The organism is Paraburkholderia sp. J69-1 (assembly GCF_905220255.1).
In the GTDB taxonomy this organism is placed as follows: domain Bacteria; phylum Pseudomonadota; class Gammaproteobacteria; order Burkholderiales; family Burkholderiaceae; genus Paraburkholderia.
In genome coordinates this window covers 56,283-112,914 of sequence record NZ_CAJMZG010000022.1, presented here as the reverse complement: position 1 = coordinate 112,914, position 56,632 = coordinate 56,283, and the positions used below count along the sequence as shown (strand labels likewise).

Annotated in this window: 55 protein-coding genes (1 of these 55 running past the window's edge); 14 read left to right on the top strand and 41 right to left on the bottom strand. The window is 61.7% G+C overall.

Annotated features, from left to right (window positions below):
• Positions 1-8: 8 nt before the first annotated feature.
• Positions 9-563: a lipocalin family protein gene (locus U5A67_RS31795; RefSeq protein ID WP_321817438.1), complete on the top strand. Its 555-nt coding sequence runs from the start codon at positions 9-11 to the stop codon at positions 561-563.
• Here the strand turns inward: U5A67_RS31795 and U5A67_RS31790 are convergent.
• Together U5A67_RS31790 and U5A67_RS31785 are read right to left on the bottom strand one after the other, a co-directional pair.
• A complete protein-coding gene (locus U5A67_RS31790; RefSeq protein WP_321817439.1) occupies positions 560-889 on the bottom strand; it encodes a superoxide dismutase in 330 nt (109 codons plus the stop codon). The genes U5A67_RS31795 and U5A67_RS31790 overlap by 4 nt on opposite strands.
• Positions 886-1,446, bottom strand: a complete 561-nt coding sequence (locus tag U5A67_RS31785; protein ID WP_321817440.1) for a flavodoxin family protein — start codon at positions 1,444-1,446, stop codon at positions 886-888. Before U5A67_RS31785 ends, U5A67_RS31790 begins: the two co-directional genes overlap by 4 nt.
• Before the next feature lie 155 nt (positions 1,447-1,601).
• Between U5A67_RS31785 and U5A67_RS31780 the strand changes: the two genes are divergently transcribed.
• Entirely contained in the window at positions 1,602-2,558 is a 957-nt protein-coding gene (locus U5A67_RS31780) for a LysR family transcriptional regulator (protein WP_321817441.1), read from the top strand.
• A gap of 60 nt (positions 2,559-2,618) precedes the next feature.
• Here the strand turns inward: U5A67_RS31780 and U5A67_RS31775 are convergent, their stop codons facing one another.
• A complete protein-coding gene (locus U5A67_RS31775; protein ID WP_321817442.1) occupies positions 2,619-3,302 on the bottom strand; it encodes a class I SAM-dependent methyltransferase in 684 nt (227 codons plus the stop codon).
• Positions 3,303-3,499: 197 nt separating this feature from the next.
• Complete coding sequence (gene argC, locus U5A67_RS31770; protein WP_321817443.1) at positions 3,500-4,426, bottom strand: N-acetyl-gamma-glutamyl-phosphate reductase; 927 nt, start codon at positions 4,424-4,426, stop codon at positions 3,500-3,502.
• Between the two features lie 126 nt (positions 4,427-4,552).
• Here argC and U5A67_RS31765 point away from each other — a divergent pair, with 126 nt between their 5' ends.
• Positions 4,553-5,437 (top strand): LysR family transcriptional regulator, encoded by an 885-nt coding sequence (locus U5A67_RS31765; RefSeq protein ID WP_321817444.1) that lies wholly within the window; start codon positions 4,553-4,555, stop codon positions 5,435-5,437.
• 7 nt (positions 5,438-5,444) lie between these two features.
• Here the strand turns inward: U5A67_RS31765 and U5A67_RS31760 are convergent, their stop codons facing one another.
• From U5A67_RS31760 to U5A67_RS31715, 10 genes are all read right to left on the bottom strand, one after another.
• Positions 5,445-6,764, bottom strand: a complete 1,320-nt coding sequence (locus U5A67_RS31760; RefSeq protein ID WP_321817445.1) for a histidine-type phosphatase — start codon at positions 6,762-6,764, stop codon at positions 5,445-5,447.
• Positions 6,765-6,777: 13 nt separating this feature from the next.
• Complete coding sequence (locus U5A67_RS31755) at positions 6,778-8,943, bottom strand: TonB-dependent siderophore receptor (RefSeq protein WP_321817446.1); 2,166 nt, start codon at positions 8,941-8,943, stop codon at positions 6,778-6,780.
• A 130-nt stretch (positions 8,944-9,073) separates the two neighbouring features.
• Positions 9,074-9,493 (bottom strand): ExbD/TolR family protein, encoded by a 420-nt coding sequence (locus U5A67_RS31750; RefSeq protein WP_205983746.1) that lies wholly within the window; start codon positions 9,491-9,493, stop codon positions 9,074-9,076.
• Positions 9,493-10,257 carry a MotA/TolQ/ExbB proton channel family protein gene (locus U5A67_RS31745; protein WP_321817447.1) on the bottom strand — a complete coding sequence of 255 codons (765 nt, stop codon included), beginning with the start codon at positions 10,255-10,257 and terminating at the stop codon, positions 9,493-9,495. The genes U5A67_RS31750 and U5A67_RS31745 overlap by 1 nt, the downstream gene beginning before the upstream one ends.
• 25 nt (positions 10,258-10,282) lie before the next feature.
• Positions 10,283-11,026, bottom strand: coding sequence for a TonB family protein (locus U5A67_RS31740; RefSeq protein WP_321817448.1), 744 nt, complete (start codon positions 11,024-11,026; stop codon positions 10,283-10,285).
• A gap of 218 nt (positions 11,027-11,244) precedes the next feature.
• Positions 11,245-12,093: an inositol monophosphatase family protein gene (locus U5A67_RS31735; protein WP_321817449.1), complete on the bottom strand. Its 849-nt coding sequence runs from the start codon at positions 12,091-12,093 to the stop codon at positions 11,245-11,247.
• Positions 12,090-13,199: an ABC transporter ATP-binding protein gene (locus U5A67_RS31730; RefSeq protein ID WP_321817450.1), complete on the bottom strand. Its 1,110-nt coding sequence runs from the start codon at positions 13,197-13,199 to the stop codon at positions 12,090-12,092. The genes U5A67_RS31735 and U5A67_RS31730 overlap by 4 nt, the downstream gene beginning before the upstream one ends.
• A complete protein-coding gene (locus tag U5A67_RS31725; protein ID WP_321817451.1) occupies positions 13,196-14,956 on the bottom strand; it encodes an iron ABC transporter permease in 1,761 nt (586 codons plus the stop codon). Before U5A67_RS31725 ends, U5A67_RS31730 begins: the two co-directional genes overlap by 4 nt.
• A complete protein-coding gene (locus U5A67_RS31720) occupies positions 14,946-16,031 on the bottom strand; it encodes an ABC transporter substrate-binding protein (protein WP_321817452.1) in 1,086 nt (361 codons plus the stop codon). Before U5A67_RS31720 ends, U5A67_RS31725 begins: the two co-directional genes overlap by 11 nt.
• A gap of 30 nt (positions 16,032-16,061) precedes the next feature.
• Complete coding sequence (locus tag U5A67_RS31715; protein WP_321817453.1) at positions 16,062-17,081, bottom strand: LacI family DNA-binding transcriptional regulator; 1,020 nt, start codon at positions 17,079-17,081, stop codon at positions 16,062-16,064.
• A 327-nt stretch (positions 17,082-17,408) separates the two neighbouring features.
• On the opposite strand from U5A67_RS31715, the gene U5A67_RS31710 reads away from it, so the two are divergent.
• A complete protein-coding gene (locus U5A67_RS31710) occupies positions 17,409-18,716 on the top strand; it encodes an Nramp family divalent metal transporter (RefSeq protein WP_321817454.1) in 1,308 nt (435 codons plus the stop codon).
• A 163-nt stretch (positions 18,717-18,879) separates the two neighbouring features.
• A complete protein-coding gene (locus tag U5A67_RS31705; RefSeq protein WP_321817455.1) occupies positions 18,880-19,623 on the top strand; it encodes a response regulator in 744 nt (247 codons plus the stop codon).
• A 46-nt stretch (positions 19,624-19,669) separates the two neighbouring features.
• Here U5A67_RS31705 and tatC read toward each other — a convergent pair whose 3' ends face one another.
• Genes tatC through tatA form a run of 3 tightly spaced genes read right to left on the bottom strand, consistent with a single transcriptional unit; the run spans position 19,670 to position 21,229 of the window.
• Positions 19,670-20,452 (bottom strand): twin-arginine translocase subunit TatC, encoded by a 783-nt coding sequence (gene tatC / locus U5A67_RS31700; protein WP_321817456.1) that lies wholly within the window; start codon positions 20,450-20,452, stop codon positions 19,670-19,672.
• Positions 20,449-20,973: a twin-arginine translocase TatA/TatE family subunit gene (locus U5A67_RS31695; RefSeq protein ID WP_321817457.1), complete on the bottom strand. Its 525-nt coding sequence runs from the start codon at positions 20,971-20,973 to the stop codon at positions 20,449-20,451. Before U5A67_RS31695 ends, tatC begins: the two co-directional genes overlap by 4 nt.
• 40 nt (positions 20,974-21,013) lie before the next feature.
• Positions 21,014-21,229 carry a Sec-independent protein translocase subunit TatA gene (gene tatA, locus U5A67_RS31690; RefSeq protein WP_321817458.1) on the bottom strand — a complete coding sequence of 72 codons (216 nt, stop codon included), beginning with the start codon at positions 21,227-21,229 and terminating at the stop codon, positions 21,014-21,016.
• Between the two features lie 337 nt (positions 21,230-21,566).
• On the opposite strand from tatA, the gene U5A67_RS31685 reads away from it, so the two are divergent.
• Together U5A67_RS31685 and U5A67_RS31680 are read left to right on the top strand one after the other, a co-directional pair.
• A complete protein-coding gene (locus tag U5A67_RS31685) occupies positions 21,567-21,941 on the top strand; it encodes a response regulator (RefSeq protein ID WP_321817459.1) in 375 nt (124 codons plus the stop codon).
• Positions 21,938-24,394 carry an ATP-binding protein gene (locus U5A67_RS31680; protein WP_321817460.1) on the top strand — a complete coding sequence of 819 codons (2,457 nt, stop codon included), beginning with the start codon at positions 21,938-21,940 and terminating at the stop codon, positions 24,392-24,394. The genes U5A67_RS31685 and U5A67_RS31680 overlap by 4 nt, the downstream gene beginning before the upstream one ends.
• A gap of 39 nt (positions 24,395-24,433) precedes the next feature.
• On the opposite strand, the gene U5A67_RS31675 is transcribed toward U5A67_RS31680, so the two are convergent.
• Positions 24,434-24,718, bottom strand: coding sequence for a DUF4148 domain-containing protein (locus U5A67_RS31675; protein WP_321817461.1), 285 nt, complete (start codon positions 24,716-24,718; stop codon positions 24,434-24,436).
• A gap of 215 nt (positions 24,719-24,933) precedes the next feature.
• Here U5A67_RS31675 and U5A67_RS31670 point away from each other — a divergent pair, with 215 nt between their 5' ends.
• Complete coding sequence (locus U5A67_RS31670) at positions 24,934-25,410, top strand: hypothetical protein (RefSeq protein ID WP_321817462.1); 477 nt, start codon at positions 24,934-24,936, stop codon at positions 25,408-25,410.
• Positions 25,411-25,447: 37 nt separating this feature from the next.
• On the opposite strand, the gene U5A67_RS31665 is transcribed toward U5A67_RS31670, so the two are convergent.
• Together U5A67_RS31665 and U5A67_RS31660 are read right to left on the bottom strand one after the other, a co-directional pair.
• Positions 25,448-26,191 (bottom strand): response regulator transcription factor, encoded by a 744-nt coding sequence (locus U5A67_RS31665; RefSeq protein ID WP_321817463.1) that lies wholly within the window; start codon positions 26,189-26,191, stop codon positions 25,448-25,450.
• A gap of 21 nt (positions 26,192-26,212) precedes the next feature.
• A complete protein-coding gene (locus U5A67_RS31660; RefSeq protein ID WP_321817464.1) occupies positions 26,213-26,887 on the bottom strand; it encodes a response regulator transcription factor in 675 nt (224 codons plus the stop codon).
• Positions 26,888-27,178: 291 nt separating this feature from the next.
• Between U5A67_RS31660 and U5A67_RS31655 the strand changes: the two genes are divergently transcribed.
• A complete protein-coding gene (locus U5A67_RS31655) occupies positions 27,179-28,144 on the top strand; it encodes a LysR substrate-binding domain-containing protein (protein WP_321817531.1) in 966 nt (321 codons plus the stop codon).
• 102 nt (positions 28,145-28,246) lie between these two features.
• Here U5A67_RS31655 and U5A67_RS31650 read toward each other — a convergent pair whose 3' ends face one another.
• Positions 28,247-29,503 carry an oxalate decarboxylase family bicupin gene (locus U5A67_RS31650; protein ID WP_321817465.1) on the bottom strand — a complete coding sequence of 419 codons (1,257 nt, stop codon included), beginning with the start codon at positions 29,501-29,503 and terminating at the stop codon, positions 28,247-28,249.
• A gap of 460 nt (positions 29,504-29,963) precedes the next feature.
• On the opposite strand from U5A67_RS31650, the gene U5A67_RS31645 reads away from it, so the two are divergent.
• On the top strand, positions 29,964-31,136 hold the full coding sequence (locus tag U5A67_RS31645; RefSeq protein WP_321817466.1) for a porin: 1,173 nt from the start codon (positions 29,964-29,966) through the stop codon (positions 31,134-31,136).
• Between the two features lie 42 nt (positions 31,137-31,178).
• Here U5A67_RS31645 and U5A67_RS31640 read toward each other — a convergent pair whose 3' ends face one another.
• From U5A67_RS31640 to U5A67_RS31625, 4 genes are all read right to left on the bottom strand, one after another.
• Positions 31,179-31,700, bottom strand: a complete 522-nt coding sequence (locus tag U5A67_RS31640) for a cytochrome c (RefSeq protein ID WP_321817467.1) — start codon at positions 31,698-31,700, stop codon at positions 31,179-31,181.
• A gap of 48 nt (positions 31,701-31,748) precedes the next feature.
• On the bottom strand, positions 31,749-33,113 hold the full coding sequence (locus U5A67_RS31635) for a chloride channel protein (protein WP_321817468.1): 1,365 nt from the start codon (positions 33,111-33,113) through the stop codon (positions 31,749-31,751).
• Positions 33,114-33,208: 95 nt separating this feature from the next.
• A complete protein-coding gene (locus tag U5A67_RS31630) occupies positions 33,209-34,159 on the bottom strand; it encodes a LysR family transcriptional regulator (RefSeq protein ID WP_321817469.1) in 951 nt (316 codons plus the stop codon).
• A gap of 14 nt (positions 34,160-34,173) precedes the next feature.
• The gene (locus U5A67_RS31625) at positions 34,174-35,445 is read right to left on the bottom strand and encodes an N-acetylmuramoyl-L-alanine amidase (protein WP_321817470.1); all 1,272 of its coding nucleotides are present in this window, start codon (positions 35,443-35,445) and stop codon (positions 34,174-34,176) included.
• Between the two features lie 418 nt (positions 35,446-35,863).
• On the opposite strand from U5A67_RS31625, the gene U5A67_RS31620 reads away from it, so the two are divergent.
• Both U5A67_RS31620 and U5A67_RS31615 read left to right on the top strand, forming a co-directional pair.
• Positions 35,864-36,823, top strand: a complete 960-nt coding sequence (locus tag U5A67_RS31620; RefSeq protein WP_321817471.1) for an extracellular solute-binding protein — start codon at positions 35,864-35,866, stop codon at positions 36,821-36,823.
• Between the two features lie 4 nt (positions 36,824-36,827).
• Positions 36,828-37,625, top strand: a complete 798-nt coding sequence (locus U5A67_RS31615) for a molybdate ABC transporter permease subunit (RefSeq protein WP_321817472.1) — start codon at positions 36,828-36,830, stop codon at positions 37,623-37,625.
• 67 nt (positions 37,626-37,692) lie between these two features.
• Here U5A67_RS31615 and U5A67_RS31610 read toward each other — a convergent pair whose 3' ends face one another.
• Entirely contained in the window at positions 37,693-38,082 is a 390-nt protein-coding gene (locus U5A67_RS31610) for a RidA family protein (RefSeq protein WP_205983815.1), read from the bottom strand.
• Between the two features lie 217 nt (positions 38,083-38,299).
• Between U5A67_RS31610 and dinB the strand changes: the two genes are divergently transcribed.
• Positions 38,300-39,472: a DNA polymerase IV gene (gene dinB / locus U5A67_RS31605; protein ID WP_415767967.1), complete on the top strand. Its 1,173-nt coding sequence runs from the start codon at positions 38,300-38,302 to the stop codon at positions 39,470-39,472.
• Between the two features lie 10 nt (positions 39,473-39,482).
• Here the strand turns inward: dinB and U5A67_RS31600 are convergent, their stop codons facing one another.
• The 6 genes from U5A67_RS31600 to U5A67_RS31575 all read right to left on the bottom strand — a co-directional run bounded on the left by U5A67_RS31600 (position 39,483) and on the right by U5A67_RS31575 (position 45,983).
• The gene (locus tag U5A67_RS31600; RefSeq protein WP_321817473.1) at positions 39,483-40,610 is read right to left on the bottom strand and encodes an aminotransferase class V-fold PLP-dependent enzyme; all 1,128 of its coding nucleotides are present in this window, start codon (positions 40,608-40,610) and stop codon (positions 39,483-39,485) included.
• Between the two features lie 174 nt (positions 40,611-40,784).
• Positions 40,785-42,221 carry an amidohydrolase family protein gene (locus tag U5A67_RS31595; protein WP_321817474.1) on the bottom strand — a complete coding sequence of 479 codons (1,437 nt, stop codon included), beginning with the start codon at positions 42,219-42,221 and terminating at the stop codon, positions 40,785-40,787.
• Positions 42,222-42,254: 33 nt separating this feature from the next.
• Positions 42,255-43,088: an ABC transporter permease gene (locus tag U5A67_RS31590; protein ID WP_321817532.1), complete on the bottom strand. Its 834-nt coding sequence runs from the start codon at positions 43,086-43,088 to the stop codon at positions 42,255-42,257.
• Between the two features lie 17 nt (positions 43,089-43,105).
• Positions 43,106-43,909, bottom strand: coding sequence for an ABC transporter ATP-binding protein (locus U5A67_RS31585; protein ID WP_321817475.1), 804 nt, complete (start codon positions 43,907-43,909; stop codon positions 43,106-43,108).
• A gap of 2 nt (positions 43,910-43,911) precedes the next feature.
• A complete protein-coding gene (locus U5A67_RS31580; protein WP_321817476.1) occupies positions 43,912-44,946 on the bottom strand; it encodes an aromatic ring-hydroxylating dioxygenase subunit alpha in 1,035 nt (344 codons plus the stop codon).
• A gap of 29 nt (positions 44,947-44,975) precedes the next feature.
• Entirely contained in the window at positions 44,976-45,983 is a 1,008-nt protein-coding gene (locus tag U5A67_RS31575) for an ABC transporter substrate-binding protein (protein ID WP_415767966.1), read from the bottom strand.
• Between the two features lie 1,054 nt (positions 45,984-47,037).
• On the opposite strand from U5A67_RS31575, the gene U5A67_RS31570 reads away from it, so the two are divergent.
• Entirely contained in the window at positions 47,038-48,102 is a 1,065-nt protein-coding gene (locus tag U5A67_RS31570; protein WP_321817534.1) for a polyamine ABC transporter substrate-binding protein, read from the top strand.
• A gap of 76 nt (positions 48,103-48,178) precedes the next feature.
• Here the strand turns inward: U5A67_RS31570 and U5A67_RS31565 are convergent, their stop codons facing one another.
• From U5A67_RS31565 to U5A67_RS31525, 9 genes are all read right to left on the bottom strand, one after another.
• Complete coding sequence (locus tag U5A67_RS31565) at positions 48,179-49,546, bottom strand: pilus assembly protein TadG-related protein (RefSeq protein WP_321817477.1); 1,368 nt, start codon at positions 49,544-49,546, stop codon at positions 48,179-48,181.
• Between the two features lie 27 nt (positions 49,547-49,573).
• Positions 49,574-50,011: a TadE/TadG family type IV pilus assembly protein gene (locus U5A67_RS31560; protein ID WP_321817478.1), complete on the bottom strand. Its 438-nt coding sequence runs from the start codon at positions 50,009-50,011 to the stop codon at positions 49,574-49,576.
• A gap of 32 nt (positions 50,012-50,043) precedes the next feature.
• Positions 50,044-50,484 carry a TadE/TadG family type IV pilus assembly protein gene (locus tag U5A67_RS31555; RefSeq protein WP_205983713.1) on the bottom strand — a complete coding sequence of 147 codons (441 nt, stop codon included), beginning with the start codon at positions 50,482-50,484 and terminating at the stop codon, positions 50,044-50,046.
• 65 nt (positions 50,485-50,549) lie between these two features.
• The gene (locus U5A67_RS31550) at positions 50,550-51,533 is read right to left on the bottom strand and encodes a type II secretion system F family protein (protein ID WP_321817479.1); all 984 of its coding nucleotides are present in this window, start codon (positions 51,531-51,533) and stop codon (positions 50,550-50,552) included.
• A 67-nt stretch (positions 51,534-51,600) separates the two neighbouring features.
• Positions 51,601-52,578 (bottom strand): type II secretion system F family protein, encoded by a 978-nt coding sequence (locus U5A67_RS31545; RefSeq protein ID WP_321817480.1) that lies wholly within the window; start codon positions 52,576-52,578, stop codon positions 51,601-51,603.
• Positions 52,579-52,609: 31 nt separating this feature from the next.
• Positions 52,610-53,974, bottom strand: a complete 1,365-nt coding sequence (locus tag U5A67_RS31540; RefSeq protein ID WP_321817481.1) for a CpaF family protein — start codon at positions 53,972-53,974, stop codon at positions 52,610-52,612.
• Positions 53,961-55,190 carry an AAA family ATPase gene (locus U5A67_RS31535; protein WP_321817482.1) on the bottom strand — a complete coding sequence of 410 codons (1,230 nt, stop codon included), beginning with the start codon at positions 55,188-55,190 and terminating at the stop codon, positions 53,961-53,963. The genes U5A67_RS31540 and U5A67_RS31535 overlap by 14 nt, the downstream gene beginning before the upstream one ends.
• Positions 55,191-55,236: 46 nt before the next feature.
• Entirely contained in the window at positions 55,237-55,545 is a 309-nt protein-coding gene (locus U5A67_RS31530; RefSeq protein WP_321817483.1) for a hypothetical protein, read from the bottom strand.
• Positions 55,546-55,563: 18 nt separating this feature from the next.
• Positions 55,564-56,632, bottom strand: the 3' portion of a protein-coding gene (locus U5A67_RS31525; protein WP_321817484.1) for a type II and III secretion system protein family protein. 677 nt of this gene lie beyond the right edge of the window; the window shows 1,069 of its 1,746 coding nt (coding positions 678-1,746); the start codon falls outside the window, past its right edge; its stop codon occupies positions 55,564-55,566.

Genomic DNA, 56,632 nt, shown 5'->3' with positions numbered 1-56,632 from the left:
TCTCCGCCATGCGAAAGAAAAAACTCATCCCGGCATTCGCCGCCGTCGCCATTGTGCTTGGCGCATGTGCGTATATTCCACGCCCTGGCCCGGTCGGCAATCGCGCCGTGCCGCAACCTGCCAGGCCAGTCGATCTGACGAAATACATGGGCCGCTGGTACGAGCAGTTCCGCTATGAGGCCTCGTTCGAAAAGAATATGGACGAGGTCACAGCGGAGTATTCGCTCAATGACGACGGTACGGTCAAGGTCGTCAATCGCGGCCGTGAAGCCGGCAAGTCCAGTTTCCGCCAATCGACGGGAAAAGCCCGGGTTGTCGACCCGGCGATGAACGCCAAACTCAAGGTGTCGTTTTTTGGGCCGTTTTACGGCGATTACTGGATTCTCGATCACGGCGACGACTATGACTGGTCGATCGTGGGCGAGCCGTCGGGGCGCTATCTGTGGGTGTTGACCCGCGCGGCGCAACCGTCACCGGACGTGCTCGACGGTTTGCGTGAGCGCGTAAAAGCGCTTGGCTACGATTGGTCGCTAGTCAGAGTCACGAAGCAATCGGCAGATTAGCGAACCGATACCCGACTACGTGCCAAGCAAGCGTCACGAGACGCAAAAAGCGACTCCCAGCCGACGAACGGGCCGAGCGGAATAATCTCCCAATCGATAAGGCCGACTTGGGCAAGCGGAAACGTGGCGAGAGCCTGTCTTGCGGTCTCCACTGAATCGCTTTCCGCAATGATGGCGACGCCCGCTCGATCCTGGCGAAAGTAGATATCACGCACAAAGCCAGACTTATAGAGTTGCCAGCCATGACGTATTTCGTCGAGGAGATGAGGCTGGTAGGTTTGCGGACTGGCGCCGGACAGCGGTATATCGAGGCAGAGCAATTTCATCGTGCAGCTCCTGCCTTGAACTGCCCGGTCACTTCGGCGACGCGCTGGCCAAGATAGGCGGCTGTATCCAGATCGCTCTTGATGAGCGTCACTTCCGGCGATTCGTCATTCGATTGCGCCATTGCGCCGAGCCAACCGCCGACCCGATTTTTCTCTTCAGGCGATTTGCCCGGGAAGATGTCCAGACCGACCCAGATCATGCCGTGCTGAGCGGCAAACAAGGTCATGGTCACAAGCGAATTCAGCTTGTCGCCGTGCATGGCTCCTGAATTGGTGAAGCCCGCGGCGATTTTGTTGCGCCACGACTGAGGCAGCCACGCCGGCCGCGTCGAATCCTCCATCACCTTTTTGAGCCTTGCGCTGATGGTGCCGTTATAAGTCGGCGAGCCGAAGATGATGGCGTCGCTCGCAGCCAGCTTTTCCCAGGGCGTATCGCCGTCCGCAACGGCGATCAATTGTGCTTCTGCTCCAGGCGCGTGCCGCACGCCGTTTGCAACGGCTTGAGCCTGCTTTGCAGTATGGCCGTAGCCGCTGTCATAAAGGATGGTGATAAGCATGAATGTCTCGCACGGTTGGGGTCAGGGGCAACGCTTCGATTGTCACCATCCTCAATCGTTACGGGAAGTTATGACTGTGTTGAACCACTCTCAGCCAAAAGTTTAGAATCTACCCATCCAGCAAGGCATGCTGGACTACCGTTCCGGAGGAAGGTGTGGATTCTTCACAGCGCGTTCGAGCCATCATTTCGCTGGTTCAAGCAGTGGACGCAGGAAGTTTTGCGGCCGCCGGCAGACTGCTGGGGGTGACGTCGGCGGCGGTGAGCAAGAATGTGGCTGGCCTCGAAAAGGCATTGGGCGTGCGATTGATGAATCGCACAACCCGCTCGCTCAAGCTAACCGAAGAAGGCGAGGCGTTTCTGCGCCAGGCGCGCGTTGCGCTCGAAGCACTCGATGCTGCGGTCGATACGATTGCCGCGCAGCGCGCGGTGCCAGCCGGACGAGTTCGTATTTCGACAAGCTCCGCCTTTGGGCAGGACCACGTGCTCCCGGCACTCCCCGCTTTGCTGGCCCGCTATCCCGGCCTGTCTGTCGAGGTCGATTTCGATGATCGGGTCGTCGATATCGTCCGGGACGGCTACGACATCGCAGTCAGAGGCGGCAATATCCCTGATTCCGCGCTTGTGACCCGTCCGGTTTGCCGCCTGAATACCGTGCTGGTGGCGTCTCCCGAATATCTCGCGAAGCATGGTGCACCACAAACGCCGGACGCGTTAATGGCGCATCGTCTCATCACGCGGCGATTTCTGAGCGGTCACGTTGTGCCATGGAATTTCAAGGGCGAGGACGCTAGCATTACAACCCTGGACCCTGCCGGCAAGGCGCTGCTTACGCTATCGGCGCCGGAATCCCTCGTACAGGCCGCATGCGATAGCGTGGGAATTGCTGAAGTCGGCGTTCATCTTGCCTTGGAGCATTTGCGCGCCGGCTCGTTGAAAATCGTCCTTCATCAATTTCACCTGTCCGGGTCACACGAGATGGTGATGCAGTACCCACATCGGGCTCTTGTGGCGCCACGCGTGCAAGTCACCGTAAAACATCTGCTCGAAGCGCTTGAAGCAGATCGCAAACTGCATGTGCCGATGAATGCTCTGGACGCTTACGCCGTATAGCGTGTTTGAACGGCTGCCGCATTTGCGGTGCCATCGACGTCTACTGAGCGGCTTGACACGTCACAACGGTGCACGCGCAACGAATAACGCCACTACACCATTCTGCTCGACCGAGACATCGGCGAAATGATGGCTGAGCGCTAAACGCAAGGATGCCAAAGTATCGCGTCTGTTATCGAAGATACCTTTGCGATTGTAGATACGCACGAGCGCTCGCCCGAATGCGTTGTGCCCGGCCGAATCGCCAAGCACCGTCGCACCGAACAGCACACCGTCTGGCGCAAGGTGAGACTTCAGATGCGCGAACACGTGTGCCTTCCCGTCCATCGTGCCGGGCAGGCAATGCAGCAGATAGAACAGCGCAATCGAGTCGAAGCGATACCCCGCAAGCATCGGCAGCGGCTGCATGATGTCGCCCACCACTTGCGTGACATGGCGAGAGTCGAGCCGGCGCGCGGTCGCCGCGAGGCTGTGCTCGTTGAGGTCGAGCAGCGTGACCTGCTGGTCGGCACTGAAGTCTGCATGTGCCGGATAGAAGCCCGACCCCACTCCCACCTCTAGATGGCGCTTGCCCACGCGCTGCCGGTAAAACGGCAGCAGCACGCGTCTGGTGCTGCACCGCCACGCCCAGCGGTTGGAAATCGCCAGCACCCATGCGTCGTAGAGTTTCAGCACGAAGGACGAATACACCGCGCTGCCGGGCTGCGTGTCCAGTTGCCGCCCGGAATCGAAAGGCTGCTCCATCGTTATGCGCCTCGTGGTTGGGGCGATATCCTGCCACCCGGGCCGCCGCATCGGCGACGCTGCAAAGCATCCAGATTCGCTAGACTGACATGAAGGCTAGCATCGAAAAAACATTCAAAAACGACAAGCTAACCGATTAAAACGCCAGCTATACGGCCGTGGACGAATGCACAGATAGATTTTTCGATCGGCCGCTATTACCGCGCGAGCATGAGATCCAGATTCTGAACCGCAGCGCCGGATGCGCCTTTGCCAAGATTATCGAATACCGCCGACAGCAGCACATGCCCGTGCTCCGCGTCATGAGACACGCTTAACTGCATGTCATTCGTACCATTCAGCATTTGCGGATCGAGGTGTTTTACGGCGTCCGATTCGTGCATCGGCAAGACTCGCACGTGAGTTGAACCGGCATAGTGACGTGCGAGGCACGCGTGTACCGTGGCGCCATCGACGCCGGGAGACAGCAGCTCCAGCACCAGCGGCACCGTCAGCACGATGCCCTGCCGGAACGCCCCGTATGCAGGAACAAAAATGGGCCGCTGTGCAAGCTCCGCGTGCTGCTGAATCTCCGGCGTGTGCTTGTGCGCGAGTTGCAGGCCGTAGACCTGGTACATCGGCGCATGGTCTGTACCCGCCCCCTCGTGTTCCTCCACGCCGGCACGCCCGCGTCCGGAATAGCCGGATACAGCATGAATACTGATCGGGTAATTGCTCGGTATGAATCCTGCCTGCGCCAACGGACGCAACAGGCCAACCGCACCGGTCGGATAGCAGCCCGGATTGGTGACGCGACTGGCGTTCGCAATCAGCGCAGCCTGCTCCGGCGCCATTTCCGGAAAGCCATAAGTCCAGCCAGATTGCGTGCGGTGAGCCGAGCTTGCGTCGATCACCCGCACGGCAGGATTGACGATGGCGCCCACCGCCTCGCCCGCTGCGGCATCCGGCAAACACAGGATGGCGATATCGCAGGCATTGATAGCTTCTGCACGACGACGCGCGTCTTTGCGCTCCCCGGCGGCAAGCGTGAACAGGCTGATATCGGTACGGTTGCGCAACCGGTCATGGATTTGCAGCCCGGTGGTGCCTTGATCGCCGTCGATGAAAACGATGGGTGCGCTCATAGGTGAATGACTCGCTAACGGTGGGTTTGCAGGTAAAACGAGACCCGATATTGCGCGGACGGCTAGAATAGGGAAAGTTGAATTTCATAACGAAGTCATTCAGCTTTTCTGAATCTGGACGCCGACATGCGAGAAATCAGCCTGGACCGCCTGCGCACGCTGGTCGCCGTTGCCGACCGTGCTTCATTTGCCGATGCAGCACGTGCATTGCACCTGGCGCCGCCAACGGTCAGTCTCCACATCGCCGAACTCGAAGAACGCATTGGCGCGCCGCTCCTGCTACGCAAGCGCGGGCACGTGGGGCCGACGTCGACAGGCGCACTGCTCGTGGAGCGCGCGCGCCGGTTGCTGGCCGATGCAGAACAAGCACTGGACGATATTCAACGTCAGGTGGAAGGGCTCGAAGGGCGTGCGCGTCTGGGTGCATCCACGGGGGTGATCGCGCACCTGCTCCCGCAGGCGCTCGAAGTCCTGCGCGAGCACCATCCCGCCATCGACATCCAGATCGCTGTGCTGACTTCGCAGGAAACTCTGTCGAGGCTTGCGGACGGCACGCTGGACATCGGGCTGGTCGCTCTGCCTCAGCCGCCGGTGGCGGGCCTCGTCATCAAGCCGTGGCGCAAGGACCCTGTGATGGCCTTCGTGCCGGCGCATTGGCGCTGTCCGGCCCGCGTGACGCCCGAATGGCTCGCCGCCCAGCCGCTCATTCTCAATGACGCGACCACGCGCCTCTCGCGTCTGACTGCGGAGTGGCTCGCGGCCGCCGGGCACCATCCGGCGCCGCGCATTCAGCTCAACTACAATGACGCGATTAAGAGTCTGGTTGCGGCAGGTTACGGCGCGACGTTGTTGCCTCACGAGGCCACTACGCCGTTACCTGACCCGCGCATCGTCATGCGCCCGTTGCGCCCGGCAATGTGGCGCAGGCTCGGTATTGCATATCGTGCGGGGTACGTCGAGCGATCCACGCAACACGTACTGGACGTGTTGTGGGATCTGCGATTGGCGTAGGCGTCTGTCACATGCCCTTGACGCGGGCGTCGAACTCATCGATCGGCATAAGCGAGCGACCTTTATCATCGCGCAGCACCGCTTTCAACGGACCATTGCGGCCTTGCAGGCGCGCAACGTCACGCATCTGATCGAGACTCTGCGCAATATACGAAACACGCACGAACGCTGCGCCGTCACGCTCGCGCACGAATCGCTCGAACAGCAAGGTGCCGCCAGGCACCGCATCGTCGACGTGATACTCGCCGAGCTTCCAGTCGAACCCCAGCAACGTACGCAACTGCGCGATATTCGTATCGTGCCCCACGAGCACGAGCAAACGCGCATCGCTTTCGCTGCGATCTTCCTCGTTCAATGCCCGCGTGACACGGCCAAGCAAAGGCGCGCCGCCACGACGCGCAATCAACGGCACGTGATTCGTATAAGCGTATTTCGCGCTGCGCAAACCCATCAGGCGGATCACATCGGCGCTACTGTGCACATGGCCGAAGGCGATACGATCGAGCGGCCAGCCATCGGCGTATTGCATGCGGATGGTTTCGCTCATCGCCGCACCAACCGCCACCGGTCCCGTCAATTTCGCCGAGTTGCCCACGACCTTCACGCCCCAGGGCGCGGTGTAGAGGCCGCAATGCGATGCGCCCTTCTGCTCGACGCATTCGCGCGGCGCGCCCACCACGTTAGCGAGCGCCGCGACATCGGCGGCATAACGACGGCTTGCGGCCTGCGGCGAGCCCATCGCCGCCAGCATCGCGGCCTGCGCTTCCTGTGCGTCGCCGGGGTCCGCCTCGTTCGCGTCGGCTTCATCGGCGTGAAAGAGCGTGTCCTGATTCTCCAGCGCATGCCCAGCCGCGACGCCGCAACGCGGCAGCACGCCGTCGAGCCACGCGCGCGCCGTGGCCTGCGTGCGCGATGCGGGACTCGACCAGACGAACACGTCATGCGCGCTCGCGCAGGTTTCTCGATCGAGCAGCCCTTGATGCACGAAATACTCGCGCTCCCAGCGCCCCAACTCGACGATCGCGCGATAACCGTGCCGCGTGAGCTCGCCATCGGGTACTTCGAATGCGGGCCAAGGCTGCGCCGACGACGCATTCATCTTGCGCGTATCGGTCGCCGCACGCACACCATGCCGCATCACGATCACCGCGCGATCGAGATGCATGCCTGCGGGCACTGCTTCATCTGCGCGCGCGGCCTGTGCGTGCCCTCGCTGTGCATCGGCATGCGCCGCGCCGCACATCATCGCCAGCGCGACGCCCGCCATGCACGCCGCGCGCGTCGCAACGTTGCGAACAGGTTTCATCAGATTTGACCAGTCATTCATTGTTAGGAATTCGTTAGAAATCAACGCGAGCATTAAGACTCAAGGTCCGCGGCGCGCCCACCTGCAAATAGTTTTCCTGGTAATACGTCCAGTAATGGTGATTCGTCAGGTTGGTGATATTCGCACGCAGGGTCACGAGTTTGCCCGCCACCATCGTCCGATAACCAATGCCCGCATCGAACAGCGTAGTCGCGTTGATGTAGTGCACGTTGCCCGAGTCGATCGCCATCCCGCCCAGATACCGCGCGCCCGCCTGCACATAGAGACCGTGCACCGCCGGCACACGCCACACCGCCTGCAACGCGGCCTGATACTTGGGCGCGCCGACTGCGCGATTGCCGCTCACGCCGTCGGCCGCGTCGCGATAATGCGCGCTGAGCGCCATCAGGCTCGCATCGAGCGTCAGGCTGCGCAACACGTCCACCGACGCATTGAGTTCCGCGCCCTGATAAACGATCTTGCCGTCTTCGACATAGACGTTATCGCTATTCGTGTACTCCGCACCGCGCTCGATACGGAACAGCGCTGCGGTCCCACGCCAGCGGCCATGATCCGTCTTCGCGCCGATTTCATACTGGCGGCTCTTGATCGGCGCCATCACCTGGTAGGCGTTCGCGGTAGAACTATCCGCCGTGCCGCCCGACTCCAGCGCTTCCACATAGCTCGCGTAGAAAGTCAGATCGTTGCGCGGCGCGAACATCAGCGCGAGCGTCGGCGTGACTGGCGACTTGTGATAGTTGGTCGCGCCGGACGTAGCGGAATCGTGGCCCACTTCGTCGTACGACTCGTAGCGCACGCCAGCTAGCAGCGACCACGGGCCATAGGTAATGCGATCGCTCGCGAACAGCGCCTGCTGCGTGATCTTGTCGTCGCCGAAAGTACCGCCGCTATAGCCGATGCCATCCGCGGAGAAGATCGTCGGGTCGTAGATATTGCCCGTGCCCACCACGGTTTTGGGCGTCTTCACCGACTTGTTCGACAGCAGCACCATCGACGATGCGCCGACCACGATTTCGTGCTGCAACGGCCCGGTGTTGAATTTGCCTTCGAGCGTGGCCTGCACGTCGTCGAATTCATAGCTGTGATATTCCGAGCTGATTCGATCGGAGTAATTGCCGCTATTGCTCGAAATGTAGTATTGGTCCTTCGCGTAACGGCGCGTCGAATCCGAATAGCGGTACGCGACTTTCGCCTGCCAGTCCGGCGCAATCTTGTAGGCTACGCCGAGCGTCGCCAGCTTGTAGTCGACGTCCGTGTACGAGCCGTCGCTGTAGAGTCGCGAGCGGCCCGACAACGGATGCGGCACCGCGTATTTGGTGCTGGTGATGATGTCCACGCCGCCCGACGTGCGACGCTGCTGATAGATCGTGTCGAACGTGATCGACAGATCTTTCGTCAGTTGCGCATCGAGACTCAAGCCCACCGCCGTGCGATTGACCGTTGCCGCGTCTTCGGCCGTGTCGCCTTCCTCGTGCACGATATTGAAGCGGTAGCCGAACATCTTGTCCTTGCCGAAGCGCCCGCCCGTGTCGATGTGCTCCTTGAACACGCTATCCGACGCATAACCCTGGTCGTAGCTGAACGTAAAGCTATCCGTTGCGCGTTTCGTCACGTAATTGACGATGCCGCCGGGGCTGCCAAAGCCATACATGAAACCCGCAAGACCCTTGAGCACTTCCACGCGATCGAACATTTCCAGCGGCATTTCCACGCCGCGATTCACGTTCGCCATGCCGTCGACCTTGTAGCCGTTGAGATCGTCGAGCGGCAGACCGCGCACTGCGAGCGTCGCCGGGTGCGTGCCGTAGCTCGAACTGATCGACGTCACCGATGCATCGTATTTCACGGCTTCGGAGAGAATATTCGCCTGACGGTCCTCGATTTCTTCACCGCTCACCGACCGGATCGAGAACGGCGTGTCGATTTCCGCGTGACTACCGAGCGCGCCCGCATTGGCGCGCTGCTTGAGACTTTCCGGCTTGTCCGGCGCGGCGCTGACCTGCACTTCGGGCAAGGTCGCTTCCGATGCAGCGGCGCTGGTAGACGTGGCCGCACTGGTGGAAGCGGCCGTTTGCGCTACTGCGTAAGGCGCGAAACCGGCGAGGCAAAGGCCAGCCGCCATCAATTGCGCCTGCAGGCGCGAAACGCGGGGCGGCAGGAACGAACTCGTGATCTTCATGATTGGGTAGACGTTCGGGACAGATGCGTGGGTTCGCGGGCAGCGGTCGGACCGCTTCCCGTTCTTGATCTTTCTTTTCGTGATCCTGATTAATTGACGCCGATCCGCGGATTTATCGGCGCCTGCTCGCTCAGCGTGCGTTGTCGTCGCTAACGAAGCCGATCCGGCTCAGGCCGCCGTGCTGCGCCGCGCTCATCACCTTCATCACGTCCTCGTAAGGCGTGCGGCGATCGGCGCGCAAATGCATTTCAGTCTGCGGGTCGTGCTGCGCGGCATCGGCGGAAAGCTGTTGAAGCGCGGCAATATCGACGGTCTTGTCGTTCCAGTGAATCACCCCGCCCGCGTCGATGGCGACATCGACACTCGTGGGCTTCGCCTCGATCTGCTCAGCGGAAACACGCGGCAATTCCACTTTTACGGCGTGCTGCAAGGCCGGCATCGTGATGATGAACACCACCAGCAGGACGAGCATGACGTCGACCAGCGGAGTCGTATTGATCTCGGGATTGAAGCCGTCTTCGAGATCGTCGCGCAAGGAGCGGCCGGCCATTAGGCTGCCTCCGCCTGCAGGCCGCGTGCGCCCAGACGGGTGGCATGGCGCGGCGCATCGTGCTGGATGGCTTCGTGCTGGCCGTCCAGACGCTCGCCCGCCACGATCGCATCGAGCACGTCGAAGCCAAACCCGGACAGCGTGCCGATCGTCGTTTTATTGCCGCGCAGCAGCGCGTTATAGGCCAGCGAAGCGGGAATCGCCACGGCAAGACCGAACGCCGTCATCACCAGGGTTTCGCCAACCGGACCCGCCACTTCGCCGATGCTCGCCTGCCCCGTTGAGCCGATCGTCATCAGCGCGTGATAGATGCCCCAGACCGTGCCGAACAGGCCGATGAACGGCGCGGTCGAACTGATCGTCGCCAGCAGCGGCAGGCCGCTTTGCACACGCATCTGGCGGCGCGCGATGCACTCGTGCAGCGCGCGGGTGAGCCAGTCGGTCAGCGCGGGCGGCGTGCGGCCCGCCTGCGTGGCGCGTTCGTGCTGCGCGCTCGCGTCGAGCGCCGTGCGGGCGAGATCGACATAGGCGTTCTCCTGCGCGTCGCCGCCGATGGCCTGCGCGCCTTCGGCCAGCGTCGGCGCCAGCCAGAACAGGCGTGCCGCACGATTCGCCCGCGCACGTTCGCGCCATTGCGAGAACGCGCGCGTCACGATCACGTACCACGACGCGATGGACATCGCGAGCAGTCCCGCCGCGACGCACTTGATGACGATATCGGACTGCGCCCAGAGTGCGCCGATGCCGATGGAAGCCGTAGCCATAAATTGCCTCTCGTAAAGAATGAATTCAGTCGCCGAGCGAAAAACGCAGCGGCACGATGACGTAGACGGGAATGGCGCGGCCATCCTCGACATAAGGTTTGAAACGCGCACCGCGCACGGCGTCGAGCGCCGCACGATCGAGCGCCGCCGACCCGGACGACGCGCGCAATTCGACTTCGCGCGGCTCGCCCGCTTCATCGACCAGCACGCGTACCTGCGCAACGCCCTCTTCGCCCATGCGCCGCGAAGCGTCGGGATACACCGGAACCGGCGCGCGCAGATACTGCACGCCACGCGTCACCGTTTTGGGCATGGCCTGAGCGGGCGCAGGTGCTGCAGCGGCAGGTGCCGAAGGCTGCGCGACAGACGGCGCGGGCTGGCTTGGCTGCGCGGGCGCGGGTGCCGTAGCGGGCGCTGGCTCAGCCTGTGCCGGCGCGCGTTCGGTCGTATGCGTGCGCACGACGGCCCGATGCGTCACGACCTTTTGCGGCTGAGGCTGCACCGGATGCACGGGCGTCGGCTGCACGGCGGGCTGCGGCGCGGGTGCCTGCACCAGCGTCGCGTAGATCGGCGCGGCTGCGGCATGCGTAGGCGGCGTCGTGTGCGAGTTGCCCAGCAACAGGATGCCGCCGATATGCACGCCCGCGAGCGCCGCCAGCAACGCCGTGCGCCCCGCTCGGCGCGGCATCGCGAACCTGCGTTGAGGCGCGGGCGTTGCGCGCGGCGCGGTCTGCATAAACGGCGTGAACGAACCGTGAGCGCCAGTCATCTTTCCTCCTTGCATGAGCGAGTACTGCGAAGCACGCGCTGGAATCGGTCACGATTGCACACGTGTGCAATTCAGGCCGCAGAGATCGATAAAACTTGTTTCCCGCGACGATGAGTAATGTAGTTGCCGCGCGTTACGTGGGGATGACATTGGCCTTACTCTGTATTTCACGCAGCTTGATTCATGGCTTTGCGAAATCGAAATGCACTCGTGTGCAATCACGCCGCTAAAAAAGCGGTGGCGGCGATGTCGGCGTTCAAGTCGCCATAGATGCGCGGATTCGCGGCGATTACCGCATTGCCGCGTGCAAGACCGTCATCGGCGAAAAACGCGTTGGTGCGACCACCCGCCTCCGTGACCAGCACGATGCCCGCAACGGCGTCCCACGCATGCATATGCGGCTCGTAATAGCCGATCAATCGCCCCGCTGCGGTGTACGCGAGCATCAGCGCACCCGAGCCGTTGCGCACGAACATGCCGCCCTGTTCGAGCCAGCGCTCCACGAACGCGAGAAACGGCGCACTGCTCACCCGATGCGAAATGCCCACGCCCAGCACACCATCGCGCGCACTGGCCGCATCGCTGATCTGTAAAGCACGGCGCGCGAAATCGTCGTTCGTTGCGGGCGCATCGATCCATGCGCCGCCATTTTTTTCCGCGTGGAAAAGCTCGTCGGCATTCGGATCGTAGACCACGCCAATCACCGGTTCAGCGTCGATCACCACGGCAATCGACACACACCACGCGTACATGCCGTGCAAGAAACAACTGGTGCCGTCGATCGGATCGACGATCCAGAGCGCGCGCGACGCATCGCCGGGCGTTGCTTCAAGCGCGTGCCCCGCGCTTTCTTCGCCGAGAAAACAGTCGCCCGGAAACCGCGCCGCGATGCGTGCGCGCACGAGTTCCTCGACTTCGCGATCGGCGATGCTCACGACATCCTGCACGCCTTTGTATTCGACTACGAGCCGCTCGCGCTGCGCGAAACACGCCAGCGCATGACGACCGGCTTCGAGCGCGATGGCACGCGCGGCTTCGTAACGCGCGGACTGACATGCGTGACTCATGACGCCTCTCCGAGCAGATGCGCGCCGCGCGCGTCGAGCGTCACGGCAACGCGTGCGCCTTCGGCAAGCGGCCGGTCCAATGAATGCGATGACACAGTGAGATCTCCTGCCGTCGTTTCGACGGTGTAGTGCGTGCTCCGCCCGAGCCACGTCGCGCGGCGTATCACGCCTGCGAGCCCGCGGTGAGGAGCAAAGTGATCGATGATTTCCAGCGCCAGCGCTTCGGGCCGGACGGCAATGCGTGCACGCACGATGCGCGGTCCGTTCCACGCCAGATCCAGCGGCACGCCGGAAAGATCGCAATGCGCGCGACCATCGGCGCAGCTCAGCACCGGCAGTGCCAGAAAATTCGCATTGCCGATAAAAGACGCGACGAATGCGTTGGCCGGCCGCTCGACCAGCGAGCGCGCATCGGCGTGCTGTGCGACGGCGCCAGCCTCCATGACGACGATCTCGTCGGAGATCGCGAGCGCCTCCTCCTGATCATGGGTCACGTAGACCACGCTCAAATCCAGCTCGCGCTGGAGATCGCGGATTTCCTCGCGCACCTGCACGCGCAAACGCGCATCGAGATTCGAAAGCGGTTCGTCGAACAGCATCACCTCCGGTTCGAGCACCAGTGCGCGCGCCACGGCCACGCGCTGCTGCTGCCCACCGGAGAGTTCGTGCGGCATGCGTCGCGCGCAGGCGCTCAGACCCACGCGCGCAAGCGCCATCTCCACACGCGCGGCGACATCGCGCTTCGGCACGCGCGCCACGCTCAGACCATAGCCGACGTTGTCCGCCACGCTCAGATGCGGAAACAACGCATACGACTGGAACACCATGCTGACGTTGCGCGCCTGCGCGCCCAGCCGCGTCACATCGCGCCCGCCGATGACGATGCGCCCCGCGTCGGGCAGATCGAGCCCGGCGATCAGCCGCAGCATCGTGGTCTTGCCGCATCCGCTTGGGCCGAGCAGCGTCGTGAGCTTGCCGCGCGCGATCGTGAGCGACAGATCGTCGAGCACAGTGCGCTGGCCCCACCGCTTGCGCACGCCTTCGAACACGACGGCGGCCTGCGCGGTATCGGTATGCTTTGAAGTTGCTTGCGTGACGGTGCTCATGAAAAGGATTCCGTAGTCATGCGTGCATGCCGCCGATGCCGCGCCGGTGTAAAGCGTCTCGATGTCCGGGCCGCGCGGGCCAGTGCCTGCGCCACGCCCAGCAGCGCACACAACACCACGACCAGCGCACCCGCCAGCGCGAGCGCCGGACCGTCGCTGCCGTTCGACACGAGGCCCATCAGATACGTGGTCGCGAGATCGTGATCGGCGCTGACGAGAAAAATGACCGCGCTGACCGTCGTTGCGGCGCGCACGAAACCGTGAATCAGCGCAGCACCGATCGCCGGCAGCAACAGCGGCAGATGCACGCGGCGCAACGTCGTCCACGAACCGGCGCGCAGGCTCGCCGATGCCTCGTCGAGCACCGGGTCGATCTGCGCGAAGGCCGCCGAAATCGCCCGCAAACCGAGCGGCATATTGCGCAACACGAACGAGAGCACGAGGATCGACGCGCCGCCTGCGAGCATCAGCGGCGGCGCGTCGAAGGCGCGCGCCCACGCGAGGCCCATGACCGTGCCCGGCACGGCGAGCGATACGGCGAAAGCGGCGTCGAGCAGACCGCGGCCCGCGAAGCGCCGGCACGCGAGCAGCCAGCCCGCCAGCAAGGCCGCGGCGGCCGTGAGCGGCGCGGCCAGCGCGGCGAGACGCAGCGTTTCCCACACGGCGTCCCAGGCGGAGCCCGACCACACCAGCCGCCCAGCGTCGATGGCGACGCCCAGCACATCGGCGAAATGTTCGGTCGTGAGCGTGAAATCCACGCCCCACAGACGCACGAAGCCACCGATCAACAGCGTGGCGTAGACGGCGAGCGCAAACACGCACCACGGCGCGCAGACGAGCGCCAGCGCGCCCTGCACGCGCTTGCCCAGCGGCATGACCTGCGCCGCCACCGGCTTGCCGCTGACGCTCGCGTAACGCGCGCGGCCCAGCCAGGCGCGCTGCAACATGAAGGCCGCGAGCGCAATCACGAGCAGCCACACGGCCAGCACGGCGGCGCGCGCGGCGTTCTGCTCAGCGCCCACCACGGCGAAATACAGATCCGTCGACAGCACGCGAAAATTGCCGCCCACCACCAGCGGATCGCCGAAATCGGCCACGCTTTCGATAAAGCACAGCAGCCACGCGTTCGCCACGCCGGGGCGCAGCATCGGCCACGTGACCGTGCGCAGGATCGTCCAGTTCGAGGCGCGCAGCGTTGCCGCCGCTTCTTCGAGCGGCGCGGGCACGCGCGCGACCACGCTGCGCAGCGTGAGATACGCCAGCGGCGCGAACGCGAGACATTGAGCGAGCACGATGCCAGGCGCGCCGTAGAGCCAGCGGCCCGGCGCGAGGCCGAGCAGCTCAGCCGCTTCGCGCGTGACGATGCCGTTGCGGCCAAGCAGCAGAATCAGCGCGAGACCGACCGCGAACGGCGGCGTGATCGAAGGCAGCACGGCGATACCGCGCAGCGCGGCGCGCATGATGGGCCAGCGCGCCGGGCGGCCGCGTTGCGCCAGCAGCGCAAGCGCGCCGCCCACGAGCGTGGCCAGCGTGGCGCTCGCGCCGCCTAGCGCGAGCGTGTGCCAGCCGCTGCCGCACGCTGCGCCACGCAGGCAGGCGAGCGACCAGATTCCCGCATCGAACAGCGCGCGCCACGCCGCGAGCGCGGGCAGCAGCACGCTGCGCACGAGCGGCATCGCCACGAACACCGCGAGCGCCGCGCAAACGGCAATCAGCACCGCGCACGCAAAGCCGTCGAAAGCGCCGTCAGTGCGCATGCGCGTAGATCTCGGTGTTCCAGCGTTCGAGCAGATGCTTGCGCACAGCCGGGTCCCCGAAGCGCGCGAAGTCGTAGTCGATCAGACGGATGCCGTCGGGGCGCGGCGCGTTGGCCGGAACCGCGGCGGCGCGATTCGACGGAATCTGGTACGCGTGGGCCTTGTCGGCGAGCGACTGGATATCGGCGCGCAAGGCGAATTCGTAAAAGCGCTGCGCGAGCGCCGCATGCGCGGCGCCCGCGATCAGACTCATGCCGCCGATCTCGTAGCCCGTGCCCTCGCATGGCGTGGTCGTCGCGATATCGAAGCCTGCCACGCGCTGTTTGACGAGGTCGTGCAGGAATTCCACGGCCACGTCCGCCTCGCCGCGCGAGACCGCTTCGCCCGGACCCACGCCCGTCGAGGTGTACTGGCTCACGTTGGCGTTCAGGCGGCGCAGATAATCGAACGCGCCATCCTCGCCATCGAGCTGCACGAGCGTCGCCAGCGCGACATAAGCCGTGCCGGAAGCATTCGGATTGGCGATCTGCACGTCGCCGCGCCAGGCACCCGCGAGCAGATCGCGCCAGCAGCGCGGCGGCGCCTGTTTGCGGCGGCGCAACGCGCCCGCGTCGTAACCGATGCCCAGCACGCCCTGATACACGCCCACCGTGCGCGTGCGCCCGACCTGCGCGAAGCGCTGCGCCCACGGTTGCAACTGCGCAAGCTGCGGCGAGCGATAGTCCTGCGTCAGCCCCTCGAACGCGGCCTGCAAATGCGCGTCGCCGGAACCTGCCCACCAGATGTCGAATTGCGGATGCGCGCGCTGCGCGGCGACGAGCGCCAGCGCCTCGCCCGCACTCTTGCGGATCATCGCGACATGCACGCCCGTCTCCTGTTCGAAGCGGTTTTTCATCAACTGGCACCATTCGAGATCGGCGGAACAGAGCAGATTCAGGCGCTCGTCAGCATGCGCGGACGGCGCGGCAAACCATAGCGCCGATGAAGCCAGCAACGCCGCGAGTCCGCGCAAAGGCTTTTTGCACTCGATTGCAAAGCGGCGAGGCGAGAGTCGAAAACGGGAAAACAGAGACATGGCGATGGAATCGGGCGGAAAACGGAGGGGTCAGCCGGTCGTGGCGCGGCGCACGAACGAGACAGGAATCACGCGCGCCTGCGTGGGCCGCGAAAAATCGCCGATGCGTTCGGCGAGTAGATCGACGGCGCCTTGCGCGAGCGCGTCGGTGTTCTGGGCGATGGTCGAGAGCCGGTAGCTGTCGAGCGCCGCGTGCTGGATATCGTCGAAGCCGACCACGCGCACATCGTCGGGAATGCGCCGATTGAAGGCGCGCCGCGCTTCGTCCATGAATCCGAGCGCGATCATGTCGGTGGCGCAGAACACGCCGTCGGGCGCCTCGCCGCTGCCCGCGAACAGCTCGCGCGCCGCGAGTTGCCCCGCTTCGTACGACACGATCGTGGTATTGCAGACCGTCGCGCGCGCGCGGCGCACGCCGCAATTCGCGAGACCGACGAGAAAGCCTTCGCAGCGCTGGCGCGCGCCATGGTGGGTCGCCTGCGGGCCGATGAAGGCGAAGCGCAGCGCGCCGGAGTCGAATAGTGCGCGGGCCGCGAGTGCGCCGCCCGCGGCGTTGTCGCTGTTGACGAGATCGGCGCCTTCGAGTTCGGCGACTCGGTTGATCATCGCGACCGGCACCTGGCGGTCGAGATATTCGCGTGCGAGCGCTAGCGGCGGCGCACCAGAGGTCATGATGACGCCCGCGATCCGGTAGCTCAGCAGCACGTGCAGTGCGTAGCTGATCTGGTCGGGATCGTCGGCGTTCATGAGAATCGGCAGCATGCCGCGCGTGCCGAGATGATGCGCGATCGGCGTCAATAGTTGCGCGCGAAACGGACTCGCGAGCGCCGACGTCACCACGCCAACAAAATTGCTGCGGCCCTGGATCGTATTGCGCGCGTTGATATCGACGTGATAGTTGAGCGTGCGCGCGGCTTCGAGTACGCGCGCACGCGTTTTCGCCGATACGCTCGCGCCCGGCGTGAACGTGCGCGAGACGGCCGAGCGCGAGACGCCCGCCATGCGCGCGACGTCTTCGGCCACGGCCCAGCTTTTCTCCTTGGTACTCATCAGATGGTTCGGGAGGGCCGTCGAGCGGCCTGTGGCTGCCAATGATGACCGCGGAGCTTAGGGTGCGTATGTGTCCGTTGCGTGACAAGCCGAACTTCTGCATCAATTCTCGCGAAACAGTCCGGCCGCCTTTCCTCCCGGCTCAACATAAAAGATCTTTAATGCTTGCGCCATTCAACACCCCCTCCCTGCGTCGATATTCTGCTGGCTAGCTGAATCCGCCGTCGCGATCGCACGGCAATCGGCACGCGACCGCACGCCTGCGCCACGCCACGGTGCGGTACGGCCCATAAGGCAGTTTCCATATTTGATTCAGGGATGGGATTCATGAGCACCGGACAACCTGCGGGTCTGACCGAGCGAACCACGCGCGCCATTCAGGACGTGCTTGCAGGGCGAAGAAAAGGCGTGCTCGCGCAGCTCCTGTTTGCTGGCCCCGCCGTGATCGCCTCGATTGCCTACGTCGACCCGGGCAACTTCGCCACCAATCTGCAGGCCGGGGCCGAATTTGGCTATTCGCTCCTATGGGTCGTACTTTGCGCCAATCTCATCGCGATGCTGTTTCAGGCCTTGTCGGCGAAGCTGGGCATCGTCACGCAGAAAAACCTCGCGCAACTTTGCCGCGAACATCTGCCGCGCAAGCTCGTGTACGCGATGTGGGCCGTCAGCGAAATTGCGGCGATGGCAACCGATCTGGCCGAATTCCTCGGCGGCGCCATCGGCCTTTCATTGCTGCTGCATCTGCCGCTGATGGAAGGCATGGTCATCACCGGCATCGTCACGTATGCGATCCTGCTGATGGAGCAGCAAGGCTATCGGCCGATCGAACTCGCCATCGGCGCGTTCGTTTCGATCATTGCGCTGTGCTATCTGCTGGAGGTGTTCGTCGCGCCGGTGTCGTGGAGCGCCGCGCTGCATGGCACGCTGGTTCCGCAACTGGCCTCGAATCATGCACTCGCGGTATCGGCGGGCATACTCGGCGCGACGGTCATGCCGCATGCCATCTATCTGCATTCAGGGCTGACGCAGAATCGCGCGCCCGCGAAAAACAACGCCGAACGCCGCACATTGCTGAGCTTTTCGAATAAGGAAACCGTCGTCGCATTGACGATTGCGGGCATGGTCAACATGGCGATGGTCGTCATGGCCTCCGCGGCTTTCCACGCCGGTCACGCCGATATTGCCGATGTCGATACCGCCTGGCGCACGCTCACGCCGCTGCTGGGCGCAGGCGCTGCCGCCGTGTTTCTGGTTTCGCTACTGGCATCGGGCATTTCCAGTTCGGTGGTTGGCACAATGGCCGGTCAAATGATCATGCAGGGTTTCGTGGGCTTTCCGGTACCCGTCTGGGTGCGCCGCCTGGTGACGATGATTCCGGCGTTTGTGGTGATCGCGCTCGGCATGAATGCAACCGAGGCGCTCGTCTATAGCCAGGTAGTCCTGAGCTTTGCCTTGCCAGTGCCGATGATCGCGTTGATCGTATTCACCAGCCGCCGCGACATCATGGGGGAATTTGCCAATAGCCGCGTCGTTCGGTTTGCGGCGCTGAGCGGCACAGTAGTCGTGCTCGTTCTGAATGCCGTGCTGATTCTGCAGACGTTTGGCGTTAGCCTCTCCGGATTGCCCGCAGCGTAAAATAACGCTGCGGGCTGCGCATGGCGCGTGGCGGGCGTCGTCCATTCTGCTGGTTCTCCCGGAGAACTGGCGCAATGGCGGCGCCCGTCGTGTTTTGCAGCCCATCCCGGCTTCCGCGAAGCCACTTCTGACAAGCCATTTGACGGACGATCCGGTCGAAAGCATGCCTACATTGGCCCATATTCTGGTCGTGGACGATGATCCCGCCATGCGCGAACTCATCGGCGACTATCTGAGCGAAAACGATTTTCGCGTCACCACCGCGGCGAATGGCGCGGAAATGGCCGGCGCGCTGCAAGAGCACGCGCTCGATCTCGTGATCCTCGACCTGAAACTTCCCGATGGCGATGGCGCACAAATCGCCCGCCGTATGCGCGAAACGTCGTCGTTGCCGATCATCGTCGTCACCGGGCGTCTGGATGAAGCCGATCGCGTCATGGCGCTGGAACTCGGCGCGGACGACTATATGACCAAGCCTTTCAGCCTGCGCGAATTGCTCGCCAGAATCCGCACCGTGCTCAGGCGTGCGTCGGTCACCGCGACGGCGGCAACGACGACCGGGCGCAATGCCGACGCACGCGCCTACCGTTTCGATGGCTGGGAATTGAATACGGGCACGCGCCGTCTGACCTCGCCTTTGGGCGAGGCCATCGTGCTGACCAATGGAGAGTTTTCGCTGCTGACGGCCTTTCTCTCTGCGCCAGGCAATATCCTGACGCGGGACCAGTTGCTGGAAGCGAGCCGTATGTATGACGATGTATACGACCGGTCGATCGACGTGCAGATCCTACGCTTGCGCCGCAAAATCGAGGCCGATCCGTCGAATCCGCGTTACATCAAGACCGTGCGTGGCGCAGGCTATGTGTTTTCCGAGCAGGTCGAAAAGGTTCGCTCCGCATCGATTTAAATGCGGTGCAGCGAAGAGATCGTTTTGACCTCTTCGCTCAGGCGTTTTAATCGAGTGAGTTTGGCTCGCCAGCGTCGTTTTTGTCGTGACGGGATCGGACAAAAGCGCGCGCGGCCAGAATGCCGACTTCGTACAGGGCGATGAGCGGCGCCGCAAGCATCAATTGCGAAAACACATCCGGCGGCGTGACGACAGCAGCGACAATAAACGCGCCCACGACGACATAGGCGCGATTTGCCCGCAACTGTGCGACCGTCACCAGCCCAATCCTGACCAGCAGGACGACGCATACCGGCACTTCGAACGTGACGCCAAACGCGACGAACATCGTCATGGCAAAGCTCAGGTACTTATCGACATCGGTATTCATTGCCGCGCCCAGCGGCGCATTGTAATGCGCCATCACGCGCAGGATGTTGGGGAACACCACGAAATACGCGAACGCCATGCCACATAAAAACAGGGCGTAGCTCGTGCAGACCAGCGGCGCAATCAGGCGCTTTTCGTGCTGATAAAGCCCCGGCGCGATGAATGCCCACAACTGGTAGAGCACGAACGGCAACGCAATGATGAACGCGACCAGCATCGTCACTTTCATCGGCGCGAAGAACGATCCGGTGACGTCCGTGACGATCAGCTTGCCGTCATGCGGCAGGTTTTCCATGAGCGGTCGCGCGAGCAGGCGGAAGATTTCCGGCGCCCAATAGACCAGACAGACAAACGGCACCAGCACCGAAATGCCCGCACGAACGATGCGCGTGCGTAATTCGACGAGGTGCGATATCAGCGATTCGGGTTCGCGCTCGACTGCGCGCACGATATCGTTCATGCGGGTTCTCCCGCGCGCATATCGGACAGCGTGGCCTGCCTGCGTGCGGCGTCGGATGCCAGCTTGCGCCGGCGCGTCGATGCGCGCTTGTACCACTTGGGCAATGTGACCTGCCTGCTGCGCCAGCGGCGGCGTCTCGCCTGCGTCTGGCCGATGATTTCATCGGCTCGCACAAACGGCGGCGCGGTGTGGACGTTTGCGTCCGGCGCTGGCAATGCGGCAGTCGGCGTCATTGATTCAGGCGTCGTGGCCGCATGCGCGAAGCTTTCGGCTTTATGCATACCATCGTGCAACGACGTTTCCAGCAATCGCGCCGAAAACTCCACCTCTTTCACCGCTTGCCTGATTTCCGCGAGTTCTATTTCGCGCGACACTTCCTCGCGCACGCTATGGATATAGCGTTGTGCGCGGCCGAGCAGCGCGCCGCTCGTGCGCGCAACCCGGGGGAGGCGTTCGGGCCCGAGCACGACCAGCGACACGACGCCAATCATCGCCATTTTCGACAATGCAAAGTCAAACATAGGAAACTCCTGTCGCGCCTATCGCGCGCTCCATGAACGGTCACGACATTCGCGTTGCGTCGGCATCCTGACGCAGCGCATCGCCCGTCTCCGTTTTCATGGCTCCAGGCAGTGAATTGACCTCTTTCATGCCGTCCTTGAAACCTTTGACGGCTCCCCCCAGATCGCCGCCGATATTGCGCAGCTTTTTGGTGCCAAACACCAACGACACAATGACCAGCACAATGATCCAATGCCAGATACTGAGGCTGCCCATAAAGCTTCCTTGCGAAAAGTGTTCGATATCAGCCTGAAAAGGCTCTGCAGTGGGCTTCCGTCTGCGTGGAAGCCACGCATTGCATTTGACCAATCACCCGTTACGACTTCGTTTCATGACGTCGGGCCTGCATTTCATTTGAAACACAGCGATGCAGTGTCCTGGAGCTTGCGTGCCCGTGCGCCCTCGCCTCTATTTCAAATGAAACGATCGGCTAACTGGATGAAACAACCCTGCAATGTCCCGCCGCTGAAATAGCGGTAAAGCTGGGGCATACCCGGTTCAATCGACGGATCTCGACGGGGCTTACAATATGGCGGGTTCAAGGAACATACTCGTGCTGGACAGCGATCCGGCGATCTTCGGTCTGGTTTCCCTCTGGCTTCAGGATTCCGGTTATCGCGTCATGGATCGCCATTGGCTGCAGTGCAGCGAAGCTTATGTTGCGAGCACGCTGGGCGCCATCGTCGTCGATCTGAATCGACCCGCATCGCGGGCGCGCGATGAGATTGCCCGGCTCGGTTGCTTTTTTCCCGGCACGCCTATTGTGGCGACGTCCGGTTACTTTCTTGTTGGCGCCGGAATGGAAAGCGAAACGGCACGGCAGTTCGGTGTGGCCAGAGTACTGGCCAAACCGTTTCAGGGCACGGCTCTGGTTGCGGCCATCGACGATTTATTGCTGCCCTACCGGCATTCGCTATCGCGTACATGAAGCCCACCGAATTTTCGAAGATCAAGATCGGCAGCACGTATCGGCGACCGCTCGTCATGGTGGGCGCATGTGTCATCGTCATATGCGTGTGCGTTTCCGCAGCATGGGATAGCTGGCGCGCAAGGAATCTGGCGCTACAGGGAAACAATCGCGAACTCTCCAGCATTTCCAGTGCGCTGGCCGAGCAGGCCGCCCGGTCGCTGCAGGAAATCCAGCTGATCCTGCGCCGCACGAGTGTGACGGCGAACGTACCGCAGCAGATTCAGGTACCCGATAAAGCCATCGAAGATTTCCTGAAGCGCGAAGTCGCCGATGTTCCGCAGATTCGCGAATTGAGTATCTTCGATGCGGCCGGCAATCGTATTGCCAGTTCGGAGCCGCCCGGTCAGCCTGACATCGATATCGCGCCGCGCGAATATTTCCGGCAGATCCAGCATTCGGCGCCGGGCGCAACCGTCATTAGTCGGCCGCTCAAAAGTCTTGCCGACAGCAAGCCGACCTTTGCCGTTGCCATTGGCATGTGGGATTCGGCAGGCCATTTTCAAGGCGCAGTGCGTGCGCTGGTCGAAGACGATTACTTCGAGCGCTTCTATCGCGAGGTCGACCTGGGCCGCGGCACGCAGATCCAGTTATCGCTCGACGACGGCGTGCCCGTGGTGGCTTTCTCGCGCGAGCTAGACCCAGGCGACACCGCAGACCTGCAATCCGCGCAGCGGATCGTGACGGGCTTCCCGCTTCGCGTCACGGTGTCCCGCGATCGCCGGGTCGTGCTCGCGGACTGGCACGACAGCTTTATCACAGCACTCGTGCGTACCAGTTCCATCTCCTTGCTGGTGGCCGTGCTGGCGCTGGCGCTGGCGCGCCAGATGCGTCGGCAGCAAACACTTGCCGAGCGCCTGCATTCCAGCGAGCAGCGCTGGCGCGCGGTATTCGAAAATGCGCCAATTGGCGTCGTGGTGCTTCGCACAGCGGGTCAATTTATTGCGAGCAATCCTGCCTTTCAACGCATGGTCGGTTATAGCGGCATCGAACTCGCCAAACTCAATGCCATTGAAATCAGTCACGACGAAGACGCACGCGGTATTCAAGGCCAAATTACCAGACTGATTGGCGGCGATATCGTCACGGCCCGTTTCGAGCAGCGTTTTGTGCATCGCGACGGCACCATGATCTGGACGGATATCAGTATTGCTCGGGTTTCCTCATCGGAATATCGATTCGAACAATCGTCCGGGCACGAAGACGTACTCGTTGCCACGCTCGAAGACGTGACGCAGCGCCGTTTGTCCGAGATCGAGCGCAGCCGCCTTGAAGCGCAACTCATGCAGGCGCAGAAACTAGAGGCGTTGGGCACCTTTGCGGGCGGCATCGCCCACGATTTTAACAACATTCTGGGGGCGATTCTTGGTTATGGCGAGCGCGCCCTGCATGCGCTGGACGCTCGAACACCCGCGCATCGCTACATCGAACAGATGATGAATGCCGGCAACCGCGCCCGCAGCCTGGTCGAGCGCATTCTGACCTTCAGTCGCAGCGGCATGGTCGCGCGTCTGCCGGTCCGGCTCTCGCCTGTTGTTGCGGAAACCATCGATCTGCTCGAAGCACGTGTTCCTGCGGGTATCGGCATCGTCTTGCGTATGAAGGCGGGCGACATCGTGGTCATGGGCGACCCGACCCATATCCACCAGGTCGTGATGAATCTCTGCAGCAACGCCCTGCATGCGATGCCTCATGGCGGCACGCTCACCGTTGCGCTGGAGCGCGTACATCTGGCCGAGACGGCTAGCCTCACCAGCGGGCTGATTGGGCCCGGCGATTTCGCCAGGCTTTGCGTCGCCGATACGGGCGTCGGCATGGACGCCGCGCTCATCGAGCGGATCTTCAATCCGTTCTTCACCACCCGCGGAGCGGGCGAAGGCACGGGCCTGGGACTTTCGCTGGTTGACAGCATCGTGCGCGAATATGGCGGCGCAGTGTCCGTCATCAGCGCCCCGGGACAGGGCAGCCGTTTCGAGGTGTTCCTGCCCGTCAGCAGCGAAGTAGCTCCCGACGTCGTACACGAGGCCGCTGCGCCGCCGCAAGGCGATGGCCAGGTCGTGCTCGTTGTCGACGATGAACATGCACTCGTTAGCCTCGCCGAAGAATTGCTCGCCGAACTCGGCTACGAGCCCGTAGGCTTTCAATCGAGCAGCGCCGCATGGAAAGCATTCGCCAGCGATCCAGAACGCTTTGATGCCGTGATAAGCGATCAGACGATGCCCGAATTGAGCGGGCTCGAACTCGCCGCGCGGGTACGCCAAATTCGCCCCACCATTCCTGTGATCCTTTGCAGCGGTTATGGCACGCCCGAACTGGAAAAGAAGGCCATCGAAGCCGGTGTGCGCATGCTGCTGCGAAAGCCGCTCCAACAAATCGATATCGCACGTGCCCTGCATCAGATATTCGCAGGCTGAGCAGCTAACGCGGCCTTCGTCGCCCCACTTGAAGACGGACTATCGCTGGGCCGATACGGCGCCGGTGCAGTCGCGCGCATATTCCTTTGAAAGCTTGTGCTGCGCCGTCATCAGATCCTGCGGATACTCGTTATCGTCCTGAGACGGGTCGTAGCCCACCGCCTCCAGTTCCGCCAGCTCCTGTTCAAGCTGCGCATGCGTGACCTCTTTCTTCAATGGCTTGAAGGGATAGTCGTTGCATTGCTGGTGTGTCAGGTGCGGCGCGGCCACGGCCGATGCGCTCACGACAAGGAACGTCAGGGATACCAGGCATTTGATTTTCATGATTTCGTCCGTAGAGAATACGGTATCAATGCTAGCCACTCAGCCGGTTTTTATCGCTTGTAAACGCGTGAAATATTTTTTATCCAGAACCGGTTGTCGACAAAAACATAAAAGAGTTTTCATCCTCAAAAATTCGCCGATTCGCGTCGTTTGGATAGCATTTCGATTCCAGATAACACCGCCGCGGCGAGCCCGGCAATGTGAGAGGTGAATTGATGACGACGCCAGAAGCCGTGTTACCGCTTCCCGCCGCGAGCGCCGATGCGCTCTCGTTGCGCTATCACGTCTCGCTGGAGGCCATGCGTACGGGCAGCGGCTGGCTGGGCGCCGCGCAGGCGTTGACCACGCTGATGTTCGTGACCAGTTTCCTCGCAGAAGCAGGATATGGACGCCTGACGTTTTTCGATGTGCTCGGCTGCCAGAACGCGCTGTCCGCCGCATTGCGCGACGGGCTGGCCGGTAAGGGCTGGGGCTTTTCCCAGGAAGGCATCGAAAAGTACAAGACGCTCGTGACCTTGCACGACTTTCAGTTGAGCATTGCCCCCATTCGCGCCATCAAGACCGCGGGACGGCGGCTGCAACAGGTCAATACGATCGTCACCCAGCAACTCAGCAACGGGCGACGACGCCCTGAATTCAGCAAGGACAAACTCCAGTTCGGTACGTACAAATGGAGCAGGATTTCCCGATGATTTTCTCTCGGCCTAGGCCATGCGTGTTCCCGTTCAATCACGCATATGCTCGGTGTGCAGCCGTCGTGCCGTCTGCGCGAAATGGCAGCGGCGCGGGCCCGGCATGGTGCGTAAGCCGATAGCCATAAGCCTGCTCGGTGACGATCGAGACATCGGGAAGACGGCCCTGTAGTTTGCGCCGGAGCCGCCAGATAAGCGGCGGAATGGTCGCAATATCGCTCTCCTCCTCGTCACACCAAGCATAGCGCAGAAGCTGTTCGTGTTTGACGGGCACGCCGACATTGCGGAGAAGACATTCGAGCACCAGAAACTCGCGCTTTGTCACCGCGAGCCGCGCCGTACCGTTCACCAGTTCGCGCGTCTGTGCGTCGAGCTTCAGGCAGGGTTCGATGTTCCGATAGCCGTGTTGTGCCAGCGCGGTGGTGCGATGCAGCGCCAGAATCCTTTCGTGCATTTCGACAAACGACCACGGTCTGGAAAAGCACACATCGATCCCGGACTTAAAAAATTCGGCACGTTCGTCAGCGGAATGCGCTTTCATGACCAGCGCAAATACCGCATCCGGCGACCCTTTGCGGATATCGCCAACGACCTCCTCCAACCCCATCAATGGCGCCGACGATTGCGCGATCAACATTACCACGTCGAATACTTCGTCCTGGCTAGCCCGAACGCCGGCCGCACATGTCGTACTCCAGAGGACGCTGTGCGTACTTTCGCGCAACGCCTTGCAGAGCCATTCGGATTCTGGACCTGGAGAACCGATAAAGAGAATACGCATAGAAGATTTCCGGTTTGACGATTAATCGAGTACGTAACCAGCGCCGCGCACCGCGCGTATCAAGGCTGGTTTGCCAGCAACATTGAATTTGCGGCGCAGTTTGCCGACATTCACATCCACCAGATTCGTCCCCGGGTCGAAGTGATAGCTCCAGACCGCTTCATAAAGCATCGATCGCGTAATCACGGTGCCGGCGTGACGCAAAAAGACTTCCAGAACCTTGAATTCCTTTGGCGTCAAGGCAATCGGCTCGCCATTTCGTTGCACCGTGCGCGCAATCAGATCGAGTTCAATCGAACCATGACGCAGCAATTGCGCGGGGGCCGGAGCGCTCCCGCAGCGACGGTTCAGCGCTTCGAGTCGCGCAACCATCTCTTCCGTACTGAATGGCTTGATCAAATAGGCATCGGCGCCGGTACGCAGTGCGCTCACGCGGCTTTGCAAATCGCCGCGCGAACTGATCATGAGAACCGGCGTCTCGATACCGACTTCGCGCATTGCTCGCAAAATGCAGGTGTTGCCTGCTTCCGACGCGATATCGCCCAGCGTCACCAGATCCCAGGTTTCGTTGAGCGCGCGTTTCAGCCCCTCCTTGGCGCTTTCGATGTGCTCGACGCGATAGCCGCGGCGAGTGAGTTCATCCACTATCTCGGTCGCGGCGTTGCGATCCTGCTCGATAGTCAACACGGTCGTCATTGCTGATTCCTCACTGGCTGTCGATGCGGGTCACGAGTTGATACTGTTCTTCACTCGTGAACCTGTACAAGCTGTGTGGGGAGTGTCGTCATTGCCGGTTGCGCATTGATTGCATCAGACAGCGCCTGCGTTACAGATGTAATGCCGGACGGCCCAAAGTCACGAACATGAACAATCTTCAATGTTGCGAACATGGCCGATTGCCGGAGCGTCTCTTATGCTGCGATGTGCAATTTTGACGTACTGATCGCCCGCTCCAAAAAGCAGCGATTTCTCCAGAATGCGAGCCCCATTACCGTGAAAAACGCAACGTTACGTCAGCTCAAGACCTTCGAGACCGTTGCTCGACGTTTGAGCTTCTCGCGCGCGGCACTTGAACTGCATCTGTCTCAACCGGCTGTATCGACCCAGATTAAGCATCTGGAAGAACACGCGGGCGTGCCTCTATTCGAGCAATTAGGGAAAAAGATTTTCCTGACCGAGGCGGGAAAGGAGATGGCGCGGCATGCTCGCGAAATCATCGACCGGTTCAATCAGGTCGAGCAGGTGCTCGCGCAAATGAAGGGCCGCTCCGGCGGCTGTCTGAAGATCGGCGTGGTGACGGCGTGCGGGTATTCGTTTCCGCGCCTGATTGCCGAATTTCGCCGGCGCAACGAAGGCGTCAAGCTCGAATTGAAAGTCGGAAACCGGGACGAACTGATTCGCTTGCTGGAAGCGAATGAGATCGATCTGGCGGTGATGGCGGAAACGCCGGCCGATAGCCGTATGTGCGTCGAGTGTTTCGCACCGCAGCCCTTTGTGGTGATCGCTGCGCCCGACCATCCGCTAGCGCACCGGCAACGCATTGCGCGCGCGGAACTCGGCAGCGAACGCTTCATCCTGCGCGAGCAAGGCTCCGATACACGCTCGGCAATGCAACACAGCCTGCCGGACGTGCTGGACCGGTTGAGCGATACCACCGAAATCCCCAACACCGAGGCCATCAAGCAAGCAGTCATTGCGGGACTCGGCATCAGCTTTTTGCCTGCGTCCGCCATCGAGCTGGAGGCTCGCGCGCATATGCTGGCTGTGCTGGATGTGATCGGTCTTCCGGTCATCCGCCAATTGAAAGTCGCACAGATGACGGGGAAAACGCTTTCACAGGTGGCACAGGCATTCAAGGCATTTCTTCTGGAAGAAGGCGCTGCACTGATCGCGCGCCCGGCCATTCGCAATGGCACGGTATTTCACGACGCGGCAATTGCCGCGGCAGCGTGAGCAGATCGTTCACGGCGAGGGAGCTTGAATACCCACTCCCTTTTTGAGGGAGTGGGCATCATTCACCGCGCTACATCTGCAAATACTGCATCAAGCGCGGAATCAAGCCGGCAACACGTCCGGGCGATTATTAGGGAAACGCTTGAGCACGTCTTCCGTGATGTTCAGATGTTCCATGACCAGCTTCGGCGGCGTGTGCGTGAGCCAGTCGGACAACGAGACTTCGGCGAAATGATCGGCCTTGAACACTTCGATCATGATGATGTCGGTATCGCCGGTATTTTCGATGTAATGGCCGAGACTCTTCTTCACGTAGCCGATATCGCCAGCCCGGAAATCCGCAGTGGCCGCCTTCGGGCCGGTGTCGAACACGGTCATGCGGCCCTGGCCTTGAATCCAGTATTGCCATTCGTCGGCGTTCGGGTGCCAATGCAGCTCACGCAGGCCGCCCGGTTTGATCGTCACCATTGCGGCAGCGATATTCGTCGATACCTTGAAATTGCGGCTGTCCGCGATACGCACCGAGCCGCCCTTCGTTTCCTTGATCGGCTTCATCGAGCCAAGCGAGAACACAAACGGGAAATCCGGTGCGCCAAGCGGCGATTTGACCGCTCCCTGCGCATCGGCGAGCGGACCAGGATCGTCGCCCTGGAAAATCCACAGATTGTCGGTCGGGATATTCTTGAAGGCGTCCTTCGGCACATTGAAGTTCGCGGCAAGCACTTCAGGCGGCGTATGGGCAATCCAGTCGGTCACCAGCAGCGTATTGAATTCGGATGACTTACCGTTATCGAAAGCGATCATGAATTCGGCGCCGGTCGGCCCCAGACCTTGCAGCGAATGCGGCAGCCCCGGCGGGAAATACCAGAGATCGCCCTTCTTCACATCGGCGACCTGGCAGCGCCCTTGTTCGTCCAGAATCGTAATGCGGCATTCGCCGTCGAGCATGATTGCCCATTCGGCTTGCTGATGCCAGTGCATTTCGCGAATGCCGTTCTGCGACAGACGCATATTCACGCCCGCGATATCTTCCGAAATGGCGAAATCGTTCTGCGTGACTTCGCGCGCCCAGCCACCATTCTGATAGCGCTTATGCGCATTGTTGAACGAGGCCCAGAACAGATCCATGCCGTTGATATCAGTGGCCGGCGGATTCTGGAAATCGGGGAATTCATTGGCCAGCGTGGGGTTCTGCGGACCCGGATCATCGAGACTGGTGGGGCTCTTTGCATTGATCCGGCCTTCGGGCGGACGGTCCGGGTTGCCGAACGTCGCGGCCTTCGCCGTAGCAGCGACGCCGAGCGCAGCTGCGCCGGCCGCCGCGCCTACCAGCATTTTTCGTCGGGACAAATCGGTCATGGATAGCTCCTGGCAATTGCCTGAATTGAACGTGTTGAAACTGGGTCGTAAATTCTGGACGCCGTATTCATTGCGTCGTCCGTGCAATTGATGTTAGAGCTTCATGTTGCCAAAAGATATTCACATATTCGGAATGAAACCATCACGTGAGATTATGGTTTTTCGAGCTAAACTGTACTTCATCTTTATAGTCTCGACTGTACCGCTATCGACACGAATCGCACGCTTAAGATCCGGTTCGCAAATTAAAAAACCGTTTGCCAAAGCGAAACTTCATTTACAGGAATCATTCCCCTCGAATCTTGCAATGGAGAAAGACTCGTAATTGAATTGATGGCTTTGTGATTATTTTGTCAAGGCGCACTGCGGGCGCCAATTTTTTCATCCTCGCTATATCAGAACGGACATATCGAATCGATCTACGCACTGATAGCGCGAGGGTTGATGTGAGATTGCAGACATGAAGAAACTGATCCTGGCTTCGGCGGTTCTCGCCGCTTTTTCGAGTCATAGCTACGCGCAAAGCAGCGTGACCTTGTACGGCACCATCGACACGGCGCTGATTTACGCCAATAACATGGCGACCGGTACGGCCGGTCATGGTACGAGCGGCATCGAAATGGACAGCGGCGGCACGCACGCTTCGCGCTGGGGCTTGCAGGGTAAGGAAAATCTCGGTGGTGGTCTCGCTGCCATCTTTCAACTCGAAGACGGCTTCTCCAGTACGAACGGCAAGCTCGGCAATACCGGCGACATCTTTGGACGTCAGGCCTATATCGGCTTGTCCTCTGCAGCAGAAGGAAAGCTCACGGTGGGCCGCCAATATAGTTTCATGTCGCAATGGCTTTCTGCACTCAGCGCCGAAGGCCGCGGCTGGGGCGGCAACCTCGCCTCTCATCCGTTCAATAACGACGATATGATCCGTCACACCAGCATCCGCAATTCGGTGCGCTATGTCAGCCCGACCTATCGCGGACTCACGCTCGGCGCGATGTATGGTTTTTCGAATGAAGCGGGACAATTCGCCAATAATCGCGCCTACAGTTTTGGCGCGCGCTATGAGAATGGACCGCTCGCGCTCGTTGCAAGCTACGGCCAGACGGATCGCTCGGCGGACTCGGCGAATTTCAATTCAGATGGCGCGATCACCAATAGCGACGGCGATGCGACGGTTACCGGTGGCCGCGAACGCGTGTGGGGTCTGGGAGGCAAATATTCATTTGGCCATTCCGCCGTGGGCGTTGTATGGACTCATTCGTCGACTCGCGACGTCACCAGCGTCTGGCAAGGCGGCAGTCTCGAACCGCTCGTGGGCGATCTGCTGAGCTTCGACAACTTCGAAATCAATGGCCGATACTTCGTCACACCGGCTGTGAGCCTCGCCGCGTCATACACCTACACGGACGGCCATTTCGAATCGTCGAGCGCCAGCCTCAACCCCAAGTGGCATGAAGCAATCCTGCAGGCTGATTACCGTTTCAGCAATCACACAGACGTCTACCTCGAAAGCCTTTACCAGACGGTCAGCGGTGGTGGCGGTTACTCGGTATTCAATGCGTCGATGTTTAACGTGACGCCTTCCGCAAACGGCCATCAGTTGCTTCTCGTTGCGGGCTTGCGGCACCAGTTTTAAATGATGACCGGGGACGCCGTCATGATTGCGTCCCTGCGTGACTCAATTCAGAAGCGTCGCGTAATGTGCAGCGTCAATTCCTTTTCCGGCGCGCAGGAATGCAGCGAGTTTCCAGAGATCGCTGTCTGGAAGCGATTTGCCGAAAGCAGGCATGGCGGTCATCTTCACGCCATGCCGCATGACCCAATAAGTCGATTGCGGATTATTCTTGCGCGCGGCCGCCAGCAATTTCGGCGCTTGAGGTGCAATGCCTGCACCAATTGCATCAGACGCAGCACCAGGCGCGCCATGGCAATAAACGCAGTGCTGCGCGTAGAGCTTTGCGCCTGCCGCGATATATTCCGTCGTTTCCAGATGAGCGGGAACGACCACCGATGCAGACTGCCTGTCGAGCGAATGCTGGTAGGTAGTGTGCAACAACCAGGCTACCAGCCGGTTGTCTTTCGATGTCGCGGCAATCGCCACGTGCCCGGAAAACATATAGCAAAGCGCCGCCAGGGCAAGCAGGGTAAAACAGGCGCTAATCGAGCACAGCGCAATAACGGCATTCTGGCGAATGGTCATGAAACTCACAGGAAAAGTCGAAGAATAATCAGTCGTCGAATCTCTGCATCACACGCTCGTGTGTTCGACCTGCTTTTCAGGCGTTGCCGTACGCACGCGCAGATTGTCCGTATAGGCGATGACGACCGGAATCGCCCGGAACGTCATCACCGCCCCTGCAACGGCAAGCAATAGGGGATACAACAAGTTGTGATTCGCATGCGTGAATTCGACAAGGAGGACCACGGCGGTCAGCGGCATTTGCATGGAAGCAGCGAGAAACGCCCCTGCGCCAATCAGCGCGCACGCACCGGGCGCGAGCGTCGGCAGGAAGTGACTCCAGATGCCGCCCAGCACCACCGCGAACAGCGCGCCGTTAGTCATGCCGGGGGTGAGCAGACCGCCTTCCGCACCCGCACGCAGGCTCGATGCCTCGATCGCGACCTTCAGCACCAGCAGCGCCGCGGCAAGCCCGATGGCAAGATCGCCGCCGAACGACAGCGACGCTGCGCCTTTACCATTGCCCGCAAGTTGCGGAAACACCGTAACCAGCGCACCAATCGCCACGAAGTTCACGATCGACCCTGTCACCAGACTCATACCGCGCGGCGCATGGGCACGCGCGCTGGAAGTCAGCTTGACGAAGCCCCATGCCGCCAGCCCGAACAGCGGCCCGCACAACGCTGCCCAGATCAGCAACGGCGCGCTGGAAACAAAGGCGGGAATGACATATTGCTGCTCGTTGCCCAAGCCGCTCCAAGCCACGATTGCGGCGATCGTCGACGTCACCAGCGCGACAATCAACGCGCGCGGCGCAAATGTCCCCAGCAACACCTCCAGCACGAACACGGCGCCGCCAAGCGGCACGTTGTAGACCGCAGCAAGGCCCGCGCCCGCGCCGCATGCCACCATGAGACGGCAATCGTCGCTCGTCAGTCCGGCGCGATGCGCGAGACGCCCCGCCAACAGCGAGCCGATTTCGCGCGGCGCGACTTCGCGTCCGAGCGGCGAGCCGAGCGCGACCGTCACGATCTGCAACAACGCATGCACTGTCGTGCTCACCAGCGGCATGCGCGGATCGGCGGAACCAACCGCCTTGCGGATGCTGACGAGCGGCCGGCCATAGCGATACAACGCGGCCCAGCCAATGCCCGCCACGCCGCCGCAAAGCGCGAATACGACCAACCGGCGCCACGCCGATGCAGCGCTCACGCCTTGCAGAAAGCTCTCGTGCCCCACCCACTGCCCGATGCTGTAGCCGTAAGCGATGTGCTGCACGGCATGAAGGATCAAGGCAAGCGTCATCCCGCCAAGTCCGGCGCCGACGCCGGTCAGCACGGTCACCAGCGCAAACGCCAGCGGTTTGCTGGACGAAGACCGGGTTGCCGTGGGGGTGCCAGTGGGATGGACGGAGGATGTTGCGTGGGAACTCATGAGAACGGCCTGCAATGCGTGTATTACGGGATAACCCGAATGGTATCCCGCTTTATGTATGCGCTTTGTTACTTATTTTTCTAAAGTAATGATTTTTACGCATGAATTGGCGATTTCGCCGGCGTGGCGGCGTCAAGCCGGGCCGCAATAGCAGCTGTCGCGGGACTGCGATACCGGGCGACTGCGAACTCGATGAAGCGCCGGACCTTCATCGTCAGGTAGTGGCGGCCTGGATAGACCAGCGAGACCTCATGGACGTCGCGCAGTTCGCACTGCGGCAGGAGACGAACCAGCCGACCGGCGCGCACGTCCTCCGTCACCAGGCACTCCGGCAACACGGCGATCCCCATCGCAGCCAGCGCGGCAGAGCGAACGACTTCGGCGCTTTGCGTGAGCAGCCTGGGGCGCAGATTGACCACATGAAGCGTGTCGCCGTCGTCGATTTCCAACGCGTGACGATCGTCGGATACCGAGAGAATGTCGCCCGCCCGCAATTGCTGGGGACTGTGCGGGCATGGTTGCACCGCCAGCCAAGCCGGCGCCGCTACGAGCCATTCGCCAAAGCGTTTCAGCGGCCGGCTCACCAGCGTCGAACCAACGGCATGCCGGCTCGTCGCGAAGCCAACGTCATAGCCGCCTTCGATCAGATTGCGCGCTCCGTCATAAGTCGTCACGTCGAACTCGATCTGTCGATTCTGGCTGCGATAAGCTCGCAGCAGCGGCGCGAGTTCGGTCACCGCGAACAAGGTCGGCGCGGCAATCCTGATGAGCCCTTTGTCGGCACGCATGGCCTGAAAAAGCGAGACGTCGACGTCCTCGATCTGCACGATGATGGCGCGGCATCCGTCGCAATAATTGCGCCCCGCGTCGGTGAGGCGCACGTGCCGCGTGCTGCGGTCGAGCAGGCGCGCATTCACGTCCTCCTCCAGCAACTGGACGCATCGGGTCGCGGCTGCCGCGGATATACCCATGCGCCGCGCCGCCTGGCTGAAGCTGCCGAGTTCCACTACCTGCACAAAAACACGCATTGCGTGAAGCTTGTTCATCGTCGGCCTGTTTGCTAGACCTCAACGCGGTGCGCAAGAGGCGGATTGCTCGAAAAATAACGCTGAATTCCTCTGAAAATCGCGTCGGCCATCTCCTGCCGGTACGCAGCGTTCAACAGCTTTTTCTCTTCTTCTGGATTACTGATGAATGCCGTTTCCACCAGAATCGACGGAATATCCGGCGCTTTCAGGACGGCAAATGCAGCCTGTTCGACGCCGCTGCCATGCAGATGATTGATTTGCCCGATTTCGTCGCGAACGAAGGCGCCGTACTTGAGCGAATCGTTGATTTGCTGCGTCGTGGACATATCGAATAGCACCGGCGCAAGATGCCGATCCGCGACTCTCAGATCCAGGCCGCCGATCGCGTCCGAATGGTTTTCACTCGTTGCGATCCAGCGCGCGGCGGCGCTCGACGCGCCGTGTTCGGACAGCGCAAAGACCGATGATCCATGGGCCGCCGAAGTCGTAAAAGCATCGGCGTGAATGGAAACGAACAGGTCCGCGCCGGCGCTTTTCGCCTTGGCGACGCGCGTGCCCAGCGGAACGAAAAAGTCGTCGTCGCGCGTCATCATGGCCTGCATATTGGCACTGGCGCGAATCCGCTCGCGCAGACGGCGCGCGATGTCCAGTACGACGTGCTTCTCGTAGGTGCCTGAACCGCCGATCGCACCGGGATCTTCGCCACCGTGGCCTGGATCGATTGCAATCGTCAGCTTGCGCGCGGCGGCTTTTTGCTCTTGCGCTTCGGTTTGCGCCTGTGCTTGCGCTTCGGTTTGCCCATGCGCTGCTTGCGCCGGAGTCGGCATCGGCGGATACAGATCGACCATCAGGCGGTAACCATAGCGGCCCGCAGGCGCAGTGGAGAACACCTTCGGCGCGACCGCGCCCTTGAGATCGACCACCAGCCTCACGGTTTCCGGCGAGAACTGCCCCACCCGCACCCCCTTGATATACGGATCGTCTGGATGAATCTGCGCAACGATGTCCCGCAGGCGTTGATCCAGCGTCAAGCCCTGAAGATCGACGACCAGCCGCTCGGGCGTCCCGAGTCGATGCTCCTTGACCTCGAGCGGCTGATTGGATTCGATCGCGACTCGCGTATAGTCCGCGGCAGGCCATACCCGCACGCCGACGATTTTCGGTTTCGTGCTCGCGGCCGCAAGTTCAGGGCGAATGCCGACCACCAGCGCAGACGCGCCGAGTTTCAGGAATTTTCTGCGCGTATAAGGATTCCGGCAGCTCGATACGAGCCGTTGAGGACGAAGCCTCTTTTCATGTTCCATGATATTTCGATTCGCGCTGCGCTGAGCGGCTTGAGGCCAGTGGGCAGAAATGGTCGCTGCATCATATCGCTGGCCCGAGCAGGAATTTGCGGCCAGGCTCGCGATTAAACCGATCTTCATCTTCGCGTGAAGAAGATCCGTAGGCGTATGAATTCTGTCAGCTACTCAATATCCGAAAGTAAAGGCGCCGAAATGTAGCGATAAAAACAGCACGCGTCCAAGTCTTGTTTTTCATGAGGCAATGAGAAAAATACATAGCCATGAAATTCAAAAAATCCGCATTTCTTAACGATATCTTGACGACCCATACGCTATATCACCTACCGAAGAACGGCGCTGCGGCTGCACTGTGGTTCGAATAAATACGTCGAACTGTGATCGTCCCGACGTTTCTGATCGCGCTACATTTCCATGCCGCTTGCGAGCAGCATCTGTAAAACTTCCTGAAAGGAAACGTATGAGACCGAGTATGGCCGCATGGGCGTCCATCGCAGCACTGACCCTGTCGATGGGAACGGCGCACGCTGAAGAAGCCGTGCGCGTGACCTACGCCGGTTCGATGGGTGTCGTCATGGATCAGGGACTTGGGCCTGCATTCGCACAGCAAAACCATGTGCAATATCAGGGGCAAGGAGAAGGGGCGTATGGCATGGCGCGGCTTCTGGCGTCGAAAAATCTCGTCGCCGATGTGTTCTTTTCTATTACGCCGGGCCCGATGGATATTCTGAAACGCGCCGGACTGATCGACGAGGCGATTCCCGTCGCCAGTACCAGTATGGTGATCGCCTACAACCCGAAGAGCGCTTACGCGAAGCAACTCGCGGCAAGCCAGACCGCTGGCGCGCAACCGTGGTGGCAGGTGCTCGCGCAACCGGGGCTGCGCTTCGGCAGAACGGACGCGAAGATCGATCCGCAAGGGCAGAACATCATCTTCACGATGATGCTGGCCGAACGCTATTACCAGCAGCCGGGCCTGAAAAACAGGCTTCTCGGCGATACGGAGAACCCGCGCGAAGTGTTCGGGGAAGGCGGCCTGCTCACACGCCTTGAAGCCGGTCAGGTGGATGCGTCGTCGGGTTATGAAAGCGCAGTGAAATCGGCCGGTCTGCCTTATATCCCGCTGCCCGATCAGATCAATCTAAGCAATCCCGCCTACGCGCAGGACTGGTACAACACGGTGTCCTTCAACATCCGCAATCCTGCTGGCGAATTAAAGGCGCTCAAGCCCCAGCCGCTGGTCTTTTATGTGGCAATCCTGAAGAATGCGCCACACCCGCTTGAGGCAAAAAAATTCGCTGCATTTGCGTTGAGCCCTCAAGGCCAGGCCATTTTCAAGGCGCGCGGATATGGACAGCCGAAGGGCGACGTACTCCACTGAGATCATGTCGCTGGACATTGCCTCGCCCAGCCGGAACCGGCAGCGCATCTGGGGCGCTTTGGGGTGGACATTGCGGCTGCCCGCACTCGCCATCCTGGCGGTGCCCTTTCTTGCGCTGATCGGCCAGACTCACTGGCGTCATTTCACCCCCGCTTACGGCGATCTGGAGGCCGTGCGGGTGTCGTTTGTGCTCAGCGCGTGGGCACTCGCGATCATCGTTGCAGTGGGTACGCCGCTTTCGTTCTGGCTGGCCAGAGCGCGTGGATGGTCTGGCCGCGCGGTCGAAACACTGGTGCTTGTCTCTTTGCTCACGCCGTCGCTGGCAACAGGGATTCTGCTGGTCTGTGCTTATGGTCCGTATGGACCGGTTGGAGCGATGCTTTCCGGGCTCGGCTGGTCGCTCAACAATAACCCGGCATCGTTCGTCGTTGCACAAGTCTATGGCGGACTCGCGTATTTCGTTATTTCCGCCCGAACAGCCTTCGAAAACGTACCGCGAACGCTCGAAGAGGCCGCACAGGATCTAGGCTGCACGCCATGGAAGACATTCTGGTACGTGAGCCTTCCGCTCACAGCGCGAGAAGTGGCTACGGGCGCCGTGATCGCGTGGGTGAGAATCATCGGCGAATTTGGCATCGCCGCCGTGTTCTCATACTTTCCTCAGGGCATTCCCGTCAAACTGTTCGTCAACCTGCAAAACGATGGACTTCAGTCTGTGTACGTCCTTGTCTGGTTGCTTCTGGGTTTGCTGCCCTTTCCGCTGATCCTGCTTTCCGTCTTTAAGCGCGGTCGCAAGACCTGAAGCAGCGTGCATGCTGCCGAATTGAACGAGGGAGGCCTGCCTTGCACAATCCTCCCTCTGCACTGGCTCAACCGTTGACGGGCCCGGCCGCCATCGCGGTCACTTCGACACGCATCCCTTCGACTGCGAGCGCCGCCACACCTACTGCAGCACGCACAGGCCAGGGCTTGCTGAAAAAGCGCTGATAGACCGCGTTGAACGCAGCCCGGTCGGCCATATCCGTCAAATAGATCGTCAGGTGCATGACGCGATCGAGCGAGCTGCCCGCGCCTTCGAGCGCGTTTTTCAGGGCCTGAAGCGTGCACGTGCTTTGCGCTTCAATATCGCCCAGTTCGAGACTGCCGTCCGCGCGAACGGGGACTTGCGTCGTCATGAGGATGCCGCCAAACGCCGAAACATCCGACGAAATGGAGTCTGGATCGGCATCGGGCGTAAATTGAATGGTCTGGTTCGACATGGATTAAATCGTGCCTTTAATAGCGAGGTCTGGAGCGTCAATGCCCGTTAGCCGGCGTGGCATTTTACCGGTATCTTGCAGACTCGCACCGGACAGCGGTAAAATACTGTATAAATATACAGCCCAAGGGTTTTCCCGCTCTTCAATGGTGGCGCAATCCGGCACCCGTTGCGTTCGATAACGTATTTGAACATCACGAACAAAGCCGCAGCCCTGCATGACCGTCGAGATGAACAGCTCACCGTTACGCCGTATCGCGCATGTCGATATGGATGCGTTTTATGCATCGGTGGAATTGCTTCGCTATCCTGAGTTACGTGGCAAGCCGGTGGTCATTGGCGGCGGCCGCAATGCCACGCCGGAACGCCTGCCCGACGGCACGCGCCGCTTTGCAAAACTGCGCGATTACGCGGGGCGCGGTGTGGTCACCACCTCCACCTACGAAGCGCGAGCCTTCGGCGTGTTCTCGGCGATGGGCATGATGAAGGCCGCGCAACTCGCGCCGGACGCCATTCTCTTACCCACCGACTTCGATTCCTATCGGCACTATTCGCGCCTGTTCAAGGACGCCGTACGCACGTTCACAGATCAGATCGAAGACCGGGGTATCGACGAAATTTACGTCGATCTCACTCACGTGGAAGGCGAATCGCAAGCGCTTGGCCGCAGCATCAAGCATGCCGTGCGCGAAGCCACGGGGCTCACCTGCTCCATTGCGATTGCACCGAATAAACTGCTCGCGAAAATCGGCTCCGAACTCGACAAACCCGACGGCCTGACGATTCTCTCGATGACCGATCTCGAGTCGCGCATCTGGCCGCTGGCCGCGAAAAAAGTCAATGGCATCGGGCCGCGCGCGAATGACCGGCTGGCGAGCATCGGCATTACGACGGTGGGCGAACTCGCGGCGGCAGACCCTGGCCTGCTCCAGGAGCATTTTGGACGCACCTACGCCGCGTGGCTGGCGCGCATTGCGCAAGGCCACGATGAGCGCGAAGTGGTGGTCTCGTCCGAACCCAAGTCCATGAGCCGCGAGACCACGTTCGAGCGCGATATGCACGTCGTCCGCGACCGCGCGACGCTCACGCCCGCCCTCACCCGTCTGTGCGAGCGCGTGACCGAAGACCTTCAACGCAAGGGTTATCGCGGCCGCACAGTGGGCCTGAAAATCAAGTTCGCGGACTTCAAGATCGTCACGCGCGATCTCTCGTTACCCGAACCGGTCGCCGATGCCGCGGCCATTCGTCGAGCCGTGGGCGAGTGTCTGAAGCGGGTATCGCTGGACCGGCGGATTCGCCTGATTGGTGTGCGTATCGGTTCGCTGGAATCCGCCGCAGGAATGGCTCCCACGGCGGTCCCCACGCAGGGTGAATTGCCGTTCGACGATTAGGCAAGAAGATTTAGGCGATACTCTTCAACGCCTTGTCGAAACGCGCTACCGCGGCGCTCACATCATTGAGTTTATCCAGCCCGAACAAACCGATACGGAACGTCTTGAAGTCCTCGGGTTCATCGCATTGCAGCGGCACGCCAGGCGCGATCTGCAAGCCGGCATCGGCGAACTTCTTGCCTGATCGAATGCCATCGTCATCCGTATAACTCACGACGACACCCGGCGCTTCGAATCCTTTCGCCGCCACGCTGCGGAAACCCTTTTCCTCCAGCAGCGCGCGAATACGCTGGCCGAGCTCAAGCTGCTCCGCCTTCACCTTTTCGAAGCCATAAGTTTCGGTTTCCTTCATCACGTCGCGCAGTACCGCGAGGCTGTCGGTCGGCATCGTGGCGTGATAGGCGAAGCCGCCGTTCTCGTACGCTTCCATAATCTGCAGCCATTTACGCAGATCGCAGGCAAAACTCGTGCTGGTTGTCGAGTCGATGCGTTCGCGCGCAAGCGGGCTGAGCATGACGAGACCGCAGCACGGCGAGGCACTCCAGCCTTTTTGCGGCGCGCTGATCAGCAAATCGACGCCCGTGGCCTGCATATCCACCCAGATCGTGCCCGAGGCAATGCAATCGAGCACGAACATGCCGCCGCTTTCATGCACGGCGTCGGCGACAGCGCGCAAATACGCATCGGGCAACATCATCCCGGACGCCGTTTCCACATGCGGCGCAAACACCAGATCGGGCTTCTGTTGCCTGATTGCCGCGACCACTTCTTCGATGGGCGGCGGCGCATAGGCGGCCTGGCGCCCCGATTCGACCGGACGCGCCTTCAGCACGATCGACTCGGACGGAATGCTGCCCATGTCGAAGATCTGCGTCCAGCGGAAGCTGAACCAGCCGTTGCGAATCACCAGACACTTGCGGTTCGTCGCGAACTGGCGCGCCACGGCTTCCATGCCGAAGGTGCCGCTGCCCGGCACGATGATGGCCGCTTTCGCGTTATAGACTTTTTTCAGAGAAGCCGATAAATCGCGCATGACGCCCTGAAAGCGCTGCGACATGTGATTGATCGAGCGATCGGTATAGACGACCGAATATTCGAGGAGTCCGTCGCGGTCGACGTTGGGAAGTAAACCTGGCACGCTCGCCTCCTGTAAAGGATGAACGCGGTGAGCCGTATGGCTGATCCAATACGGCTACCGCATTGCAGATATGCTGTTCTGGGCCCGACGAAAGTCGATTCTAACGAAAGCCGCGCCCAGGTTGGTGCGTATCGCGCGCTTTGTGCAATGCAGCAGCTCAAGAGCGGCTTGCGTTCACGCCTGCGCCATCAACGCCTGCACGGCTGCACGCGCTTCGCGGCCCAGTTCCGCCATATCCACGCCGGGAATCGCGTCGTCGATCACCACCGGTTTGCCGGCTGCGAACAGCGCTTTCAATGCCGGCCGCCCGCCGCTCGCCACCGGGCCGATCGCCGGATCATGCAAGCCGAAATAGCGCGGATCGTCGAGACGATAGATTGCGATATCCGCCGGCGCGCCTGGCGCAATGCGGCCCAGTTCGCTCAGGCCCAGCACGTTCGCGCCGCCCGCCGTGCCCCAATGAATCACGTCCTCCACGCTCGCCGCGTGCGCGCCGCCCTCGAAGGTGCCACCCGCGTAAGCGGGACGCGCCGCCATGCCGACGCGGGCGCGCTGCGCGAGCCAGGTCATATGGACTTCGGAGATCATGTCGGCGGCTTCGTTGGAGGCCGCGCCATCGACGCCAATCGAAATCGGCACGCCCGCATCGGCCAGTTCGGTCAGCGGGCAGATGCCGCTGCCCAGCCGCCCGTTGCTCTGCGGACAGTGCGCGACGCCCGTGCGCGTCTGGCCGAGCAGCGCGATTTCATCGGCGTCGAGTTTGACCAGATGCGCGAACCAGACGTCGTCGCCGAGCCAGTCGTACTCGCCGCAAAATGCCACCGGCGAGCAACCGTGCATCGACTGCGCACTGTCCTGATACGACACGGTCTCCGAAAGATGGCTGTGCAAACGCAAACCCAGGCGACGCGCGAACGCCGCGCTTTCGCGCATCTGCTGCGGCGAGACCGAATAAAGCACGGTCGTTGGCGCCATCACGACGCGGCGTGACGCGCGCGGTGACGGATCGTGATAGCGCGCGGCCAGGCGTTCGATATCGGCGAGATAGTCGTCGAAAGACTCGGGGCGCAAAGCGGTGGGCAATTCCGCTTCGAGCTGGCGCGTGCGCGTTGCGCCGCCGCGCAGCAGCACGAAGCGCAAACCCAATCGTTCGGCTTCCTCAAAGAGAACCGCCGAGCTATCGAACGGCATCCGCGGGTAATAAAGGTAATTGTGATCGGCGACGGTCGCACAACCGGAGCGCGCCAGTTCGATCAGACCGATGCGCGCCGCCAGCCGGAAGCGGGCTTCGTCGAAGCCCGCGCGAAAGCGATAAGGCGTGGCCGCGAGCCAGGGCGTCAGACTGGCGTCGAGTCCGCCGCGATCGCCTTTGAGCAACGACTGGAACAGATGATGATGGGTGTTTACCCACGCCGGATAGATCACGCAATCGCTTGCGTCGATCACCTTCTCGCCGGGCAATGCGCTCAGCGCACCGATCGCCTCGATGCTGTCGCCACGCAGGCGGATATCCGGGCCGTCGAGCCGGGTTGCTTCGCCGGTGCGCGGATCGCCGCCGGTCATGATCGCGGCGGCATTGCGGATCAGCGTGGTGGAATGAGTCGATGTCATCAAATACGCCTCGTCGGGAAATCATTCATGAATTCAAAGCTCGCTTTCATGCCAGCCGCGCAGACACAGGCGCGACAGCCACACAGTCAGGCCGAATAGCAGCACGCCCGTCACCGTGATCAGCAAAAGCGCAGCGAATAGCCGTGGAATATTAAGCTGAAATCCCGCTTGCAGAATCTGGTACGCCAGCCCCGCGCCGCTGCCGCCCGTACCCGCGACGAACTCCGCCACCACGGCGCCGATCAGCGAAAGACCGCTGGAAATACGCAGCCCGCCGAAGAAGTAGGGCAACGCGCTCGGAATGCGCAGGCGCACCAGCGTCTGCCAGCGCGTTGCGCGGTGAATGCGGAAGAGATTCACGAGTCCCGGATTCACGCTGCGCAGCCCGAGCGCCGTATTCGAAATCACCGGAAACAGCGCGACGAGCATCGCGCACACGACGAGCGCGGCCGTGGTGTTCTTCACCCAGATGATGATGAGCGGCGCGATGGCCACCACCGGCGTGACCTGCAACAGGATTGCATAAGGAAAGAGGCTCGCTTCGATCAGCGGGCTTTGCACGAACAGCAGCGCAATCGCCACGCCCAGCACGGTCGCCACAGCGAAGGCGAGCAGCGTGATCTTGAGCGTCGCCAGCAGGCTCGCGAACAGCATCGGCCAGTCCTGCACGAGTTGCTGCACGATCGCGAGCGGCGACGGCACCAGATACGCCGGCACCGCGCCCAGCGTGCACCACGCCTGCCAGATACCCAGCATCAGCAGTCCCACGATCCACGGCGCCAACGCGCGCGCCACGCCGGGACGCTGTAACAGCGGCACGCGCACGCGCGCAGTTTTCTCCGCGTTTTCGTGGGTCGTGCTTGCCATCGGCAACGATTGTCCGCTCATGATTGCACCTCGCTGACTTCATCGATCAGCGACGCGGCATGCGCGTCGGAAATCTGTTTCGAAAGCGTGCACGTATGCTCGATAAAGGGCGCGCTGATTCGCCAGGCGTCGTCGCGCGTGGCGGGTCCGTGAATCGGCACATCGGCGATGACGCGGCCCGGCCGCGCCTGCATGACGACGACACGGCTCGACAAAAACACCGCTTCGTGAATGCTGTGCGTGACGAACACCACGGTCATCGCGCGCCGCTGCCATAGCGCGCGCAGGTCGCTGTCCAGACGGTTGCGCGTGAATTCGTCGAGCGCGCCAAAGGGTTCGTCAAGCAGCAGCAGATCGGGCTCGGTCACGAGCGCGCGCGCCAACGATGCGCGCATCTGCATGCCGCCCGACAATTCGCGTGGCCGAGCATCGCCGAACTTGCCGAGACCCACGCCTTCCAGTGCCTCGCGCGCGCGTACATCGCCTTCGCGGCGTGGCACGCCTGCCAGGTCGAGCGGCAGGCGCACGTTTTCGGCGACCGTCGCCCACGGCATCAAGGTCGCCTCCTGGAACACGAAGGAGAGCCGCCGCCCAGCCGTGCCGACCGTCGAAAACGGCCCGCCCCACCAGCGCAGATGACCGTGCGTGGGCGCTTCGATGCCCGCGAACATCTTGAGCAAGGTACTCTTGCCGCAACCGGACGGCCCGAGCAGCGACACGAATTCGCCCGCCGCGATATCGAGCCGTACATCGTCGAGCGCAACCGTGCCGTTCGGATAGCGCTTGTCTACGCGCTGCACTGCAAGTAGTGGGATCGACATGCTCACACCTCCGTTTCGATACGGAACACTTCGCGTTCGCCGTGCGTTTCGAGCAGCTTGAGCAGCATGCGACGCATCAGCAGGCCAGGCTGATCCGATTCCATATGACATTCCTGTTGACGGCGCACGTCGATACAGGCGTCGTAGTCGGTCACTTCGAGAATATCGCGGTCTTCATCGGTAATCGGACGATCCCAGTCGATCAGTTCCTGGGTGCTGCAGGCGTCTTCGGTATCGTTGCGATAAAGCCATTGCGACAGCATGATGGTGCGATCGTCGATGGGCGTGGCGCAGTTATAGATGATGTGATGCACGCCGCTTGCCGGATAGACGCAGCCAAAGCGCCGCGCGAACGGCATGAACCAGCGGTTCAGCAAATGACGCTCGGTAATTTCCTCGGTCGTGCCGGTGATGCGGTGGCTCGCGGGCGGGTTGCGCACCGGCACGTGCGTTTCGGCCTCGAAACCCCATTCATGCGGACGAAACTCGTATTTCGAAGGCTTTGGACTGCTGAACAAACCGAAATTCGCCTTATGCACAAAGCTGAAATGCGAATTGTCGAATGAGTTTTCCATCATGCGCAGCGGGCTGGTTTCCCAGCGTTCGTAGAACTGCAGGATGCGCCGATACCCGCCTGCGGTTTCTTCGGGAAACTCGGGAATGGGTTGCAGCGGTTCGTCGAGCGCGACCCAAGCGTAACCATAGCGCGCTTCGCAGCGGTAAGCGGGCACGATCGCGCGCGAGGGAATCGCCGTGCCGTCGCTCTGCGGAATCTTCACGCAGCGCCCGCTGCAGTCGTAAGTCCAGCCGTGATAGCCGCAGGCGATATTACCGTCGGCATCGACAAATCCCTTCGAGAGTTTCGCCGTGCGGTGGCAGCAGCGATCGCGCAGCGCATTCGGCTGACCGTCGGCGCCCTTCCAGAGCACGATCGGTTCGCCGAGCAGCGTGAACGGTTGCGGCCCTGCGTCGAGTTGCGTCATCGGCATGATGGCGTACCAGAAGCGGCGCAGCACTTTCTGTTGAGTCACGAGCATCCTGTATCTCCTCTTTGCGAGCGCGACGCTCAGGGCATGACCTTGAGGGCGTCGACGAATTTAAGCGTGTAAGCGCTGCGGTAATCCGTATCGGACTTGAGCAGGCCAGCGTTGACCATATAGTCGTAAGTGCGCTTCCAGCGCGCGTCGGTCATTGCGCCGATCCCCAGCGTGGCGGCGTCGCCGCCCGTGACCAGGCGCAGTTTCTTCATCTGCGCGACCCCGTAGGCCAACTGCGCATCGCTCATCTGCGGGTTGTCTTTCTTGATGAGTGCGTTGCCCGGCGCCGGGTCGTTCAGATAGCTTTTCCAGCCATCCATGGAAGCCTTGACGAAACGCGCAACCATATCGGCCTTGTTTTTCTGCGTCTCGCGCATCGTCACGATCGTGGTGTTGTACGGCGGGTAGCCCGCATCGGCGAACAGGAAGAAGTGCGTCTTGACGTGCGCCGCATCGGCCTGGAAGGTCTCGGAGGTGGGATAGGCCTGCATGGCCACATCGCGGTCGGCGTAGAACGGCTGCAGATTGAAGGTATAGGGACGCGCCTGCGCATCGCTATAACCGTATTTCGACTTCAGCCACGGCCACCAGCTCGTGCGCCCCGAGCCTGCCACCAGAATCGTCTTGCCCTTGAGATCGGCAAGCGTCTTTACGTCGTCGTGCGTGAGCATGCCTTGCGGATCGAACTGGAACGACGCAGCCACGGTGGTGACGGGAATATTCGCCTCCACGGCGGAGAGCACCTGAAAGTCATAGCCTAGAATGAAATCGGCCTGACCGCCCGCGAGCAGTTGCAAGCCATTGACCTGCGGACCGCCCATGCGGATCGTCACGTCGAGGCCGTACTTCTTGTAGATGCCGGTCGCCACCGCCTGATAGAAACCGCCATGCTCGGCCTGCGCGTACCAGCTTGTGAGTAGCGTGATGTGGTCGTCGGCGCGGGCGAAGGTGGGCATCGTCGTCAGGAAAATCGCCGTGATAACGCCGGAAATACGCGCGAGCCGAAGCCAGCGCGCAACGCGAAGCAGATTGCTCATGGATGCACTCCAGGTGCTGTGGGGAAGGATGCTGCGAAGCCGATCCACGGCGCGCAAAAGCACCGGTTCGACGATGGAATGAGGATGATTCGTTTGGGGCCGCTGCATCGTTCGCTCCTTGTTGGCGGAACCCGACGGTTCCGGTCAAACGCCGATCGACGATCGGCGTGGGCGCACGATGCGCCCCAAGAGCAATGCCCCACGGTGCCGGCTGCCTTGAAGGCCGTGCCGGTCGCTAGCCGCTTCTACTCTGTCGCTGCTTTAAGCGAGCTTCGTGCCAGTCGCGCGCAAAGCGCACAGTTATTGCGTTTTGCGATGCGATATTGATTGCGCGCGCAACATCCTCCTGCTTAACGGCACTGCAACGGGGCGCACGAGCACCACTAGCGTGCAATCCCGCCCGTCTATGTGCCACGACTGTCGCGCCCCATAACCATGCATGCCCCCATTGACACGCTTATTGGCGCAGGTACTATGAATTCGCCGGTCAAAGTTCGTTGCACATCCGCAGATCGAATAGCGAACCGGCATTCCATCAGCAGTCTGACGCTCATACGTTTCGTACCCGTGCGCCTTAGATCATGAAATTTCGTGGCCCCTTGATACAGTACGATCGAGGACATGGCGGCTTTCTCGCCATGCGCAGCGCGATTTCTTCGGGCTCGTGCAAACCGGCCAGGCCCTGCTGTTATTTCTCGATCGACACTGTCCTCTCCATGCGTTCCGTGCGTCGCCATCACTCGGCGATGGCATGCGATTTCATCGCCGTACGCAAGGATGAAATCGCCTCCCTGCTTCCCAAGCCCTAGCCCGCGGCCTTTCCGTTCCGATTAGCGATCCGCTGCCTGACACAGCCGCGGCCCGCTTGTGTCCGCTTGCGTCCGTTCAGCCTCTTTGGCGATACCGCTCAGGCGGCAATCCGGTACGCCTCGTCTGTTGAAACAGACGCCGGGCGTGGAGAGACACACGCCGACTCCAGACAACTCATTGGGAAGCCATGATGAAATTTCATAAAAAGATTCGCCATACCGTCGCGGGCTCGCTCGCTTTGTCGATGATTGCGGCTGCCGTGATGCAGCCCGCCCAGGCGCAGGACGATCAGGTCAATGTCTATAACTGGTCCGATTACATTGCGCACGACACGATTCCCACCTTCGAAAAGCAGACGGGCATCAAGGTGCGCTACGACAGCTACGATAGCGACGACACCTTGCAGGCCAAACTCCTTTCAGGAAGCTCGGGCTATGACGTGGTCGTGCCTTCGTCCGCGTATATGGCCCGGCAGATCGAGGCGGGCGTCTATCGCAAGCTCGACAAATCGCAACTACCGAATCTGGCGAACCTCGATCCGCATCTGATGAAACTGGTCAGCGACGCCGATCCGGGCAATCAATACGGCGTGCCCTGGGCGTGGGGCACAGATGGCGTCGCGTACAACACGCAGGAAGTGAAGAAAGCGTTCGGCGGCGCATTGCCGGCCGATTCGTGGGCGCTAGTTTTCGATCCGGACAATCTGGCGAAACTCAAGAGTTGCGGCGTATCGTTTCTCGATTCCGCATCCGACGTTTTTCCGGCCGTGCTGCAGTATCTGCACAAGAATCCGAATAGCACGAATCCCGCCGACTATATGGCCGCGTATGAAACGCTGAAGAAAGTTCGGCCCTATATCACGCAGTTCAATTCGTCGGGCTATATCAACGATCTGGCCAATAACGATATGTGTGTCGCCGTGGCGTATTCGGGCGACGCTGGCATTGCGCGGCGCCGGGCCGTGGAGGCCAAACGCAGTTATCAGATCGAGTTCGTGAATCCGCAGGAAGGCGGTCTGGTCTGGTTCGACATGATGGCGATTCCGAAGGACGCGCCGCATCCCGAAGCGGCGCTCAAATGGATCAATTACATCGAAGACCCCAAAACGAGCGCCGACATTACCAATGAGGTGTTTTATCCAACCGCCAATCGCGCTTCTATGACCTTCGTGCAAGCGACAATCGCCAAAGACCCCATCACGTTCCCGTCCGACGAAGTGCTCGACAAGATGACAGTCATGCGCCCGCAACCGCCCGCGATCATGCGCCTACAGAATCGCTTGTGGGCGCAACTGAAATCGGGAACCTGAAGCGCTTCGCCTGTTACTCGATCCGGCCATGCGTTTTAAAGGAAACGCTGACTGAAACGCATGGCCAATCCTGCCATTACGTCGCGTTCGGCGGAATCAGTCGCGCCTTGGTGAGGCTGTACGCAATGCTGGAGAAAATCTGATTCAGGCTTTGCGTGCTGCTCGCGTTCGTGCAGGTATCCGAGTAGAAGTTGGACTGGCTGGTGGCGATCGACTGCATCGTACCGCAGGCCGTGAGCGCGTCTGCGCCGTCGGCGCATGAAGGTGCGGAAGCGCCCTCGCCGCCCAGATACGCCACCGTATAGATGGTCGTGCCGCTGTTCTTCGCCGTCGTCGCCGTGTTGATGGCGGCCTGGCATTCGGTGCCGTAGACGTAGCTCGATCCGCCGGTCTTGCCGAGCACATTGCCAAGCTGCGTCGTGCTGGCCGTCGCAATGCCGTCGCTCAGCAGCACGATGGCGTTTTTGCCCGCCGGGCTCTGGTTCTGCGAAAAGCTCGTTAGCGCAGCATTCGCCGAGGCAATCGCCTGTGCGTAGAAAGTGCCGAGGCCGCCCGGCGCGCTAATGCCGCTGCATTTGCTGGTTGCGCCGCCCAGCGCCTGCACGATGCCCGAACTCGTGCTGAGCGTCCCGCTGCTCAGATAACCGCCGCCCAGCGGCGAGATCTGGTACGTCGCGTTCGAGCCGGATACGCCCACTGCCGAATAACCGTTCTGGCCGGTCGACACCACGCCCGGTTCCGTCGACGAACACGAGAAGCTATAGCTCGACGAACTGGGGCTGATTGGCGGAAACACCATCAAGCCGACGTTGTCGCCCGCCAGCGTCAAGCCGGTCAGTAATTGCAGCGCGCCGGCCTGGGCGCAGGCGAGGCGCGTGAGCGCCACGCCGCTCGAATTCTTGCAGTTGCTGTCGGTGGTCGTCGCCATCGAGCGCGTGGTGTCCAGGATGATCATGACGTTGTACGGCGCCGCGCCAAATCCCGCGCCCGCTTTTGACGTGGCGGAGATCGTCTTCGTATTGACGCCGAAAATGCGCGCGAAGAATAGCGGCACGCTCGCCTGCTGCGTGACCTGAATGCCGTTATACGTCGATGCGGCTTGCGATGCCGGCAGCGGCACGCTGCTCGCGCTCAGCGTCAGGCCCTGAACCGTCGTGCTCGTGACCGTTACGCCAGGCGGCATCGTGTTGTTGCCCTGCCCGGCCGCGTAGGCGCGCGCGTCCGCGAATGCGGTCGACGATGCGCTCTTCCACAGATCCATCGCACCGGCCATCGCGGCCGCATCGGTGCCCGCCTGCAGACGCCGCTGGCTGAACGCGATGTAGCCGAGATCGATCGACAACGCGGCAAAGCCCAGCAACACGATCAACGACAACGCGACCATCACGGAAACCGCGCCGCGCTGCGCCTTGCGTCCCCCACGTCGCACGTAATGTCTTTTCATGATGTCCCCCGAAATAGCGTCTGTTTTTTATTGCACGCGTGTCACGACCGTCGTGCTCAAGGTGGCCGGCATGGCGGCGAGGCCAAACACCGAGCCGCGCAGCAAGGGCGTAAAGGTGTACGCGACCGTCACGGCTGCGGCCTGGCCGGTGCCATTTGTCAATGCGGTCGAGCAGTTCGTGTCGCTTGTGCACTGCGAACCGTTGACCGTAGTCGTGAGCGCCAGATTCGCCGATTTGAGGAACGTCGATGACGACGTCATCTGCGTTTGCGTCGAGCTATACGGCGTGGTCGTGCCGCGCTGGAACGCAAAGTTCTGCGCCGCCGACGACGCCGCGCTCGCCACCATCACGGAATTCGCGAGCAGCCAGCCAAACTGGGCAATCCCCAGCACGATGGCAATCAGCACCGGAGCAGCAACCGCCAGTTCAACCGCCACCACGCCTTTCTGATGTTGTCTGCGCATGGCGCTCTCCCGTTGACCGCGCGGCCGGCCGTTCATTGCACCACCACCGAAGCATTCGCGCTCATGCTCGAAGGCATGATCGAGCCGAGCCCGAACAGCGAACCGCTGAACGGCCCGGCGAACTGATAGCTGATCGATACGTTCGCCATGGTGCCCGCTGCGGGCGGCTGGCTGAGCGTGCCCAGCGCCGTCGCACAGGTGGCATTGGCCGTTGCGCCCGAGCAGGTGGCGCTCACGCCCGAACCGGCCACCGCGATCGTCACCGTCTGCGTGCCCGAAAGACTGCCGGTTGCGGAGGAAATCGCACTGGCGGTATCGGTATAAGGCGACGCAAAACCGCGCTCGGATGCAAGCAGACGCGCACCGGTCGAAGCCGCGTTGGTGATCACCACATAGTTGCTCATCCACCATCCTGCCTGGACGATCGAAAACATCATGAAGAGCAGCACGGGCAAGCCCAGTGCAAACTCCACGGCCGCCGTTCCCCGTTGACGTCTGGCTTGCGTGCAATGCGTTCGCATGTTCGCGCTCCCCGGCCTTAACCGCCCGAGCCCGGCAGGCTGGGCAGCAGGGTCCGGTAGATGTTGATGAAAGCCGGTCCCGCCAGCACGACCAGCAGCGCAGGGAAGATGCAGAACAGCAGCGGCATCAGCAACTTGAGCGAGATCTTCGCGGCCTGTTCTTCGGCGCGCATGCGGCGGCGCGTGCGCAGCGTGTCCGAGAGCACGCGCAGCGATGCACCAATGCCCGTGCCAAAACGATCAGCCTGAATCAGCAGAGTGCTGAATGATTCGATATCCTCAACGCCTGTACGCAGTGAGAAGTTGCGCAAGGCCCTAGCCTTCGCGAAACCCGAGCGCAACTCCAGCAACAGCAGATCCAGTTCGGCGGCCACGACCGGGCTGCCCAGCTTGATTTCCGCCGCCACGCGCATCAGCGCGGCGTCGAGACCCAAACCGGCTTCCACGCACACGGTCAGCAGATCGAGCGCATCGGGAAAGTCTTCGAAGATTGCGCGCCGGCGATTCTTGACCTTGCGCGACAGCACCATATTCGGCAGATAGAAACCGAACGATGCGAGCGCAACCAGAATCAGCCAGAACGTCACCGCGCTCGTTTCGATTTTGGTGCCGACCAGAAAGACCAGCGCGACAAGCGGCAAAACCAGCGCAAGCACCGTCTTCGCCGCGAAGAAGATCGCCACCGCGTTAGGCGTGCGCCATCCCGCATTGACCAGCTTCAGACGCGCGACGGAGCCTTCCCAGCCTTCCTTCGGAATCGACAGCTTCGAAATAGGCTGCGAAATATCGGCGATCGTTTCCAGCCACTTGCTGCCTGGTTCGGCGGGCTGCGCGCCGTCGGCCGTCGCGCTGGCCGGGCCCGAACGCCCGGCGCCCGCCTGTTCGATACGACGTCGCGGATTCTTCGACGAGAACGCCTGCATCAGCGCGAGCACGACGAGAAACACGGCCGCGAATATGCCGGTCAGCGTCGCGATCTGGGTCAGGTTCAGCGCTTGCATATTGCCTCCTTGCGTACCGTGCCAGCCACGGTGCTACGCGCATTCGTCCGCACATGCGTCCGCGCATTCATACGCGCAGCGCCACCACGCGCGACATCCACAAGACGCCGACCGCCATGCTCGCCAGCGCCGCACACACGACTTTCAGGCCCATCGGGTCCTTCCAGAGCACCTGCATGAACGTGGGGTTCAAGAACAGCATCAACGTCCCGACGACAAACGGCATCAGCCCGAGCACCCACGCAGACAGGCGCCCTTCCGCCGACAGCACGCGCACCTTGTCGAACAGCTTGAAACGTTCGCGGATCAGCACGGTGATACCGTCGAGCACTTCCGCCAGGTTGCCGCCGGTTTCGCGCTGGATCAGCACGGCGATCACGAAATAGCGGAGATCGCGGATCGGCACGCGCGTGGCCAGATTCGCCAGCGCCTCGTTCAGGGACACGCCGTAGTTGATCTCGTCGAAGGTGGTGCGAAATTCGCCGCCCATCGGCTCGGCGAATTCGGTGCCGACCATATCGATGGCGAGACTGAAGGCGTGACCGGAGCGCAGCGCACGCGCCAGCATGTCGCACGCTTCGGGCAATTGCCGCTCCAGTTGATGCAGACGCTTTGCACGCAGCCACCGCACGTAAAGCACCGGCAACGAGGCCGACAGCAAGGCGAGCGGCACGATCGCGGGCAGCGGCGCGGGCGTGAACATCGAGATCAGGAAAACCACGGGCGGGCACACGGCGCACGTCGTCGCCAGCCGCGTCACCGACCACTGGATGCCGGCCTGCTGCATGAAGCGGTCGATCACATGCGCGCGCGGCAGCAGCATCAGCGCACGTTCGAGCGGCGACGCATCGCTGAGCAGGCGCTGCTTGAGAATCGACAGGCGTTCGCCATTCACCTGCGCGCCTGCGGAAATCGCACGGATGCGCGATTCGACGCGACGCGCGACAGGGCCATGGCGGCTGTTCCACCAGATGTAGGCGCCTTCCATCGACAACACCACGGCGACGAACAACAGAATCACGGCCGCATAAAAGATCGGGCTCATGCCGGTCTCCAGTCACAAGGCGAGGTTGGGTTCATGCCGCTTCGAAACGCCGCGCCGGATCGTAGGTGGCATCAGGAAGATGGATGCCGAAAGCCTCCAGCCGCTCGGAGAATTTGGGGCGCACGCCGGTCGCGCTGAACGCGCCGCGCACGTTGCCCTGAGCGTCGACGCCGTTGCGCCTGAAGGTGAAGATCTCCTGCATATTGATGATGTCGCCTTCCATGCCGGTCAATTCGGAAAGGCTGATGATCTTGCGGCGGCCGTCGGTCAGACGCGCGACCTGCACCACCACCGTAATCGCCGAGGAAATCTGCTGGCGCATGGTCTTGGGCGGCAAGGCCATCCCGCCCATGCCGATCATGTTTTCGAGGCGCGTGAGCGCATCGCGCGGCGTGTTCGCGTGGATCGTCGCGAGCGACCCTTCGTGGCCGGTGTTCATGGCGTTGAGCATGTCGAGCGCTTCGGCGCCGCGCACCTCGCCGAGGATGATGCGGTCGGGCCGCATCCGCAGCGCGTTTTTCACGAGCGTGCGCTGGGTGATCTCGCCGCGCCCTTCGATATTCTCGGGGCGCGTTTCGAGCCGCAGCACGTGCGGCTGGCGCAATTGCAGTTCGGCCGCATCTTCGATCGTCACGATGCGTTCGTCGGCGGGAATAAAACCCGAGAGCAGATTCAGCAAGGTGGTCTTGCCGCTGCCCGTGCCGCCCGAAACGAGGATATTGATCTTCGCGCGCGCCAGCGCATCCAGCACATCGGCCATCGGCGGCGTGAGCGTTTGCAGCGCGACCAGATCGGCCACCTGCAGCGGCGTGGCCGAAAAACGCCGGATCGACACCAGCGGCCCATCCACCGCAGCCGGCGGAATGATGGCATTCAGACGCGAGCCATCGGGCAGACGCGCATCGACCATCGGGCTCGATTCGTCGATACGGCGGCCCACGCGCGACACGATCTTTTCGATCACTTTCATCAGGTGCGCGTCGTCGTAGAACGTCACGTCGCTGAGTTCGAGCCGCCCTTTGCGCTCGATATACACCTGGCTGAACGTGTTGACGAGAATGTCCGAAATGCCGGGGTCGCGCAGCAGCACTTCGAGCGGCCCGAAACCGAACATTTCGTCGTAGACGTCGATCACCAGCTGGCGACGTTCGATGTCGTTGGCAGGCGCTTTCTGGTCTTCGAGAATGCGCGCGATCAGCGTGGCGATTTCCTGGCGCACCTGTTCGGACGGCAGCCGCGCGAGACGCTCCAGTTCGACACGATCGAGCACAGCCTGATGGATTTCGCGCTTGAGCTTCTGGTAGGCGGCGCGCAGCAAGCCCGCCGAGCCGTTCAAGGAATCGGCGCGCGGGCCGTTCGGCGCGCGCTGCGCGCTGATCTGGTCACGAAGCGACATGACGAGCCTCCGCCTGGATTGCACCACGGTTATCACTGCTGTCACGGCGCAGGCGCGCCAGCCACGACTTCGATTTCGACGACTCGCTTGCGCCAGCGCCCGCATTGCCCGCAATCTGCGCTGCGATGTCCTGCACGCTGCGCGCGACCGCCGAATTCCCGCTCTTTACAATCGGCACGCCCTGATTGACGGCGGCCATCACGGCGCGCGCGTCTTCGGGTACGACGTGGGCCGCTCGCATGCCGAGCACTTCTTCGAGCGCCGCGCGCGTGCGTTCGTCATGGCGCGTGTAACGGTTCAGCAGCAGGCGCAACTGGCTGGGCGCATAGCCCAGCGACATCAGTATTTCCTGCAGCCGCCGCGCGGCGCGCACGCCCGGCATGGTGGCCTGCAGCACCATCTGGATCTGCGTGCTGCGATCGAGCGCGAGCACCGACAAGGGATTGATCGTCTGCCCGACATCGACAATCACGAAGTCGTAGCGCGGCACCGCCAGGCCGAGAATCCATTCGAGCCGTTCTGCCTTGATATCCGCGGCTTTGACCGGATCGCCGGCGCCCGCGAGAATGTCGAAACTGTCGCTCACGTGCACCACGCTCGCGCCGAAGAACGCGCCGTCCATGCGCTCGACTTCCATGCACATCTGCGGCAGCGTGGAAGGCGGCGTTTCGTCGGTCACGAGAAAGGCGGCGTCGCCGAACAACTGGCACAGATCGACGAGCAGCACGCGCTTGCCGCGCTGGCTCGACAGCGCATGCGCCACATTGCTGGCGATAAAACTCGTACCCACGCCGCCCTTGCAGGCGATGAACGACACCACCTGGGTCTCGCGCGCATTGCGCTGGCTGTGCTGTGCCTGCGCATGCGACAGCGACTCTTCGAGCGAGCGGCGTTCGAGCGGCCAGCTCAGCACGTCGCGAAAGCCCGCGCGCATCGCCGCGATCAGCGTGTCTTGCGAGGCGTCGGCGGCAATCAGGATGCAGGTCAGATGCTTGTGTTCGCGGCACAGACGCGCGGTGGACGACAGCGCGCCATCGTCGAGCGAAGACGCATCGACGATCAGCATGTCGAACAGATCCAGGCTGTCGCCACGTTCGATCAGCGTGGCGGCGTCACCCACCACGCGCGTCGTGCGGTAGTTGCCGCATTCGCCGATCAGATTCATGATCTGCGCGAGCCTGGCGGCGTCTTTCGAGAGGGTGAGGATGTCGATCATGGCGTGTACCTCGTTTGGCGCTGTAGAAACGGCGCGTCGATCAGGATTACTGACTGCCTGCTGTCGTGCCGGCGCTCACGCCGATCGTGTACGGATTCGTCGAAGTAGGCGGATGCGCAAACGACTTGTCGTATTGGGTCATCGCCGAGACCGCCGATTCGCCGTCGACACCCGGCGTCGATGGATGATGTTCGGCGGCCTGCGGGTCGATGATCTGCGCCTGCATGACGGCGCGCGTGGCTTCGCCGAAGTGTTTGTCCCAGATCGGCGTGCTGGTCATGCAACCGCTCAGGGCCAGGCAGGCTGCCGTCACGGGCACCAGCGAGCGAGCGATATGAAGATAGGTGGGTTTCATGGCGTTCTCCCTTTTTCATCACTGCTTGACGGCGCTCGTTTGAGCAAGCTGTGCGGGTTCCGGCAGCGGCCTGGCCTGCGAAACCGGCGTCGGCACGGCATCGGCTTGCGGCGCCTTCGAGACATCGGCGGCGGGCTGTACAGCGGGCACGGGGGCCGCAGCTGGCGCGGCAACAGGTGCCGGGGCCGGTGCCGGTGCAGCGGGCGCGCTGTTCTTCGCGGCTTCGGCACGTGCTGCGCCGCGCCCTTCCATGTTGCCGGTCACGTAGACATCGGCTTCATTGGGCTGCGTGAAGCTATCCGTCGGCAGCGGCGGATTCGACATCGGCAGCGGCTTGACCAGATGCGGCGTGATGATGAACACGAGTTCGGTGCGGTCCTGCTGGAACGAGGTACTGCGCAGCAGCGCGCCCAGGATCGGCACTTCGCCGAGTCCCGGCACCGCCTTCAGCGAACCCGTCACGTTGTTCTTGATGAGACCGCCAATCGCAAACGATTCGCCGTCGTTCATCTGCACGGTGGTCGAAGCGCGGCGCGTCGTGATGAGCGGCAGGATCGACGATCCGCTGACATTGGTCGCGCTCAGCGTCACGCCCGTGGAGGACAACTCGGACACTTCGGGCGCGACGCGCAGGTTGATGCGCCCGTTGCCCAGCACCGTCGGCGTGAATTTCAGGCCCACGCCAAACTCTTCCTGCTGCAGCACGATGGTGCTCGCGGTTCCGCCGCTGCTTTGCGGCACCGGAATGAACACTTCGCCGCCTGCGAGGAAGGTCGCCTCCTGACCGCTGATGGTGACCAGATTCGGCTCGGCGAGAATCTTCACGAGGCTGTCGGTCTTCTGCGCGTCGATGGCCACGGACAAGGGCTTGTTGTTCGCCTTGCTGAAGCCGATCGCGCTCGATACGCCCGCCAGCAGGTTGCTCACCAGCGCGCCGGTCCACGAACCGAAGCCGCCCTGGATGTTGACCGACGCGCCCAGTTGATCCATCAGCGTCTTGTCGACTTCCGCGACCTTCACTTCGAGCATGACCTGTTGCGGCGAATCCACGCTCAACATATTGATCACGCCGCCGCCCTTGCCGTCG

Bases quoted from the DNA above. Each gene is read 5' to 3' on its own strand.
- U5A67_RS31665 (WP_321817463.1), bottom strand. From the start codon at position 26,191: ATGCGTATTCTCTTTATCGGTTCTCCAGGTCCAGAATCCGAATGGCTC.
- U5A67_RS31680 (WP_321817460.1), top strand. From the start codon at position 21,938: ATGAAGCCCACCGAATTTTCGAAGATCAAGATCGGCAGCACGTATCGG.
- U5A67_RS31710 (WP_321817454.1), top strand. From the start codon at position 17,409: ATGAGCACCGGACAACCTGCGGGTCTGACCGAGCGAACCACGCGCGCC.
- U5A67_RS31760 (WP_321817445.1), bottom strand. From the start codon at position 6,764: ATGAATGACTGGTCAAATCTGATGAAACCTGTTCGCAACGTTGCGACG.
- U5A67_RS31635 (WP_321817468.1), bottom strand. From the start codon at position 33,113: ATGAGTTCCCACGCAACATCCTCCGTCCATCCCACTGGCACCCCCACG.
- U5A67_RS31660 (WP_321817464.1), bottom strand. From the start codon at position 26,887: ATGACGACCGTGTTGACTATCGAGCAGGATCGCAACGCCGCGACCGAG.
- U5A67_RS31565 (WP_321817477.1), bottom strand. From the start codon at position 49,546: ATGAAAAGACATTACGTGCGACGTGGGGGACGCAAGGCGCAGCGCGGC.
- U5A67_RS31595 (WP_321817474.1), bottom strand. From the start codon at position 42,221: ATGACATCGACTCATTCCACCACGCTGATCCGCAATGCCGCCGCGATC.
- U5A67_RS31795 (WP_321817438.1), top strand. From the start codon at position 9: ATGCGAAAGAAAAAACTCATCCCGGCATTCGCCGCCGTCGCCATTGTG.
- U5A67_RS31625 (WP_321817470.1), bottom strand. From the start codon at position 35,445: ATGGAACATGAAAAGAGGCTTCGTCCTCAACGGCTCGTATCGAGCTGC.
- U5A67_RS31695 (WP_321817457.1), bottom strand. From the start codon at position 20,973: ATGTTTGACTTTGCATTGTCGAAAATGGCGATGATTGGCGTCGTGTCG.
- U5A67_RS31575 (WP_415767966.1), bottom strand. From the start codon at position 45,983: ATGAGCAATCTGCTTCGCGTTGCGCGCTGGCTTCGGCTCGCGCGTATT.
- U5A67_RS31645 (WP_321817466.1), top strand. From the start codon at position 29,964: ATGAAGAAACTGATCCTGGCTTCGGCGGTTCTCGCCGCTTTTTCGAGT.
- U5A67_RS31590 (WP_321817532.1), bottom strand. From the start codon at position 43,088: ATGGCAAGCACGACCCACGAAAACGCGGAGAAAACTGCGCGCGTGCGC.
- tatC (WP_321817456.1), bottom strand. From the start codon at position 20,452: ATGAACGATATCGTGCGCGCAGTCGAGCGCGAACCCGAATCGCTGATA.
- U5A67_RS31570 (WP_321817534.1), top strand. From the start codon at position 47,038: ATGATTGCGGCTGCCGTGATGCAGCCCGCCCAGGCGCAGGACGATCAG.
- U5A67_RS31545 (WP_321817480.1), bottom strand. From the start codon at position 52,578: ATGAGCCCGATCTTTTATGCGGCCGTGATTCTGTTGTTCGTCGCCGTG.
- U5A67_RS31580 (WP_321817476.1), bottom strand. From the start codon at position 44,946: ATGCTCGTGACTCAACAGAAAGTGCTGCGCCGCTTCTGGTACGCCATC.
- U5A67_RS31755 (WP_321817446.1), bottom strand. From the start codon at position 8,943: ATGAAGATCACGAGTTCGTTCCTGCCGCCCCGCGTTTCGCGCCTGCAG.
- U5A67_RS31720 (WP_321817452.1), bottom strand. From the start codon at position 16,031: ATGTCTCTGTTTTCCCGTTTTCGACTCTCGCCTCGCCGCTTTGCAATC.
- U5A67_RS31775 (WP_321817442.1), bottom strand. From the start codon at position 3,302: ATGGAGCAGCCTTTCGATTCCGGGCGGCAACTGGACACGCAGCCCGGC.
- U5A67_RS31715 (WP_321817453.1), bottom strand. From the start codon at position 17,081: ATGAGTACCAAGGAGAAAAGCTGGGCCGTGGCCGAAGACGTCGCGCGC.
- U5A67_RS31735 (WP_321817449.1), bottom strand. From the start codon at position 12,093: ATGAGTCACGCATGTCAGTCCGCGCGTTACGAAGCCGCGCGTGCCATC.
- U5A67_RS31615 (WP_321817472.1), top strand. From the start codon at position 36,828: ATGTCGCTGGACATTGCCTCGCCCAGCCGGAACCGGCAGCGCATCTGG.
- U5A67_RS31750 (WP_205983746.1), bottom strand. From the start codon at position 9,493: ATGGCCGGCCGCTCCTTGCGCGACGATCTCGAAGACGGCTTCAATCCC.
- U5A67_RS31540 (WP_321817481.1), bottom strand. From the start codon at position 53,974: ATGTCGCTTCGTGACCAGATCAGCGCGCAGCGCGCGCCGAACGGCCCG.
- U5A67_RS31560 (WP_321817478.1), bottom strand. From the start codon at position 50,011: ATGCGCAGACAACATCAGAAAGGCGTGGTGGCGGTTGAACTGGCGGTT.
- U5A67_RS31705 (WP_321817455.1), top strand. From the start codon at position 18,880: ATGCCTACATTGGCCCATATTCTGGTCGTGGACGATGATCCCGCCATG.
- U5A67_RS31745 (WP_321817447.1), bottom strand. From the start codon at position 10,257: ATGGCTACGGCTTCCATCGGCATCGGCGCACTCTGGGCGCAGTCCGAT.
- U5A67_RS31535 (WP_321817482.1), bottom strand. From the start codon at position 55,190: ATGATCGACATCCTCACCCTCTCGAAAGACGCCGCCAGGCTCGCGCAG.
- U5A67_RS31790 (WP_321817439.1), bottom strand. From the start codon at position 889: ATGAAATTGCTCTGCCTCGATATACCGCTGTCCGGCGCCAGTCCGCAA.
- U5A67_RS31785 (WP_321817440.1), bottom strand. From the start codon at position 1,446: ATGCTTATCACCATCCTTTATGACAGCGGCTACGGCCATACTGCAAAG.
- argC (WP_321817443.1), bottom strand. From the start codon at position 4,426: ATGAGCGCACCCATCGTTTTCATCGACGGCGATCAAGGCACCACCGGG.
- U5A67_RS31640 (WP_321817467.1), bottom strand. From the start codon at position 31,700: ATGACCATTCGCCAGAATGCCGTTATTGCGCTGTGCTCGATTAGCGCC.
- U5A67_RS31765 (WP_321817444.1), top strand. From the start codon at position 4,553: ATGCGAGAAATCAGCCTGGACCGCCTGCGCACGCTGGTCGCCGTTGCC.
- U5A67_RS31650 (WP_321817465.1), bottom strand. From the start codon at position 29,503: ATGACCGATTTGTCCCGACGAAAAATGCTGGTAGGCGCGGCGGCCGGC.
- U5A67_RS31530 (WP_321817483.1), bottom strand. From the start codon at position 55,545: ATGAAACCCACCTATCTTCATATCGCTCGCTCGCTGGTGCCCGTGACG.
- U5A67_RS31675 (WP_321817461.1), bottom strand. From the start codon at position 24,718: ATGAAAATCAAATGCCTGGTATCCCTGACGTTCCTTGTCGTGAGCGCA.
- U5A67_RS31630 (WP_321817469.1), bottom strand. From the start codon at position 34,159: ATGAACAAGCTTCACGCAATGCGTGTTTTTGTGCAGGTAGTGGAACTC.
- U5A67_RS31740 (WP_321817448.1), bottom strand. From the start codon at position 11,026: ATGACTGGCGCTCACGGTTCGTTCACGCCGTTTATGCAGACCGCGCCG.
- U5A67_RS31610 (WP_205983815.1), bottom strand. From the start codon at position 38,082: ATGTCGAACCAGACCATTCAATTTACGCCCGATGCCGATCCAGACTCC.
- U5A67_RS31550 (WP_321817479.1), bottom strand. From the start codon at position 51,533: ATGCAAGCGCTGAACCTGACCCAGATCGCGACGCTGACCGGCATATTC.
- dinB (WP_415767967.1), top strand. From the start codon at position 38,300: ATGACCGTCGAGATGAACAGCTCACCGTTACGCCGTATCGCGCATGTC.
- U5A67_RS31585 (WP_321817475.1), bottom strand. From the start codon at position 43,909: ATGTCGATCCCACTACTTGCAGTGCAGCGCGTAGACAAGCGCTATCCG.
- tatA (WP_321817458.1), bottom strand. From the start codon at position 21,229: ATGGGCAGCCTCAGTATCTGGCATTGGATCATTGTGCTGGTCATTGTG.
- U5A67_RS31725 (WP_321817451.1), bottom strand. From the start codon at position 14,956: ATGCGCACTGACGGCGCTTTCGACGGCTTTGCGTGCGCGGTGCTGATT.
- U5A67_RS31730 (WP_321817450.1), bottom strand. From the start codon at position 13,199: ATGAGCACCGTCACGCAAGCAACTTCAAAGCATACCGATACCGCGCAG.
- U5A67_RS31670 (WP_321817462.1), top strand. From the start codon at position 24,934: ATGACGACGCCAGAAGCCGTGTTACCGCTTCCCGCCGCGAGCGCCGAT.